Annotated in this window: 52 protein-coding genes (1 of these 52 running past the window's edge); 20 read left to right on the forward strand and 32 right to left on the reverse strand. The window is 56.1% G+C overall.

Translation table 11 applies throughout. The annotated features are described in order from the left end of the window. Positions 1-70 precede the first annotated feature (70 nt). The 8 genes from CZ787_RS04085 to CZ787_RS04120 all read left to right on the forward strand — a co-directional run bounded on the left by CZ787_RS04085 (position 71) and on the right by CZ787_RS04120 (position 12,231). Positions 71-1,729, forward strand: a complete 1,659-nt coding sequence (locus CZ787_RS04085) for a type VI secretion system Vgr family protein (RefSeq protein ID WP_419866532.1) — start codon at positions 71-73, stop codon at positions 1,727-1,729. Positions 1,730-1,732: 3 nt separating this feature from the next. Next, positions 1,733-3,100, forward strand: a complete 1,368-nt coding sequence (locus CZ787_RS04090; RefSeq protein ID WP_087106462.1) for a DUF4123 domain-containing protein — start codon at positions 1,733-1,735, stop codon at positions 3,098-3,100. After that, positions 3,097-4,956, forward strand: a complete 1,860-nt coding sequence (locus tag CZ787_RS04095) for a hypothetical protein (RefSeq protein WP_087106464.1) — start codon at positions 3,097-3,099, stop codon at positions 4,954-4,956. Before CZ787_RS04090 ends, CZ787_RS04095 begins: the two co-directional genes overlap by 4 nt. Before the next feature lie 50 nt (positions 4,957-5,006). Then, entirely contained in the window at positions 5,007-5,972 is a 966-nt protein-coding gene (locus CZ787_RS04100) for a hypothetical protein (protein WP_140398965.1), read from the forward strand. Next, on the forward strand, positions 5,969-6,232 hold the full coding sequence (locus tag CZ787_RS04105) for a PAAR domain-containing protein (protein WP_087106468.1): 264 nt from the start codon (positions 5,969-5,971) through the stop codon (positions 6,230-6,232). Before CZ787_RS04100 ends, CZ787_RS04105 begins: the two co-directional genes overlap by 4 nt. A 128-nt stretch (positions 6,233-6,360) precedes the next feature. Next, complete coding sequence (locus tag CZ787_RS04110) at positions 6,361-9,060, forward strand: WG repeat-containing protein (protein ID WP_087106470.1); 2,700 nt, start codon at positions 6,361-6,363, stop codon at positions 9,058-9,060. A 170-nt stretch (positions 9,061-9,230) separates the two neighbouring features. Next, a complete protein-coding gene (locus tag CZ787_RS04115; RefSeq protein WP_087106472.1) occupies positions 9,231-10,139 on the forward strand; it encodes an MBL fold metallo-hydrolase in 909 nt (302 codons plus the stop codon). Positions 10,140-10,230: 91 nt separating this feature from the next. Beyond that, positions 10,231-12,231: a RecQ family ATP-dependent DNA helicase gene (locus CZ787_RS04120; protein ID WP_087106474.1), complete on the forward strand. Its 2,001-nt coding sequence runs from the start codon at positions 10,231-10,233 to the stop codon at positions 12,229-12,231. On the opposite strand, the gene CZ787_RS04125 is transcribed toward CZ787_RS04120, so the two are convergent. Continuing rightward, positions 12,212-13,327 (reverse strand): metallophosphoesterase, encoded by a 1,116-nt coding sequence (locus tag CZ787_RS04125; protein ID WP_087106476.1) that lies wholly within the window; start codon positions 13,325-13,327, stop codon positions 12,212-12,214. The genes CZ787_RS04120 and CZ787_RS04125 overlap by 20 nt on opposite strands. A gap of 134 nt (positions 13,328-13,461) precedes the next feature. Beyond that, positions 13,462-14,412, reverse strand: a complete 951-nt coding sequence (locus CZ787_RS04130) for a LysR family transcriptional regulator (RefSeq protein WP_087106478.1) — start codon at positions 14,410-14,412, stop codon at positions 13,462-13,464. 185 nt (positions 14,413-14,597) lie between these two features. Here CZ787_RS04130 and CZ787_RS04135 point away from each other — a divergent pair, with 185 nt between their 5' ends. Beyond that, positions 14,598-15,656 (forward strand): SDR family oxidoreductase, encoded by a 1,059-nt coding sequence (locus tag CZ787_RS04135; protein WP_087106480.1) that lies wholly within the window; start codon positions 14,598-14,600, stop codon positions 15,654-15,656. 263 nt (positions 15,657-15,919) lie between these two features. Here the strand turns inward: CZ787_RS04135 and CZ787_RS04140 are convergent, their stop codons facing one another. Beyond that, positions 15,920-16,483, reverse strand: coding sequence for a DUF2946 domain-containing protein (locus tag CZ787_RS04140; RefSeq protein ID WP_087106482.1), 564 nt, complete (start codon positions 16,481-16,483; stop codon positions 15,920-15,922). A gap of 257 nt (positions 16,484-16,740) precedes the next feature. Here CZ787_RS04140 and CZ787_RS04145 point away from each other — a divergent pair, with 257 nt between their 5' ends. Further along, positions 16,741-18,135, forward strand: coding sequence for a PepSY-associated TM helix domain-containing protein (locus tag CZ787_RS04145; protein ID WP_328514766.1), 1,395 nt, complete (start codon positions 16,741-16,743; stop codon positions 18,133-18,135). Positions 18,136-18,206: 71 nt separating this feature from the next. Here the strand turns inward: CZ787_RS04145 and zigA are convergent, their stop codons facing one another. Beyond that, on the reverse strand, positions 18,207-19,433 hold the full coding sequence (zigA, locus tag CZ787_RS04150) for a zinc metallochaperone GTPase ZigA (protein WP_087106485.1): 1,227 nt from the start codon (positions 19,431-19,433) through the stop codon (positions 18,207-18,209). Between the two features lie 274 nt (positions 19,434-19,707). On the opposite strand from zigA, the gene CZ787_RS04155 reads away from it, so the two are divergent. The 4 genes from CZ787_RS04155 (at position 19,708) to CZ787_RS04170 (ending at position 24,558) form a co-directional block, all read left to right on the forward strand. Then, positions 19,708-21,123, forward strand: coding sequence for an ethanolamine ammonia-lyase subunit EutB (locus CZ787_RS04155; RefSeq protein ID WP_087106487.1), 1,416 nt, complete (start codon positions 19,708-19,710; stop codon positions 21,121-21,123). Continuing rightward, complete coding sequence (gene eutC, locus CZ787_RS04160; RefSeq protein WP_087106489.1) at positions 21,113-21,949, forward strand: ethanolamine ammonia-lyase subunit EutC; 837 nt, start codon at positions 21,113-21,115, stop codon at positions 21,947-21,949. The genes CZ787_RS04155 and eutC overlap by 11 nt, the downstream gene beginning before the upstream one ends. A gap of 116 nt (positions 21,950-22,065) precedes the next feature. Then, positions 22,066-23,820, forward strand: a complete 1,755-nt coding sequence (aceK, locus tag CZ787_RS04165) for a bifunctional isocitrate dehydrogenase kinase/phosphatase (RefSeq protein ID WP_087106491.1) — start codon at positions 22,066-22,068, stop codon at positions 23,818-23,820. A gap of 24 nt (positions 23,821-23,844) precedes the next feature. After that, entirely contained in the window at positions 23,845-24,558 is a 714-nt protein-coding gene (locus CZ787_RS04170) for an SIR2 family NAD-dependent protein deacylase (RefSeq protein ID WP_087106493.1), read from the forward strand. A gap of 4 nt (positions 24,559-24,562) precedes the next feature. Here the strand turns inward: CZ787_RS04170 and bioA are convergent, their stop codons facing one another. The 6 genes from bioA to bioB are packed head-to-tail and all read right to left on the reverse strand — an operon-like array spanning position 24,563 to position 30,220. After that, positions 24,563-25,852 carry an adenosylmethionine--8-amino-7-oxononanoate transaminase gene (bioA, locus tag CZ787_RS04175; protein ID WP_087106495.1) on the reverse strand — a complete coding sequence of 430 codons (1,290 nt, stop codon included), beginning with the start codon at positions 25,850-25,852 and terminating at the stop codon, positions 24,563-24,565. Beyond that, positions 25,849-26,538 (reverse strand): dethiobiotin synthase, encoded by a 690-nt coding sequence (gene bioD, locus CZ787_RS04180; protein WP_087106497.1) that lies wholly within the window; start codon positions 26,536-26,538, stop codon positions 25,849-25,851. Before bioD ends, bioA begins: the two co-directional genes overlap by 4 nt. Then, positions 26,535-27,326 carry a methyltransferase domain-containing protein gene (locus tag CZ787_RS04185; protein WP_087106498.1) on the reverse strand — a complete coding sequence of 264 codons (792 nt, stop codon included), beginning with the start codon at positions 27,324-27,326 and terminating at the stop codon, positions 26,535-26,537. Before CZ787_RS04185 ends, bioD begins: the two co-directional genes overlap by 4 nt. Beyond that, a complete protein-coding gene (locus CZ787_RS04190) occupies positions 27,323-28,039 on the reverse strand; it encodes an alpha/beta fold hydrolase (protein ID WP_087106501.1) in 717 nt (238 codons plus the stop codon). The genes CZ787_RS04185 and CZ787_RS04190 overlap by 4 nt, the downstream gene beginning before the upstream one ends. Then, complete coding sequence (gene bioF, locus CZ787_RS04195) at positions 28,036-29,181, reverse strand: 8-amino-7-oxononanoate synthase (protein ID WP_087106503.1); 1,146 nt, start codon at positions 29,179-29,181, stop codon at positions 28,036-28,038. Before bioF ends, CZ787_RS04190 begins: the two co-directional genes overlap by 4 nt. Continuing rightward, positions 29,168-30,220 carry a biotin synthase BioB gene (gene bioB, locus CZ787_RS04200; protein ID WP_087106505.1) on the reverse strand — a complete coding sequence of 351 codons (1,053 nt, stop codon included), beginning with the start codon at positions 30,218-30,220 and terminating at the stop codon, positions 29,168-29,170. Before bioB ends, bioF begins: the two co-directional genes overlap by 14 nt. A 169-nt stretch (positions 30,221-30,389) precedes the next feature. On the opposite strand from bioB, the gene CZ787_RS04205 reads away from it, so the two are divergent. Then, complete coding sequence (locus CZ787_RS04205) at positions 30,390-31,148, forward strand: tRNA-uridine aminocarboxypropyltransferase (RefSeq protein WP_087106507.1); 759 nt, start codon at positions 30,390-30,392, stop codon at positions 31,146-31,148. Here the strand turns inward: CZ787_RS04205 and CZ787_RS04210 are convergent. The 8 genes from CZ787_RS04210 to def all read right to left on the reverse strand — a co-directional run bounded on the left by CZ787_RS04210 (position 31,145) and on the right by def (position 39,596). Then, positions 31,145-32,050 (reverse strand): DMT family transporter, encoded by a 906-nt coding sequence (locus CZ787_RS04210; protein WP_087106509.1) that lies wholly within the window; start codon positions 32,048-32,050, stop codon positions 31,145-31,147. The two genes, CZ787_RS04205 and CZ787_RS04210, sit on opposite strands and share 4 nt — an antisense overlap. Then, a complete protein-coding gene (locus CZ787_RS04215) occupies positions 32,047-33,300 on the reverse strand; it encodes a TraB/GumN family protein (protein ID WP_087106511.1) in 1,254 nt (417 codons plus the stop codon). The genes CZ787_RS04210 and CZ787_RS04215 overlap by 4 nt, the downstream gene beginning before the upstream one ends. Before the next feature lie 40 nt (positions 33,301-33,340). Next, entirely contained in the window at positions 33,341-34,789 is a 1,449-nt protein-coding gene (locus tag CZ787_RS04220; protein ID WP_087106513.1) for a TrkH family potassium uptake protein, read from the reverse strand. Between the two features lie 15 nt (positions 34,790-34,804). After that, a complete protein-coding gene (trkA, locus tag CZ787_RS04225; protein ID WP_087106515.1) occupies positions 34,805-36,178 on the reverse strand; it encodes a Trk system potassium transporter TrkA in 1,374 nt (457 codons plus the stop codon). Positions 36,179-36,300: 122 nt separating this feature from the next. Then, entirely contained in the window at positions 36,301-36,507 is a 207-nt protein-coding gene (locus CZ787_RS04230; protein ID WP_087106517.1) for a dodecin, read from the reverse strand. 50 nt (positions 36,508-36,557) lie between these two features. After that, entirely contained in the window at positions 36,558-37,907 is a 1,350-nt protein-coding gene (gene rsmB, locus CZ787_RS04235; protein ID WP_087106519.1) for a 16S rRNA (cytosine(967)-C(5))-methyltransferase RsmB, read from the reverse strand. Next, entirely contained in the window at positions 37,904-38,890 is a 987-nt protein-coding gene (gene fmt / locus CZ787_RS04240; RefSeq protein WP_087106522.1) for a methionyl-tRNA formyltransferase, read from the reverse strand. The genes rsmB and fmt overlap by 4 nt, the downstream gene beginning before the upstream one ends. 190 nt (positions 38,891-39,080) lie before the next feature. After that, a complete protein-coding gene (gene def / locus CZ787_RS04245) occupies positions 39,081-39,596 on the reverse strand; it encodes a peptide deformylase (RefSeq protein ID WP_087106592.1) in 516 nt (171 codons plus the stop codon). Positions 39,597-39,725: 129 nt separating this feature from the next. Between def and CZ787_RS04250 the strand changes: the two genes are divergently transcribed. The 5 genes from CZ787_RS04250 (at position 39,726) to aroE (ending at position 44,335) form a co-directional block, all read left to right on the forward strand. Continuing rightward, positions 39,726-40,691: a peptidoglycan-binding protein gene (locus CZ787_RS04250; RefSeq protein WP_140398966.1), complete on the forward strand. Its 966-nt coding sequence runs from the start codon at positions 39,726-39,728 to the stop codon at positions 40,689-40,691. Between the two features lie 39 nt (positions 40,692-40,730). Next, on the forward strand, positions 40,731-41,846 hold the full coding sequence (gene dprA, locus CZ787_RS04255; RefSeq protein WP_087106526.1) for a DNA-processing protein DprA: 1,116 nt from the start codon (positions 40,731-40,733) through the stop codon (positions 41,844-41,846). Positions 41,847-41,897: 51 nt separating this feature from the next. Next, the gene (locus CZ787_RS04260; RefSeq protein WP_087106529.1) at positions 41,898-42,455 is read left to right on the forward strand and encodes an L-threonylcarbamoyladenylate synthase; all 558 of its coding nucleotides are present in this window, start codon (positions 41,898-41,900) and stop codon (positions 42,453-42,455) included. Between the two features lie 88 nt (positions 42,456-42,543). Continuing rightward, positions 42,544-43,467: an oxygen-dependent coproporphyrinogen oxidase gene (hemF, locus tag CZ787_RS04265; protein ID WP_087106531.1), complete on the forward strand. Its 924-nt coding sequence runs from the start codon at positions 42,544-42,546 to the stop codon at positions 43,465-43,467. A gap of 46 nt (positions 43,468-43,513) precedes the next feature. After that, the gene (gene aroE / locus CZ787_RS04270) at positions 43,514-44,335 is read left to right on the forward strand and encodes a shikimate dehydrogenase (RefSeq protein ID WP_087106533.1); all 822 of its coding nucleotides are present in this window, start codon (positions 43,514-43,516) and stop codon (positions 44,333-44,335) included. A 73-nt stretch (positions 44,336-44,408) separates the two neighbouring features. Here the strand turns inward: aroE and CZ787_RS04275 are convergent, their stop codons facing one another. The 14 genes from CZ787_RS04275 to CZ787_RS04340 all read right to left on the reverse strand — a co-directional run. Continuing rightward, the gene (locus tag CZ787_RS04275) at positions 44,409-45,212 is read right to left on the reverse strand and encodes a M48 family metallopeptidase (protein ID WP_087106535.1); all 804 of its coding nucleotides are present in this window, start codon (positions 45,210-45,212) and stop codon (positions 44,409-44,411) included. Positions 45,213-45,394: 182 nt separating this feature from the next. Then, positions 45,395-46,009, reverse strand: a complete 615-nt coding sequence (locus tag CZ787_RS04280; protein ID WP_087106537.1) for a hypothetical protein — start codon at positions 46,007-46,009, stop codon at positions 45,395-45,397. A gap of 177 nt (positions 46,010-46,186) precedes the next feature. Then, positions 46,187-47,590, reverse strand: coding sequence for a ribosome biogenesis GTPase Der (gene der / locus CZ787_RS04285; RefSeq protein ID WP_087106539.1), 1,404 nt, complete (start codon positions 47,588-47,590; stop codon positions 46,187-46,189). Further along, positions 47,587-48,756, reverse strand: coding sequence for an outer membrane protein assembly factor BamB (bamB, locus tag CZ787_RS04290; RefSeq protein ID WP_087106542.1), 1,170 nt, complete (start codon positions 48,754-48,756; stop codon positions 47,587-47,589). Before bamB ends, der begins: the two co-directional genes overlap by 4 nt. Next, positions 48,753-49,409 (reverse strand): YfgM family protein, encoded by a 657-nt coding sequence (locus CZ787_RS04295; protein ID WP_087106544.1) that lies wholly within the window; start codon positions 49,407-49,409, stop codon positions 48,753-48,755. Before CZ787_RS04295 ends, bamB begins: the two co-directional genes overlap by 4 nt. Positions 49,410-49,490: 81 nt before the next feature. Further along, a complete protein-coding gene (gene hisS / locus CZ787_RS04300; protein ID WP_087106546.1) occupies positions 49,491-50,786 on the reverse strand; it encodes a histidine--tRNA ligase in 1,296 nt (431 codons plus the stop codon). Between the two features lie 45 nt (positions 50,787-50,831). After that, positions 50,832-51,947: a flavodoxin-dependent (E)-4-hydroxy-3-methylbut-2-enyl-diphosphate synthase gene (ispG, locus tag CZ787_RS04305; protein WP_087106548.1), complete on the reverse strand. Its 1,116-nt coding sequence runs from the start codon at positions 51,945-51,947 to the stop codon at positions 50,832-50,834. An 8-nt stretch (positions 51,948-51,955) separates the two neighbouring features. Then, positions 51,956-52,939 (reverse strand): RodZ domain-containing protein, encoded by a 984-nt coding sequence (locus tag CZ787_RS04310; protein WP_087106549.1) that lies wholly within the window; start codon positions 52,937-52,939, stop codon positions 51,956-51,958. A gap of 36 nt (positions 52,940-52,975) precedes the next feature. Then, positions 52,976-53,713, reverse strand: a complete 738-nt coding sequence (gene pilW / locus CZ787_RS04315) for a type IV pilus biogenesis/stability protein PilW (RefSeq protein WP_087106551.1) — start codon at positions 53,711-53,713, stop codon at positions 52,976-52,978. A 100-nt stretch (positions 53,714-53,813) separates the two neighbouring features. Beyond that, entirely contained in the window at positions 53,814-54,998 is a 1,185-nt protein-coding gene (gene rlmN, locus CZ787_RS04320) for a 23S rRNA (adenine(2503)-C(2))-methyltransferase RlmN (protein WP_087106553.1), read from the reverse strand. Positions 54,999-55,082: 84 nt separating this feature from the next. After that, positions 55,083-55,508, reverse strand: a complete 426-nt coding sequence (gene ndk / locus CZ787_RS04325; RefSeq protein ID WP_087106555.1) for a nucleoside-diphosphate kinase — start codon at positions 55,506-55,508, stop codon at positions 55,083-55,085. A 184-nt stretch (positions 55,509-55,692) separates the two neighbouring features. Then, positions 55,693-56,019 (reverse strand): HesB/IscA family protein, encoded by a 327-nt coding sequence (locus CZ787_RS04330; RefSeq protein WP_087106557.1) that lies wholly within the window; start codon positions 56,017-56,019, stop codon positions 55,693-55,695. A 31-nt stretch (positions 56,020-56,050) separates the two neighbouring features. Further along, positions 56,051-57,226 carry an aminotransferase class V-fold PLP-dependent enzyme gene (locus CZ787_RS04335; RefSeq protein ID WP_087106559.1) on the reverse strand — a complete coding sequence of 392 codons (1,176 nt, stop codon included), beginning with the start codon at positions 57,224-57,226 and terminating at the stop codon, positions 56,051-56,053. Positions 57,227-57,280: 54 nt separating this feature from the next. Beyond that, on the reverse strand, positions 57,281-57,671 hold the 3' portion of the coding sequence (locus CZ787_RS04340; protein WP_087106560.1) for a Fe-S cluster assembly transcription factor. Its footprint extends 77 nt past the window's final position; only the last 391 of its 468 coding nucleotides appear in the window; the start codon falls outside the window, past its right edge — the gene reads right to left on this strand; its stop codon occupies positions 57,281-57,283.

Below are 57,671 nucleotides of genomic sequence, written 5' to 3' on the forward strand. Positions count from 1 at the left end.
AACTCAGGCCTTATCCGCTTAGTGTTTTACTGTCCAAGTTTTTGGGGTCAGTTCACTATGGCGGCTTTCTTTGCGCCACAACTCGCGCATTTTTCAAAAACTTGGCCCTGTCGCTATCATCACCACGCTGTGTAATGAGCGGGGCATCAGCGATGTCACCTTTACGCTAAACCGTGACCTCATCGAGCGCGAGTACTGTGTGCAGTACCGCGAAACCGACCTTGCCTTTATCGAACGCCTGGCTGCTGAAGAGGGGCTGTTCTACTTCCATACATTTGAAGCGGGTGCCCATCGTCTGGTATTCACTGATGATCCTAATTCACTAACTAATCTTGGCGAGCGCACTTACCATAATCGGGCTGGCGGCACCGCTCCCACGCGCCATGTGCGTAAGCTGCGTCATACCGCTCGCGTGGCCAGCTCATCTGCCACGCTGAAGGATTACACGTTCAAGAACCCCGGTTACGCGCAGCTGAACGAGCATCAAGGGCCGAATGTTGAACAGCACGGCCAGCGGATGGATTACGAGCATTACGACTATCCCGGCCGCTATAAGCAGGATGCCTCTGGCAAGCCCTTCACCCGGATCCGCCTGGAGCACTTGCGGCGGGAGGCTGTGACCGCCGAGGCACAAAGCGATCTGCCCGAACTCGCCCCCGGCGTTCGTTTTACGCTGAGCGACCACGATGTGGAAAGCCTCAACCGTGACTGGCAACTGATCGAGGTCATTCACCACGGTGAGCAGCCCCAGGCACTTGAAGAAGACAGCTTTACGGTAGGCGATTCCGCCGACATGACGCGCTACCACAACACCTTGGTACTGGGGCCAGGCGATGTAGCCTGGCGCGCCACGCCCAACCCCAAACCGCGTGTGGATGGCCCCCAGGTAGCCATGGTGGTCGGCCCGCCCGGGGAAGAGATTCACTGCGATGAGCATGGCCGCGTCAAAGTACAGTTCCCCTGGGACCGTTACGCCGAGCCTAACGAGAAAGCCAGCTGCTGGGTGCGCGTGTCCCAAGGCTGGGCAGGCAGCGGCTACGGCAGTATCGCCATTCCCAGAATTGGGCATGAGGTAATTGTTTCGTGTCTTGAAGGTGATCCCGATCAGCCACTGATTACCGGGCGCACCTACCACGCCGCCAATACCGCGCCGTATCCACTGCCTGAACACAAGACCCGCACCGCGATCAAGACCCAGACCCACCAGGGCGAAGGCTTCAACGAGCTGTGCTTTGAAGACAAGGCGGGCGAAGAATTCATCTATATGCACGCTCAGAAGAACATGGAGCTGCATGTCCTGAACTCCCGCCAGAAGCGCGTCGAGTTCGATGACACGGCCACCATTGGCAATAACTCCCACCTGGCGGTCGCCAAGGACCGCATCGAAACCATTGACGGCAATCGCGGTGTCACCGTACACACCAACCACACCGAACAGATCGATGGCGAGCGCGGGCTAACGGTCGGCGGCAGCTACCAGACCCATGCCAACGGCGATATCACCTTTAAAGCCGATGGCGAGCTGATTCTGGATGCCAGCAAGATCACGCTGGTGGCCGGTGGCGCGGCGCTGGTGGTATCAGGCGGCAGTGTTGATGTTACGCCGGTATTGAACGTGGGCTCGGCTTCGCCCAGTGCCGCAGCGCTACCGCCCATTCCTGCCGTGCTGGAAGCCGCCGCAGGGGAAGGCAGCCCGTTTGTTTCCCATTGCCCGCTGGAAGAGGCATGACGCATGGCAACATCTGACTACTGGGTAGCGCGCTGCCATGTCATGGCCCACACCCCCAGCGCCCGGCGCTGGGAAGAAGACACCGACGAAGCCATCACGGTCGCCGCCGTCCTCGCCAGCAGTGAAGACGAGGTAAGAGCGCGCCTACAACAGCAGTGCCATCAAGACGGCCTGGGGCTGGTGCGCCTGGAGAATATTGAAACGCTGCTTGCTCGCTGCCGCCGGGAAGGCCTGGTGCAAACGCTGGTTGAATTGGCGCACACGACGTCAACGAAATACCCGGTCGCCTACGGCGACATGGTGCCTCTGTTGCCAGAAAAGGCGCCTGAACCGCAAGACGCTCAGCCGGCGATTCCCCCGGTCAGCTACCAGGAAACGACCTGGCAAGCGCTGTTTGCCTGCGACCAGTCGCCGCTCTGGGCAGTCATTGACGGCGTCAACTGCCGGGAAACCATGGCGCGTTTGGGCCAGACCGACGCCCAGCACGCCTGCCTCTATGCCACCACGGACACCGCCACTCAGGCCAACGCCCCGTGGCTTGTACGCCTGGAAGCCGACAGCGATATTCGCATCTGGCTGGAAAACCTGCCCCAGGATCAGCACTGGGGTGTGCTGTTTCACTCCCATGCCACGCTCAAGCAACTGCGCACGCACCTTCGCAAGTTCACCATGCTCTGGACCCCGGCCAACGACCAGGCCCCGGTGTACTTCCGCTTCTACGACCCCCGCGTTGCCCTGGACATGAGCCAAGCGCTCGAGCCCTGGAAGCTGGCCGCCTTTATGGCGCCGCTGGAAGCCGTCTTTATTCCTGCTTCCCCGCTGATGGTGTTTCCGTCTGAGTTGACGTTAATTCCCTCCATCGCGCTGGAGACGCCCGCTCAGCACGTACAGGGTCGATTGCTGACGATCTCGCTCAGCCATGACGCCCGCGACGCGCGAGGGCAGGGGCGGCAGTTTGCCATCGGCCAGGAAGAGTTTGCACGGTTTGGCCGCTTATTGGGTGTTCGCGCTAAGCGGAATATAGCGAATGAAATGAGCGCGCAATTTGCTACCCACTCCCCTGAGCAGCTATTGGCCGCTATTGAGAGTGCAACAAAGCTAGGCGGAAAGTATGGTCTTACCTCTAGAAAACAGATTAAAACCCTTGCTCAATGTGTTCTTTATTTTGGTGATGATTTTGACGAGCGCTATCCAGCGGTATCTCGGACTCTGAGTAATACGCGCTTATTAACTTGGCAGAAACGACAGTTTATTGACGAATGGTTCTTCCGAATGCAGCTCCAGACTGATTTTAAAGAACGCATTACGGCTACGCATGAGAGAGACATCACATGGCGTAAAGAAGACCTACGGAAAGGAACAAGCCAATGAGTTACTTAGCCACACCTGACGATCTTATATATATACTGGCGACAGATGGTGATCGCTTCTCTGCTGAAGAGCGCCGCGTTCTTGAAGATCAAATTAGTCACTCCGTGGATCTTCGAGATGATGACGATTCAGCTCCCGCTGGATGCCCGGTAATGCGTTCTTGGGCAAATCGTTGGGTAGAGCTCGGTGGCAATGAAGGGCAACCTCTTACCAGTAGTGTATTACCGCCTGTGCCCAGTGATGGCAAAACAATGGACCCAGACTTTGCCGCTATTTGTGTAGAGTGCCGCTCCAACGAACCGTGCTGCTTCATTAACGGCACAGTTTCAGATAGTAGCGACGACTCACGTAAAATAACCTGGCCCCCAGAGCGTATAGCAGGTGGCCCTGAACCTATTTATGCAACCAGGTTACTTGTCATTGCCAAGGAAATGGAAGGAGCATATCTAACCGCCAATGTGAAAACCGAGTGGGGAGGACAGCGTTGCCAAGTAGGTCACTTGAACCGTCCACGGTTAGAAACAACAGGGCTGGTAGATGGTCGCCAGCGCATTGAGGAACAGCAAGCTGAAGTAGCGATGGGCTATTACCAATATATAAACACGACAATGGCCTTGAAGAAGTACGTGCCTGAAAATGTACTGAACGCACTGTTTGCCATGGATGCAATGCTCGCCATCGCCTCCACACTAAAGGGAAGCGAAGGGGCATCGTTTACTCCAACGCAGTGCCTTACGGATCCTGCCATGGGAATGGCTTTACAAGTGATTCCAGTGCCCTATGTCAGTTTGAAGGGCAAACTGGAGCTGGCGAGCCACATAGGGTTTACCACCGCCGGGGTGACAGCCTCTGCTGAGGCAAGGGGAGATTTAACCGGCAAGTTCGCCTCGTATGAGATTTCAGCGGAAGGCACAGCCGGTGGTTCAGAGAATACGGGACAAGCTGCGGATCGTGAAAGTACGGCTCCCGGCCTGGTCGGCATGATGGCACGCATCATTGGTACGCTGGATCACTACGTATCAGAAGGCAATGAGCAACGCCAACCACTGGATCGAACCAAGTATGCCTCGGGTGTGCGCCTCACCAAGTCACTGACTCTGGAGCCAGAAGGGTTTGAACTCGAGGCGAAAACCAGCTCGCCAGACCTGCAATTTTCCATTGCCAGTCTGTCGACGGTATTCAGTATAGGCGTTTCCGGAAAGCTCGACTTTATAGATGCACTGGCCATGGCGTTTACAGGCCCCGGCGCACCCGCGATTCGCGAAGCGCGCGCTCGTATGGCCGCCGGCGAGCATATTTCTGCCACGCTGGACGCTTATCTGGAAATGGCTGCTACAGGGAGCCTGACTCACTCCATCGATAGCGGTGCCAGTATCACCATTCCCGCGAATGGCAGTCTGGAGGGAGCGAATGAAGCCATCCAGCAAGAGATTGGCGGAAAGATAGAGATCAAAGCGCGAGCTGAGCTCGCTATTGAAGTCGCAGCTGAAGCATGGATATTTAGTGCACGAGCAGGGGCTAGTGGCTCTCTACATACTTCCTGGTGCTGGGCGGTGGAGAAAAGAGATGGCGAGCGCCAGCGTAGTTATGAATTTGAGGGAGTGGTGCTAACGCTGAGAGCATATGTAGAAATTGAGATAGACAATAGTGACGACGATAATGTTGAGCAAAAAGGGCCAGACCTAAGCGGTATAGCAGAGGTGCAGATTACCGATCTATTTAAACATGCTGAAGAGCATATCAATGATTCAAGAGAAAAGGCAGAAGAAATAGCGCGACAACGTGAAGATCCTCCTCAGGGGAGGGGAACTTATATTATCTGGGAACCCAAGGAGCCCCAATGGCAAGCTTATTAAGTCGTTTTTTTATATTGACCTTTATTACTATTATTTGGCAAGGATATGTCATGGCTGACAATTTCGAAAATCGCTATAACGCTTATATACATACCGAGGGCAGTGCCTGGTCTTTACGTATTAATGATATTTTTGTACGTAACAATGACAAGGTCGCTTACTCTGATGCCTCTCCCAATATTGGCATGCATTTGCGTGAAGGCGAGAACACGCTATCGCTACTTTTTTCACCTGTAACGGGGCAGGATGCTGAAACAGGTGAATATAATTACTCTTTACATGATGGTGTTTTAATTGATATCGCCCTTGGTCGCAACCAATGGACAACAGGCGAACGCGAGCGTATTCACCTGGTGCGCATGCGTTATAACGAAGAAGAAGGTCAATTCGAACACTTGGAAAATACAGCGGGCGGGGAGGAGCAGGTATTAAACCAGCCACATCTTCGTAGTGATGGTCGTCCTCAATTGTCCGAGTTTGAAAACATCATTTTTGGTGGGGGGTGGACACTGGATGGCTACCGGCTGGATATTACCTTTACTGTCGATGACCCTATACCCTCGGCTCATTGGGAAAAAGACGCAATTGAGCTTGAAGATACGCCCGAACTGCGCCGTGAGCTGCGTGAAGCCTATCAAAATATCCACGGAATGATTGATCGCAACGATGCAGAAGCCATTTTTCGTGAGGTAGAGCCCGTTTGGGGGCGCACGGCATATATGCTCACTGAACGAGAATCTGCAAGAGCCTTCATTGAAAATACCCACAATGGATTGGCCGCTTTTAAAAGAGTGCGGCCCGATGGTGAAGAACTTTTACCACTTTACTGGGAAGATAACCCGCAAGATGATCAAGTAGAGTTTATGGCGAATAACCGATTGGTACGTATTCGCCCTACCCCCATTTTGTGGGAGCACCCCCCGAGTGGCAGCAAGCGTTACGCTAGCTTCCCGGTGGTGTTTTACAAGTCTAAAGGCGGCGAATGGCGAGTAGCCAGAATACTGGTGGATATATGAAACCCGTAGCCCGCAAAGGCGACCTGCATAGCTGCCCCATCCCCGGCCACGGCACCACCGAAATCGTCACCGGTTCGCCCTCTCACGTAGAGGGCCAGTCCGTGGCGCGGGTGGGCGATAAAACCGGCTGCGGTGCGACCATTATCGAAGGCTCAAGCCACTCCCATCACGATGGCCGCCCCACGGCTTATCTTGGCTGCAAGACGGATCATGGCGGTGAGATTATTACCGCCTTAAGCAGTGCCAATGTCGAGCCGTAATGCCAACGGGATGTTTTAAGGCTCAAGGACGCTTAATCCGTTCTTAAGCGTTACCCATCACGTCATGGCACGGTTTGAATGATGTTCAGTCGTGCCAACATTTAATCAAACAGTATGGATTGTGAACCATGAAACAATGGATTGTTGCTCCTTTTTTGTTGGTAGTCGTGATGGGAAAGGTACTGGCTGACCCTTCGGAAATACCTCAATCAGGCGTCTATGCCGTGGACTCGATAGAAGCGGTAGAAGCGAACCTTATGGCGGATTCCATGTTGCCCGAGATTGAAGCGAGCATGGAGCGTGCCTGGGTCAGGTTCGATCGCGAGAGCCGCACCGCTGAGATCTACATGGAGGCGCAGGAAGAACCACTACATTACGATTTCGATTTCGAGACCAACCAGGCAACAAGCCCTGATAATCCTACTGCTGGGCTTAGGCTCGAAACATCCGAGCAGTTTGTGATGATCCATGGCGTGCCGTTTGAAGTCGCTTTCACCTTCCAGCAGATAGATGAGGAAGGGCCTGAATTTGCCGCTTTGCAATCTGCCAGGGATGAGTGGCTAGAGAGCAAGCAGGCGGCTTTGGAAGAGCAGGGATCAGGTTTAGCCGAGCTTTTCGATGTCGAACCTCTTTCGCCTGATGCGTCTGATTGGGTAGATTGGAACGTACCCTATGTGTTTGATATGCCGATTGATTGGAATGATCAAGACGTCACACTTTCCAAGCCTGACTCATTCGCTTCTGAAGGACTGCTGTTCTCTAATGAGTTCGGGGCGCCAGCGCTTTTGATCGGGCAGTTGATAACGGATGCTGACACCTTTCGGAAAAGCGTTATCTCTCCTGACGATCTACAAGAAACAATTCAGCTAGAGACACCGAATCGAGAGCTGACTATTTTCATGAATCAGGATGGCAATCTCGGGCTTGTTGGCATTGTACCCAGTGATCAAGAGGCAACGAGCTTCTGGGTAGTTGAACCCAATGATTTTCTTGTAACGGAAGATATCAACAAGCTCATTGGGATGTTTTATACCATTCGGGTGCTAGCGCCTCTTGAGGAGCGCATCTCGTTTACGGATCCTGATACTTGGCCACACTACCGCCTGACTGAGGAAAGCGAGCAGATGCTAAAGGATCGCACGGGCGATACGCTTTCCCTGGAAGGGCTGCTGGGGCTTATGGGAGGGCAGGTAAGGGCAACGCTGTTTGATGATGACCGCCGGCGCTCATACCCCGACTTCAGCCTTACCCTTGTTGACGCAGAGCCCGAACCGCTATCGCTAACGCCCCCTCTGATAGCGCTAGGGAGCCCTGAGGAGGGTAAGTTGATACTTTGGGAAGATGGGAATCACACGATGTGTGAAGCCTCGCTGTCTTTGCCTATTCTCTCCCACGAGAGGGAGACGGTGGCCTACATGCGCATCGCCGAATATGTGAATTATTACAGTGATCGTGGTCCGGATCATGCGCAGTATGAACGTTGCATCGCTGCTTGGAGCGCTCTTCAATCTTTTAATAGTAAATTGAAAAATGAACTTGTAACGGATCTTCCAGCATTGGCACGCACACTTGGGGACGTTAAGACTGCCTATTTAAGAGATGGCTACGTAGTCGTCGCTAAAGGGAGCGGCGCTGACATGATGCAAGGCCTCATATCTCAGGAAGGGGAGACTATTCTTCCCATGGAGTATAAACGCATCGACGTTCGCTCCGATATGATCGTGGCCGAAGACTCGCTTGGTAAATGGATACTTTCAAAAAAGGGTGAAAAGCTGGTTTCAGTGCCACTCATAGCGTTCGATCCTTTTGAAGGGCGAGAGGAATATTACGTCTTGACCAGCGCGAATGAGCAGGGCGAGTGGCGAAAAGGACTTTTTGATATGAGCAGTCAAAATATCGTGCTTTCGCCAGAATTTCGCTCACTCTCTTATGATGAAGACAGAGAAACGCTGCTGGTTGAATACCCTGACCGTAGTAAGGCTTGGCTATCTCTGACGGGAGAGCCTATCAGCGAGCGTTATGCCTCCATCCTGCCCTTGCGTGGTACATCTAATTATTTGCTCAAGGATAGTGAGACAGAGGAGTGGTACATTGCCAATGAGCAGCTTGAGCAACAGTCAGAAATATATGCTTTTGCCAGGATAAATCGTGCTGCCCAGCTAGTGTACGTAAGATTCCCAGAGGTTGGCCCCGATGAAACTAGGCCTGCGCCTGCCTATATTGATTATCAAGGCAATCGAATCCTCTCAGAGGACATGACGCAGGAATATGCCCCGTCAGATGATGGGTATATTACTGTCTGGGTAGAAAAGAAACCTTTTCCTGGCATTCTCGGAGAACCTGGAAGGCGTTGGGGGTTAGTCGACCGTACCGGCGAGGTGGCTATTCCTCTCGAATATGACCAACTGCATCAGGCGCGGGAGGGGGTGGTGCCCGTTCGGCGTGACGAAATGTTCGCAATTTTTTCCGTCGAGGGTTCTCAGCTGACTGATTTCGAATGGGGAAATCTAACCCCCAGCCTTTCGGGCAGTTTAATGGCGCGGCATCACTCTCTTAATACATGGCAACTCATCGACCACCAAGGTCATCTGCAAAGCGAACTTACCTTCACTGAGCAACCCAGGCATGTGTTTATCGAGCATCACGAGACCGATGTCTTGACCGATATGTTCGTCACTGCTCATGAGCAAAAATTTGGAATTGTGTCGGCCAAAGGAGAAATTTTGGTTCCCTTTGGGTATGAGTCTGTAAATACGGATGCTTACAGGCCTGTGTTTACTGACTCAGACGGAGAAGAAAAGCGTTACCCGGATGATTTTAGAGGATAGCGTCTTGACGTTGAGCAGAATGGTAGCTGCCGCTGTCAAGCGTGCGAGGAGTAGCCTTGTGCGCAATGCCAGTGAGTAAAAAAATAAAAGCGCCGAGTCCACCCGTCTAGATTGCGCCCTGGAATGGTAGGCAATTGCGCTATCACTTATTTGGTTCGTCAGGAGACAGCATGAAGACGTTTGCACGTTCAGCGAGTACGGGTGAAGGGATGCCTGTGGTGGCAGGCTTTTTTGATCCGCGTACGTTCAGCGTCCAATACATCGTCAGCGACCCAGCCACAGATAAGTGCGTGATTATCGACCCGGTGCTGGATTTTGACGAAAAGTCCGGCGCAACTGCCACCCACCATGCCGACGAGCTGCTTGCCTATGTGTCGCAGCACGGCCTGAGTGTGGAGTGGATTCTGGATACCCACCCCCATGCGGACCACTTCTCCGCGGCGCAGTACCTAAAAGAGAAAACCGGCGCGCCGACCGCGATTGGCCAGCACATTACTAAAGTACAGGCGCTGTGGAAGGAGATATACCACTGGCCGGAAATGCCCGCTGATGGTCGCCAGTGGGATAAGCTGCTTGCGGCGGGCGATACCTTCAATATTGGCGAATTAAGCGCCCGTGTGCTGCATTCACCGGGGCATACGCTGGCCTCGATTAGCTATGTAATAGGCGATGCAGCGTTTGTACATGACACCCTGTTTCAGCCGGATTTTGGCACCGCTCGGGCTGATTTCCCCGGCGGCGATGCCCGGACACTCTGGCACTCTATTCAGCAAATTCTTGCGCTCCCCGACAGCACCCGCCTGTTTACCGGCCACGACTATATGCCGGATGGCCGCGAGCCGAAATGGGAAAGCAGCGTGGCTGAACAGCGCGACAACAATCCGCATTTGGTGGGAAAAAGTGCCGCGGATTACATTGCCCTGCGCCAACAGCGCGATAGCGAACTGCCCATGCCGAAGCTGATGCTTCACGCGCTGCAGGTCAATACTCAGGGCGGGCGCTTGCCGGAGCCCGAAGCCAACGGCAAGCGCTATCTGAAAATCCCCCTGAATGCCTTGAAAGGGGCGAAGTGGGACTAGCGTTACTGTCGTACGTCTTTCATTGGTGAAAACGTCCTGAAACCGGTAGCGTAATTAGCTCAGGACGTAACCCCCCTCTCTAGGAAGGCGCATGACTTCAATTTCTCCGCAACAAACCCTGAAAGACGTATTCGGTTTTGACGACTTTCGCGGTGGCCAGCAGGCCGTGGTCTCCAGAGTGTTGGAGGGCCATTCCACGGCGGCTATTTTCGCCACCGGCGCGGGAAAGTCGCTGTGTTATCAACTGCCCGCGCTGCATCTACCCCATTTAACGCTGGTGGTGTCGCCGCTTTTAGCGCTGATGCAGGATCAGCTCGCCTTTTTAACCCGCCACGGCGTGGCGGCGGCAAGTATCGATTCCACTCAGGACCGCGATACCGTGCGTGATGTGATGGAGCGTGCCAGAAGCGGCGAGTTGAAAATTCTCATGGTGTCGGTGGAGCGGCTCAAGAACGAACGTTTCCGGAATTTTCTGCGTCAGGTAAATATTTCGCTGTTAGTGGTCGATGAAGCCCACTGCTTGTCTGAATGGGGGCATAACTTTCGCCCCGACTATCTTAAGTTGCCCGAGTACCAGCGCGAGTTCGCAATCCCTCAAGTGCTGCTGCTGACCGCCACGGCCACGCCTGCGGTGATTGCCGATATGGGCGAGAAATTCTCCATTGATCCAAATAATGTGATTACCACAGGCTTCTATCGGCCCAATCTTGAATTACTGGTGCACCCAGTAGCGGGTAACCGTCAGCAACATTTGATCGATTGGCTAAAGCCTCAAATGCAGCCGGGCAATGAAGCGCCCAGCATCATTTATGTCACCTTGCAGCAAACTGCTGAACAAGTGGCCAGCGCCTTGGCTGCCCAGGGAATCAGCGCTCAGGCGTATCACGCGGGGCTGGATTCAGTGCGACGAGATGAGATTCAGCGCCAATTTATGAGTGGGGAGTCGCCGTGCATCGTGGCTACCATTGCATTTGGCATGGGCATCGATAAAGGCAATATTCGCAACGTCGTGCATTTTGACCTGCCCAAATCCATCGAGAACTATAGCCAGGAGATCGGGCGGGCAGGACGCGATGGCCTGCCTTCCACCTGCCTGACTATGGCAGGGCGTGATGGCTTGCGCGTGCTGGAAAACTTTGTGTACGGCGATACGCCGGAGTACGCGGGTATTGTGCGCTTGCTTGAGGAGGTCGCCGCCGCCGGTGCGACGCCCGAGCGCCAGTGGGAAGTGCTGCTCAATGTGTTGTCACGCGATACCAATATTCGCCTGCTGCCGCTGAAAACCCTGCTCGTACGGCTGGAAATGCACGGCATTATCGCACCGCGCTTCGCCTTTCTAGCGGAATACCGGTTGCGTTATCACACTGAACCAGAGGCGCTGGTTGCACGCTTTCAGGGTGAACGGGCGGCCTTTGTCCGCCTGCTGGTCGATAATATCCCCATCGCCCGCACCTGGGGGAGTGTGGATTTCGAGCGGCTGCAGTCGGCAGGGCAGGCGCAACAGGTCGATGCCTCCCGCGCTCGCGTGATTACCGCCCTTGAGTACTTTCAGGATAAAGGCTGGCTGACGCTGGAAGGCAAACGAATGACCGACGTGTATGACGTCCGTCAGCCGGAATTCAGCCTTGAGGGGCTGGCGAGCCAGCTATATGACGAGTGTTTAGCGCGCGAGCGGAGCGAGATCGAGCGGCTGCAGGCCATGCTGGCGCTCTTTGAGTCCGATACATGCCTGACCCGGCGTTTAACCGAGCACTTTGGCGACACAACGTTAAGCGCAAGCGACGATAGCCGTTGTGGGCACTGCTCGGTCTGCTATGGGCATAGCGTTCAGTTGCCCGCTGCGCCGTCTTTACCGGCACTGGCAGACGCCGATTTCAGCCGTTACGCCGCGCCCTTTATCGAGCGCCATACGGCGCAAACAGGCCAGCCTCCCAACCGCCAGCGGCTAGCCCATTTTTTGTGCGGCCTGAGTATGCCGGTGTTTACGCCGCTCAAGGCGCGCAGCCTTGATGGCTTTGGCGTATTCGAGCAGCGCGCCTACCCTGAGGTGAGGCAGTGGGCAGAGTGGTGTCTTAACCCTGGCGCAGCGTAATGCGGGTGAGTTCTGAAGGCTTGCCTAAGCGCAGCGCAAAGCCAGGCCAGAGCCCGGTGCCGTTATTGACGTAAAGCGTCATTCCGTCAACATCGTAAAAGCCTGAGACAAAACCGTTATTGGCCAAGGCCACAATACGATCAACCCCCCAAATCATACCGCCGTGGGTGTGGCCAGAAAGCTGCAAATCAACCCCGGCGGCAGCTGCCCTGGCGGCATCAAACGGCTGGTGGTCAAGCAGGATAATCGGCGCGCTAGTGGGGGCGTCAGCGATTGCTTCGTCTACATCCGGCGCGGGCCAGCCGGTACGCGGTGCTCGTAAATCGGTGATGCCAGCAAGCACCAGGTGGGCACCGTCTCGTGTGATCACAGCATGTTGATTGGCCAGCGTCTGCATACCAAGTGATTGGTAATGCGCCATCCACTGCTCGTACCCAAAGTAATATTCGTGGTTGCCGGGGCTTGCATAAACGCCATCCGGCGCCGAAAGTGCTTGAAGCGGTGCTACATCCATCCGTCGGGTTTCGAGGTCGCCGTCGATCAGGTCGCCGGTAATCACGATTAAATCAGGTGCCAAGGCGTTGGTTTTGGTGACCACCGCGTTAACCCATGGCGCCTCAAATAACCGGCTGATATGCAGGTCGGTTAAATGAATTATTTGATACCCGTCAAACTGCGTGGGCAGCCCGGTAATGGTTACTTCAACCTCCTTCATGGGCGGTACGCGCACTGCCTGGTTGACCCCAAAGGCCGCGATGCCCAGAGCGATGATCCCAATCGCATAACGCAAAGAGGCGGGGATCTTGAGTCGCCGCCTTTTTGCTGCCATTAAGAGAAGCGTTACCGCATCAACGATGAGTTGTAACATCGCCAGAAAAAGGAGGGTGCCGAACAGCCAGTTGATCATTAGCACTATGCTTCTGGGTACCTCGGGGGAAAACATACTGCCAAAGGCCAAAAACGTCAGCAGGTGGTGCTGTGAAACGAGAAGCAGTAACGCGCTGAGGGCAATCTTGACCCATAACGGCCAACGCAGCGGTGCCAGGAAACGGGCAATAACCATCAGGCAGGGTATGGCAACGATGAAGTGAAACATCAAAGGGGACTCGTATAAGAGAGTGGGCGTAGTTATATAGATAAATGGCTAAATTAGCTATTCATCAAAAAGTGTAAAAATCGCTTGGTTCAACGGTACGTATTTTCGCTACGTACATTCGCTAAGTGTTGCCACTAAGTACGTTCATCGGGCAGGCGGCTTTCACGCCAGTTATCCCACGCGGGAGCTGGCCCAACCATTTCAAACAGATGATCCAAAAAGGCACTTACCTTTCGCGTATGCAGGCGACGCTGCGCGTACAGTACATGAATATCGCGCCTGCCGGGGGCGACCTCGCAGCGCCACTCTTCAAGTACGGGTAGCAGTTTTTTTGAAGCCAATTCATCGGCGATTAACCAGGTAGGAAACATGACGAAACCCTGACCCATGAGCGCTGCTTGCACCAGGCTTCCGGCATCGTTGCTATAAAGAGGGCCATCGACTTTGCAGGTAATGGGCTGCGGCTGCTCGGGATGGTGGAAATACCAACGCTGGCGGCCCATTTCGCCCTGGTAAAGCAAGCAGTTGTGCTGGCTCAGGTCATCGGGCGTATTCGGCGTGCCTGCGTGTTGCAAGTAGCTCGGCGCGGCGGCCACCACGTAATTCATCGGGGCTAAACGGCGTGCCACCAGCGTGGTGTCGGCCAGTTCGCCAACGCGAAACGTGATATCGATGCCCTCGCGTACCGGGTCGGTTAATTGATCGGTCAACATTAACTCGACGTTGACCGCCGGGTAGCGCTGCTGAAAGCGATGCAGAATTGGCATGATTTGACGCTGACCAAAGGCGACCGGCGCGTTTAAGCGCAGCACACCGGAAGGCTCGGCATTTGGCGCTGTCAGCGCTTCGGTCGCCAGGTCGAGCTGTTCAAGGATGCCTCGCACGTCTTGATAGTAGCGCTCACCGGCTTCGGTCAGCGTCACTGCCCGCGTGTGCCGGTAGAGCAGTTGCTGACCCAACGACTCCTCTAGAGACGCAATTTGGCGCGAGATAGACGACACAGCACGATGAAAATGACGAGCCGTGGCGGTAAAGCTGCCGGTCGCGGCAACGCGCTCGAAAACGCGTAATGCATTGAGATCCATTAGGTTGCGCCTAAAGCAATAAAGATTTGCGATTTTTCCAATTGTAGCAACTCTGGTTGCTGTCCAGAATAAGCCATAACCGATACGAACACAGCGTTCGTCATTTTCAGAGTGTTTCTCAGAGCTAACTCTTTCAAAGCAATTTTGATGGCAACGAGTTACCTCGTTTGAATAAGGAGTCGATAATGCGTAAAGGCAATGCTCTTATAGTAGGTGCTACCGGTATTACTGGCGGCAACCTGGCAAGCTATCTCAATGCTAGTGGCTGGACCGTTTATGGTTTGTCACGCCGCCCCACTACCCAGACCGGCATTATCCCTGTTACTGCTGATCTACTGGATCGCGAGGCCACCGAGATAGCCTTGGCAGATTTACCCATCACGCACGTGTTTTACTGCACCTGGATCAAGCGCGATAGTGAAAAGGCCAACGTCGAGGCCAACGGCGCGATGATGCAGAACCTGCTGGATGCCTTGCAGGGCACGAAAATTAAGCATGTCTCGCTGGTAACCGGCACCAAGCAGTACCTGGGCTCTTTTGAGAGCTACGGCAGCGGCAAGACTGAAACGCCATTTCGTGAATCCGCGCCGCGCGTACCCGGCGAAAACTTCTACTACGCCCTTGAAGACACCTTGTTCGCCGCCGCCGCACGTGACGGTTTCAACTGGAACGTGCACCGCCCGCATACCGTGATCGGCTATGCCCTGGGTAACGCCATGAACATGGGCGTGACGCTGGCGGTTTACGCCTCCATCTGTAAGGCAACCGGCAAGCCGTTTACCTTCCCAGGTTCGCAGGTGCAGTGGAATGCACTGACCGACCTAACCGATGCGCTGGTGCTGGCACGTCAGTTGGAGTGGGCGGCCACTACCCCGGGGGCGCACAACGAAGCGTTCAACACCGTTAACGGTGACGTTTTCCGCTGGCGCCGGATGTGGCGTGAAATAGGCGAGTTCTTCGAGCTGGAAGTTGCCGATTGCCCGGAAACGCCGCTGCCGCTGGAAACACAAATGGCCGATAGCGCGCCAATCTGGGCCGACATTGCTGAGAAGCATGACCTGATGGAAGCCGATGTGACCAAGCTGGCTTCCTGGTGGCACTCCGATGCCGACCTTGGGCGTGAGCTTGAGTGCGTTAACGATGTGACCAAGTCACGCGATTTCGGCTTTGACCACTTCCGCGAAACCCGTGGCGCGTTTTTTGATCTGTTCACCCGCCTGCGCGCAGAACGCATTATCCCTTGAGTCATACCGCTTTCAGAAAAATCGCCACCGGGGTGCCTAATGGCACCCCGTTTTTGCGTTCCTGAGCACCTTCTTGGATGTGCTGGCTCAAGTGTGATGATGATACAAATGAGTAAGCCGGATGCTGATTAAAAAGAGTAGCAAAGCTATTAATAGTTTTAACGTATAGCAGTGAGTGTCGAGCTGTCTTGTTGTTAAGGGATGAGCTTAAAAGATATTCTTCGTATTTTTTAAATATTAAGACGCACTAAAGCCGGGCCTTGTTATGCTTTTAAAAAGCCTAACAACCCTATTTCTTTTTTGCTTTTACGCGTTACTATTAACAGTGTTCGCGTAGATGTTTTTAAATGCTCGACGATAAAAGAAGGCGGCCCGCGAGTTAACGCATGCGGATAGTTATACTGAATGAACGCACCGGTCTGGAACGTAAGAAATGCGCCGCCCAACGCAACGAAGGCTTCGTGGGCAAGGGCGGGTAACGCAATAGAGAGCGACGGACTGTGTTGCCACAGCTCACAGTAGCCACACTGGTTGTGCCAGTCTGACAACGTGCTGGAAAGTGCGCGGCCAGTAGCCGTATCGGGTGGGGGATGCGCTACAGGGTGTTCGGCGTGTTCATCCGTCGAATGATGATGCTCAGCATCCGCATTGTGGTTATGACTGTTGCTGTGGTTATGACTGTTGCTGTGAGCATGGTGGCCATGGTCGTGATGACTGGCCTGGAACTGAGAAATGAGCGGCCCCGCAAATAGCAGACACATAGCTACCCACGCCATCGCTAACGTAACGCGATAGTAGGGTAAGCGTGCTGAGCGAGACAGCGGCATCAAATTTAGCCCTCACGGGGTTAACAAGAAGCGTGATTGTACCAGTCCGGTACTGAGTAACCATAAAATTATCCGTTAACGGTAGATTCCTTAAATCGCTGAGCCTTATGCGACCTATAGCCGCATACTTTGTATGAATGATTTAAGAAGATGTTTGTAGCGTTTTAATCGTTAACTTTTTTAAAGATCAATAACCCTTTTTATATACGTCATGTCGAGAAATAACGTTGTTCAATGTCTTTTAGGGAACGATAAGTATGTCATCCAATAAAGCTGACCCAGCACGGTCTGGGCGAAGTGGAAAAATTCTCTTTGCGCTATTAATGCGGATGCACTTTTATGTGGGGCTCCTGGTAGGTCCCTTTATCCTGGTGGCTGCCTTAAGCGGTATTGTCTACGTTTTAACACCTTCGGTGGAATCGTGGCTTTACCGGGATGCCTTAACGGTAAGTACCCAGAGCGCACCGCAGCCGCTGGCCCGGCAAATTGAAACGGCGCAGTGGGTGGTAGGCCAGGACACGCTACCCGCCGTGGTTCGCCCCGCACCGGATGTGTACAGCACTACGCGTGTTATGTTTGCCGACCCAGCGCTTGGACCTTCCGAGCATCGGGCTATTTTTATAGACCCGGCAACGCTTGAAGTGAAAGGCGACATGACCGTTTATGGCACCAGCGGAATATTGCCGTTTCGCACGGCGCTTGATCAGTTTCACCGTGGCTTGTTGCTAGGCGATGTAGGGCGCTTGTATAGCGAACTAGCGGCGTCATGGCTATGGATCATTGCGCTGCTGGGCCTGGTGCTTTGGTTAGCGCGACGTAAAGCGCTTAAAAGCCCAAGCCCGCGTATGGCGGCACGGCGCTGGCACGCAACCGTGGGAGTTTCTGCGCTAGTCGGGCTGCTGTTTTTCTCAGCCACGGGGCTTACCTGGTCGCAATGGGCCGGTGGCAATATTGGTGAACTAAGACAGGCGTGGGGCTGGGGCACGCCGAGTGTATCGACTGTGCTTCCCGCGTCGGGGGATGCGGCGAGTCATGATCCCCATGCCCATCACGACATGCATGCCGACCATGGTGTGAGCAGCGCCCCCGAAGCTGGGGATTTTGTAAGCACGGAAGGGTTCGACCAGGCGCTTGCGGCAGCGAGGCGTTCAGGGCTACTGGCAGACCAAATCCAGCTAGAACCGCCTGCCAGCGAAGGCCGAGCGTGGCGCGTATCAGAAATTGACCGGCGCTGGCCTACCCAGGTAGACCAGGTCGCGCTGAACCCAAGCGATATGCGCATTCTTGAACAAACGGATTTTTCAACGTTTCCCTTGGCGGCAAAGCTAACGCGCTGGGGCATTGATTTACATATGGGCGTACTGTTCGGCCTGCCTAACCAACTGGTGCTGGCGCTATTTGCCGCCGCCCTGGTGTTTCTTATTGTGTGGGGTTATCGGATGTGGTGGCAGCGCGTTAAAAGCACCACGGTGAACCAGGCGCAGACCATGGCCGCGCTGTTTATTATGCTGAGCTTGCCCGCTCAGTTGGGCCTGCTCGCTATCCTGGCGCTTTTAGGGTTCGCCTTACCGGTATTGGGCGGCAGCTTAATCATTATTGCGATCATTGATGTGCTTCGCTGGGCGGCTTCCAGAAAGCACCGAAGCGTGTAAAAACGCTGATAATAAGCGCAATAGAAAAGGCCTCAGGTAGATACCTGAGGCCTTGGCGCTTTCAAGCAGATTTATTCCCACGTGGGGAAGGGATCAGGCAGCGTTTTCCACACCTCCATGCCTTCCAGTAGCTCGCCTTCGCTGAGTAAGCAGGCATCCAGCGCTTCACGCATGCGGGCTTTATCCAGCCCTTGGCCGATAAACACCAGTTCCTGGCGCATATCCCCAAATGGCTCTTTCCACTTCTCGGTGATGAACTGGCGGTACTCCGGGTCCGTTGGCCAGCGCTCTTCAGGAACCGACTTCCAGAACATACCGGCCATGCCATGATGGGCAATGCCGCCTGCCTGGCTCCACTGCCCGGCCCACTGGGGGCGGGTGGCCAGCCAGAAAAAACCTTTCGAGCGCAATAAACCCTCTCCAAACCATTCGGAATGCAGCAGATCGTGAAATTTGGCTGGGTGAAATGGGCGGCGGGCGTGATAAGCAAAGCTTCCGATGCCGTACTCTTCGGTTTCGGGTACGTGCTCGCCACGCATCTCTTTTAACCAGCCCGGCGCCTGTTGAGCGCGCTCAAAGTCAAATCTGCCGGTATTTAGCACTTTATTAAGCGGCACGCCGCCTTGGCGAATAGGGACCAGTTCGGCATCGGGGTTGAGGGAGTGCAAAATGGCTTTCAGCGCCTCCAGCTCTTTTTCGCTGATTAAATCCGTTTTACTAATCAGCAATACATCGCAGAACTCGATCTGATCAACCAGCAGGTCGGCAACGTTGCGTTCATCCTCTTCGCCGAGACTTTCTCCTGCTTCCGCCAGGCTTTGTGCTTCATGGTATTGGGCAAGAAAGTTGGCACCATCGACGACCGTTACCAGCGTATCCAACCGGGCGATATGGGAGAGGCTTTGGCCGTCCTCATCCTCAAAGGTAAACGTTTCAGCCACTGGCAAGGGTTCGGAGATGCCGGTCGACTCAATCACCAGATAATCGAATTTTCCTTCCTTGGCCAACTGGTTGACCTCTATAAGCAGGTCTTCGCGCAGCGTGCAGCAAATGCACCCATTGCTCATCTCAACAAGGCGTTCTTCTGAGCGATTAAGCGCTACTTCGCTCTCAAGCGTTGATTCGCCCGGGCCACCGCGCACCAGCGCGGCGTCGATGTTCACCTCGCTCATATCGTTCACAATCACCGCCACACGAAGGCCTTCACGGTTGGCCAAAATATGATTGAGCACGGTGGTTTTACCGGCACCCAGAAAGCCCGACAGCACGGTAACGGGCAGGGGAGAAAACGCAGTCATTACTAGCACGCCTCTAAATGGGTTTGTGTTATGTAATAATATAACAATTTAGGGGCGATTAGAAAGCGCGCGTTGATTCAGCCAGGAAAAATCTCAGCGCTTGTATTGAGTAGGCCAATAGCTGCGAAGCACATTTGGCGTTTAAGGCACGCTGTTTGGAGCAGCTAGTTATTACGTTGAAGGCGGAAGAAAGTGGAGGGAAATGCATTGGGCGTAGCGATCTCAAAAGCGCTATGGTGAATTCAGGACATTCAACGCGCGGCAGGTAAACCCCATGGCCCAGACCTTTCAAACGACGGTAGGTAGCCACCACTACCGCTTTAAAAGCCTGGCCGAACTGATGGCCAAAGCGACCCCAGCGCGCTCGGGCGATCGTTTAGCGGGTGTGATCGCCGACAGTGCGGAGGAGCGCGTGGTGGCACAGATGGTGCTGGCGGAACTGCCGTTGACCACTTTCTTGAATGACGCACTGATCCCCTACGAACACGATGAAATCACCCGGCTGATTATCGATGACCATGACGCCGAGGCCTTTGCGCCCCTTCGGCATTTAACGGTAGGGGATTTTCGTAACTGGCTACTCTCGGATCAAGCAACTTCAGAAGTGCTCACCGCCGTTCGCCCAGGCATTACGCCGGAAATGGCCGCGGCGGTCAGTAAACTGATGCGCAATCAGGATCTGATTCTGGTGGGCAGAAAGTGCCGAGTTACCACGGCTTTTCGTAATACCATCGGCCTGCCCGGGCGGCTTTCTACCCGGCTACAGCCCAACCACCCGACGGACGATGTCACCGGCATTGCGGCGAGTATTCTGGATGGCCTGCTCTATGGTAGCGGCGACGCGGTAATCGGGATTAATCCAGCCACCGATAATGTGGCTCAAAGCGTTAAGCTGATGCGCTTAATGGATGACGTGATTCAGAAGTACCAGATTCCCACCCAGTCTTGTGTACTGACCCACGTCACCAATACGTTGGAAGCCATTGAGCAGGGCGCCCCGGTGGACCTGGTGTTTCAGTCGATTGGCGGTACCGAAGCCACCAACCGAAGCTTCGGGTTTGATTTAAACACGCTGGCCGAAGCCGAAGCGGCAGCCCAGTCGCTTAATCGGGGTACAGTGGGGCGCAACGTCATGTACTTTGAAACCGGCCAGGGCAGTTCACTCTCCGCGGATGCTCATCATGGGCTTGACCAGCAGACCTGCGAGGCGCGTGCCTACGCGGTGGCGCGTAAATTCAGCCCGCTGTTGGTCAATACGGTGGTGGGGTTTATCGGCCCCGAGTACTTGTTCGATGGTAAAGAGATCACCCGGGCCGGGCTTGAGGACCATTTCTGCGGCAAGCTTTTGGGCGTGCCCATGGGGTGTGATGTTTGCTACACCAACCATGCTGAAGCCGACCAGAACGATATGGACAACCTGCTAACCCTCTTGGGCGTGGCGGGCTGCAATTTCGTGATGGGCATACCGGGGTCTGACGACATTATGCTCAATTACCAGACCACCTCGTTTCACGATGCGCTCTACGCGCGTCGCGTGCTTGGGCTAAAAGCCGCGCCGGAGTTTGAGCGCTGGCTTGATGAGATGCAGATTTTCAACGATGTGAAAACACACAAGCTAAACGACCAAGTGCCTGCCGCGTTCGCCAACAGCCTGCGCCACCTGCCCAGGGAGCCACGCCATGACGTCTAACCCAACGCCTATTGTTGTAGAGAACCCTTGGGAACGGCTGCGTGCATTTACCGATGCGCGTATTGGCTTGGGCCGGGCGGGCATCAGCCTGCCTACCGGTAAGCTGCTTGAGTTTCAATTGGCCCACGCTCAGGCGCAGGATGCGGTGCATGCCCCGCTGGATGTCGAGGCGTTGGCCCAGCAGTTGCAAAAAGCTTTTGCGCTTGAACATGAGCCGCTTCGCTTGCACAGTCAAGTGGAGGGCCGCGCCATGTATCTCCAGCGCCCCGATGTTGGCCGCCGGTTGAATGATGATTCGAGGGAGCGCTTACAAAATGCCGAAACTTCGCCATCACGCGCCGATCTGGCCGTGGTGATCGTCGATGGGCTTTCTGCTCTGGCGGTCCAGCAGAACAGCCAGCCATTTTTAAAAGCGCTGTATCAGCAGTTTGAGCAGGACAACGCTGAGTGGCAGTTAGCGCCGCTCGCTATCGTCGAGCAAGGACGGGTGGCGATTGGTGATGAAATTGGCGCGCTGCTCAATGCCGATGCGGTACTGGTGATGATTGGTGAGCGGCCCGGGCTTAGCTCGCCGGATAGCCTCGGGCTTTACATGACCTGGGCGCCCGAGCCGGGGCTTAAGGATGACCGGCGCAACTGCATTTCCAACGTGCGCCCTGCGGGCCTGAACATGGTGGAGGCGGCCCGGCGGCTATTTTTACTGCTTAAAGAAGCCCGCGAGCTGAAAATATCGGGCGTTAAATTAAAAGATCGCAGTGAAGACAGCGTACTTGAAGGTGACGCAGCCGCCTCGGGCGCAACGAAAAACTTTTTGGTCGCTGATTAGCGCTTATACCGCACGACGTGAAGAGGCTACCCGCTCCTTCAATAAAGCGCCTTTGCTGAATGGCTTCATGGCTTTTCATCCTATAGGCTGATTAAAAAGCGACAAGAGTCCCGCTTGTGAACACCACGCCTGCCTATCGCTTGGCCGCGACCATTTTGCATGGCTTTGAAGCGTACCGAACCCGCTTTAAGGCGATCACGCTGGACGCTCAGCGCCGCTTTCAAGAAGGTGCTTGGCGGGAGAGTCAGCAAGCGTCCATTGCGCGGATTAATCTCTATCAGCAGAAGGTGGATGACGCGGTTGAACGTCTCAAACGTACGTTTTCAAATGGGTTATTAACCCATCGCGAGGTCTGGGGTGAAGCGCGTAGCCACTATGCCGAGCTAATTAGTCCGCGGCTGGATGTTGAACTGGCCGAAACCTTTTTTAACTCGCTCTTTTGCGCCATTTTCAAGCATCGCCATATTCGCAATGAGTGGATGTTTGTTATCAGCTCACGAAAGAAGGCCGCGCAACGTTCAGGTATCAAGCTGTGCCGATGCCGTTCAATTGATGGGGATTGGCAGGCGGCCCTGCGCTGGGCACTGGAAGGCGCTGCCTTGCACAACCCGTTTGCCGATATTGCACGAGATACCCGCTTGGGTACCGTGCTATTAAACAAAATGTTGCCAAGCACTATATGGCAGGCAAAGGACGCCGCTATAGAGCTTCTTTACAGCGTTTTTTACCGCAATAAAGGGGCATACATAGTGGGACGAATCACCGGCGGCGGCGACCAGGTGCCGCTGGTCTTGCCGGTACGCCATCAAGAGCATGCCGAGCAGAACACTGAGGATGTCCCCCAGCTTCATTTGGATACCGTACTGATTACACCTGACGATGTAGCCATTATTTTCTCGTTCAGCCGGGCGTATTTTCAGGTGGATGTCGCGGTGCCGAATGAGTGTGTGGGTTACCTGCAGCGCTTAATGCCCCATAAGCCAGCCGGTGAGCTTTACGCGGCCATTGGCTTTTTTAAACATGGCAAAACCGAGTTCTTTCGCGCGCTTAATCAGCAGGTCGCCAAGCGTGAGGACGTGTTTATTATCGCCCCCGGCGTACGCGGGATGGTGATGGCCGTGTTTGTACTGCCAAGTGCGCGTACGGTATTCAAGATCATTAAAGACGAGTTCGACCCTGCCAAGGACGTGACACCTGACATCGTGCGCGAAAAGTATCATTTGGTGAAGCGCCACGACCGGGTAGGCCGTATGGCCGATACTCAGGAATTTTCTAACTTCACCGTGCATAACGACCATTTCGCCCCGGAATGCTTGGCTCACCTGTTGGAAGTTGCCCCCTCTACAGTATCGCTGAAAGGCGAGAAAGTCGTCATCAAACATTGTTATACCGAGCGCATGATGACGCCGCTGAATATCTATCTGGAGCAGTGTGACGATGAGGCACAGTTAGCGGTGCTCAGAGACTATGGCGATGCCATAAAGCAGATGGCCGCCGCCAATATTTTCCCAGGCGATATGCTGCTCAAAAACTTTGGCGTTACGCGCCAGGGGCGGGTGATTTTTTACGACTACGATGAGGTGTGTTACCTCACCGAGTGCCACTTTCGCGCTATCCCGGCCTCGAGTGGTGACGATTACTTGAGCGGTGGAAATGAAAGCTTCTCCATTGGCCCGAACGATATCTTTCCCGAGGAGTTTGGCCCGTTCATGTTTGCCAACCCGGAGCGGCTGCGGGTGTTTAAACAGCTTCACCCGGAGCTGTTTGAGGTCCGCTACTGGCAGGGCCTGCAGCAGGCCATTGTCGATGGCCGTATCATTGACGTGTACCCTTATGGGAACGAGCAGCGCTTTGTAGATGCTGAACAGTAACCGCGGTAAAGCAGCGAGGTAATCATGACGACAGCGCGCCATCTGGTGGTATTTACTGGCTCGGGCATTAGCGCGGAAAGCGGTATCAAGACCTTTCGTGCCAGCGATGGCTTATGGGAAGACCACCCTGTGGAAGAGGTGGCAACGCCGCAAGGCTGGCAGCGCGACCCCCAACGTGTACTGACATTTTATGATCAGCGCCGAGAGCAGATCCGCAGTGCCCAGCCCAATGCCGCGCACAGGGCGCTGGCAAGCCTGGAGCAGGCAGGGTTCAGGGTCACCGTTATCACTCAAAATATTGATGATCTACATGAGCGGGCAGGTTCCAGCGATGTGATCCACTTGCATGGCGAAATTTTAAATGCCCGCTCCAGCGCGGATGAGCGCATGCGCTATCCGCTCGTTAAGGGCGGTATTGCATTGGGTGATCTGTGCGATAAGGGCAGCCAGCTGCGTCCTGACGTGGTCTGGTTTGGCGAGGCCGTGCCGCTGTTTGAAGAGGCCTGCGAACTAGCCAGCCAAGCGGATTTTTTGCTGGTTGTCGGAACCTCGCTTGCGGTGATGCCTGCCGCCTCACTGCTCTCGTATATCGACTACGACACGCCCTGCGCATTGGTTGACCCGGATGCCGATGCCTTAAGCCCACCCGGCGTACTGGCGATTAATGCTACTGCCGGGGAAGGCGTGCCCGTGCTGGTGGAGCGCTGGAAAAGAGAAGGCGCGCTAACACTGCCTTAGCGCTTTAGCCTGACAAACAGGATGACGATTTCAGAAACCAGGCCTTCATGACCTCGGTAATGTGGGCTATCTGTTGCTCAGAGGTAATATAGGCGGGCATGGTATAGAGCCATCGCCCAATCGGGCGTAGCCAAACACCCTGCTCGCGGGCAAACGTGGCAACGCCTGTTAAAGCTGTTTCCGAGTGCGCTTCAATAACGGCCGTGGCACCCAGTACGCGCACATCGGCAACCTCTGGGTGCGCCATGAGCGCTTGATCCTCCAGCAAGGCGCGGCACAGTAACCGGTTTAAGAGCGCTATTTTGCCAAGATAGTTTTCTTCTTCAAATACCGCCAGGCTTTCCAGCGCTACCCGGCACGCCAAGGGGTTACCCATAAACGTTGGGCCGTGCATAAAGGCGTGGTGTGCGCTGTCACCGATAAAGGCGTCGTGAATGCGGTCGGTCGCAAGCGTGGCGGCGTGGCCCAAATAGCCGCCAGTTAGCCCTTTGGAAAGCACCATGATATCCGGGGTAACGTGGGCGTGATCGGCGGCAAATAGTTTGCCGGTGCGGCCAAATCCCGTGGCAACCTCATCAAAGATCAGCACCACGTTAAATGCGTCACACAGGGCACGGGCGCCGCGCAAATAATCCGGGGAGGTCATGTTCAGCCCTCCAGCGGCCTGCAACAGCGGCTCCATCAGCAGCGCAGCAATGTCATGATGATGACGCTCAAGTACTTCGCCTAGCGCATCTAAATCGGCGGCTACCTGCGCTTGCGTTGCGTTAAAAGGAGCGGTTGGCGCAGGCGCAAAATGGTGCTGGGGCAGTAGGCTTGAAAACAAGCTGTGCATGCCTTCCTCTGGGTCGCACACGGCCATGCAGCCCGTGGTATCTCCGTGATAGGCCTTCATTAGCGAGAGCATTTTGCGCTTTTTCGGTTGTCCGGTAAGCACGTGGTACTGCAGCGCCATTTTCATCGCCACCTCCATGCCTACCGAGCCGCTGTCAGAGTAGAAGACGTGATTAAGCCCGTCGGGAGTGATGCGTACCAGCTCACGCGCCAACCGGTCGGCAGGGTCATGGGTGAGCCCGCCCAGCATCACATGGCAGAGTGTTTCCGCCTGCTCACGAATGGCTGCCACCAGGCGCGGATGGCCGTATCCGTGAATCATGCACCACCAGGAGCAGGTAGCGTCCAGTAGGCGCTCGCCGCCTTCCAGCTCAAAATAGGCGCCGCTACCGCCGACCACCCTGGGGGCGGGGGGTTGGGTTTTAAGATGTGCGTAGGGGTGCCAGACTGGCGAGTTCATAATGCCTCCAATGATAGATAGCGGTGGGCGGTGGCCGCATCGGGCGTTGTCAAATGCGGCACAATGCCCAGGCAAGGCGCTGCCAGCCTGGCGTCAAGGTGGGCCATGTTGGCCGTGAAGCGGGTAGTATCCGCCGCAAAGGCGGGGTCAATCACGCTGCCTGCCCAGCCCGCAAGCGTCAGACCGTCGGCGCGAATGGCATCGGCCGCTAAGCGGGCATGGTTCAGGCAGCCGAGCTTTAAACCAACCACCAGGATCACCGGCAGCCTCAGCGCGATGGCGATGTCGGCAAAATCCTCCTGTTCGTTGATCGGCACGCGCCAGCCACCCGCACCCTCAATCAAAGTGAACGCCCTGGGCGTCTGGCCAAGGGTGTCGCGCAGCCAGTGGGCAACCTGAGACACGCTTAGCATCTGGCCTGCCTCCTGTGCGGCCAGGTGAGGTGCTATCGCAGGCTCAAAGGCCATTGGGTTAACCGTGGCGTAGTCAACCGGCGGTTCACACTGTTGCTGCAGTGCCAGCGCATCGCTATTGCGCAGCCCTTTCGTCGTTAACGAGCTGCCAGAGGCGATGGGTTTAAGCCCTAAGGTGCTCAACTGCTGGCATCGGGCGCTATAAAGAAGCGCGCTTCCGACCAGCGTTTTTCCCGCATCGGTGTCGGTACCGGTAACAAAAAAGCGCTTCATCGGGGTTTCTCCAGCTGCAGGTTCAGGCAGTGATAGCTGACTGGAAGCCCTTGGCGCTTACGAAGCTGCTCAAAGCGCGTGGCAGCCGCGGCCAGGTCCGCTCGGGTGAGTATGGCGCTGGGCCTGGCCACTTGTGCGCCAACGCCCTTGATGGAAGCCATAACGGCCTTGATATCAGAATAAAAGAAGGTTTCCACACGGGTCGCCTGGTGAGTGCAGCGCAGACCGCTTTTGTGAATAGCATCGTTAACTACGCTGTAGGAGGGAGTCGTTAGCAGCGCGCTTGAGCGTTGCCAGGCGAAAGCCACTTCAACCAACGTGCCGGGTAATAGCGTACTGATGTACGCCAGGCCACCTGGTGCCAGCACTCGATACAGCGACTGCATGACGGCCAATGTGTCGCGGCACCACTGAATGGCCAGGTTGGAAAACACCAGGTCGAATAGGTGGCGAGGGATGGACAACGATTCGGCACTACCTGATTGCCAGGCAATGTGGTCGCCGTGGCGTGAGCGAGCGTGCTCCAGCATGCCCGGCGCAATGTCCAGCCCCGTGACGTGGCCGTGGGGGTAGCGCTTGGCCAGCCGCTGCGACCAATAGCCAGTGCCGCAGCCCAGGTCGAGTATATAGTTAGCCTCAATTGGCAAGTCGCGCCATAGCGTTTCACCGATATGGCGTTGGGCGCTGGCCAGCGCATCGTACTGCGGTGCTGCCCGGGAGAAAGCGTGCGCCACTCGGGCCTGCCAGTCGGCGCTGGGCCGCCGTAACTGAGGAGGTGTCGAATTCATGCCATCTCCCTGGCAGATAGCGCAGCGGCTTGAGCGGCGAGCAGTGACGCCAAACGCGCTGGCTGCGAGAGCATTGGGCAGTGGCCGCCGTGTTCAAGTGTTAGCGTCCGCTGGCACTCAATAGCGCTGATCAGCGGGTCATGCTCGCCCACTAGATGAACCACCGGGCATGGCGACGTATTCAGGCGTCGACGATTATCCAGCGTGGCCAGCCAGTGAAGGCCTTCAGAAAGCGTGGTACGGTCTGCCGGGGGCGTACTGCCAAGCAGGGTGCGCAGCTGTGCGTGAACCTGATACGGTGCGGGCTCTCCTTGAGCCTGCCAGCGTAGAAAGTGGCGCCACGCGGCATCGCCACGGTGCGCAAAGATGGCCTGGAAGTCGGCAAGCGCTGCTGACGTCGCGCTATCCGGCGTGCAGAACCTGGCACCTGCTCCCAGCAGTAGTAGCCCTTGTGGCGCAGGAAGATAATCAAGCAGCGCAGTCGCCAGCAGGCCGCCCAGCGACCATCCGACCCAAACCGCATCGCTGGGCAGACGACTTGTCATGGCCGTGGCAAGCTCACTCAGGGAGGCGTTGGCAGGCAGTGCAGGCGCCTTGCCGTAACCAGGCCAATCAACGGCGGCGACCTCGACATTGGCGGGCCAGTAAGGGTGTAACGGCCGCCAGATGCGCCGGTCAATTCCCCAGCCTGAAAGCAGTACCAAGCGCGTCATAATGCCTCCAAGTGGCAGGCCGCCAGCGTTTCGAGAAGCCGGTCGATATCACTACGCGAATGGCGAGCGCTGAGCGTAATTCGCAGGCGAGACTCATCCCTGGGCACGGTGGGTGGACGAATTGCGCCAACATCAATTCCCGCTTGATACAGCTGTTCGGCCCACTGCAGCACGCGCGACTCGCCTCCCAAGTACAGCGGTTGAATGGGCGTGCGCGATTCACCCAGCGGCAGGTTCAGCCGTAGAGCCTCTTCACGAAAGTAGTCTATATGACGCGCAAGGCGTAGGCGGTGCTCGGGTTCGCGCTGGACAATCGCAAGCGCTTCCAGCGTTGCGGCGCTAACACCGGGCGGCTGTGCGGTGGTGTAGATATAGCATCTGGCGAACTGGGTCAGATGGTCGATCAACTGTGCATCGCCTGCAACAAACGCGCCGGCAGTGCCCAGCGCCTTGCCCAGTGTACCGACCAGAATCGGCACCTGGTCACTTCCCCAGCGTGTGCCCACACAGCCGCTGCCGTTATTGCCTATAACGCCAAGGCCGTGGGCATCATCAATCATTAGCCAGGCATCATGCTGTTGGCTTACCCGCACCAGCGCTTCAATATCGGCCACATCGCCATCCATGCTAAAGACACCGTCGCTAACCACCAGCTTGTGGGTACAGCGGCTGCGCGCCAGCAGGCGGCTTAAGTCGTCACTATCGTTATGGTGGTAGCGCCGCGCGCGGGCGCCGCTCAGCGCGCTTCCATCCAGCAATGAGGCGTGATTGAGCCGGTCGTGAAAAATGGCCGTGTGGGTATCGGCAAGCGCCTGTAGCACGCCCAGGTTTGCCATATAGCCGGTGGAGAACAGCACTGCTCGCTCGCGGCCTGTCCAGGCTGCCAGGGCTTCTTCCAGGTCATCGTGAATCGCGTGGTGGCCGTTCACCAGGTGCGATGCGCCGGCCCCGGCGCCAAATCGGCGAGCGCCTTCGGCCTGGGCAGACTGAACGCGAGGGTCTTTTGCCAGGCCAAGATAGTCATTGTCTGCGAAGTTCACCAGGTGTGGCTGTCGGGTACGCCGAGTGCGCCACTGCCGGGCGTGCTGACGAACCGCCCGCGCATTGGCCAGACGTTGATGCCACGCCTCAGACACTGGCATCCACCGCAAGCTCAGCGGCGCGCTGGTTAAGCTGCTGCTGAGCCAAGCGCTCACTTTGCGCGGCCTCGCTTTCACAGGTTTCGCGCGTTTCTGGATGCAGGCCTAGCTTGGCAAACAGGGCGCGGTCGCGGTCGGCCTGGGGGTTGCTGGTCGTTAGCAGCTTGTCGCCGTAGAAGATGGAGTTGGCACCGGCCAGAAACGCCAGCGCTTGGGTGGATTCGCTCATCTGCTCGCGCCCGGCGGAAAGCCGCACATGGCTTTGGGGCATCATGATGCGCGCTACGGCAATTGCGCGGATAAACTCCAGCGGGTCGAGGTCTTCCACGTTCTCAAGTGGCGTGCCGGGCACTTTGACCAGCATGTTAATCGGCACCGATTCCGGGTGCGGGCTGAGTTTGGCCAGTTGTTGCAGCAGGGCGCTTCTATCCTGAGCACCTTCCCCCATGCCCAAAATGCCGCCGGAGCAGACCTTCATGCCCGCCTCACGAACGGTCGCGAGGGTTTCCAAGCGGTCACTGTAGGTGCGCGTGGTGATGATTTCGCCGTAGTAGTCGGGAGACGTGTCCAGGTTGTGGTTGTAGTAATCAAGCCCGGCGGCTGCCAAACGGGTAGCCTGTTGGTCGTTGACCATGCCCAACGTCATGCAGGTTTCAAGCCCCAGCGCCTTTACCTGGCGGACCATCTCTTCAACAACGAGCAGATCCTTGTCCCGGGGGCTGCGCCAGGCCGCGCCCATGCAGAAACGGCTGGCGCCAGCCTGCTTAGCGGCTTGGGCCTGCTCCACCACTTTTTCGATTTCCAACAACTTCTCTTTTTCAAGCTGTGTGGTGTAGTGGCCCGATTGAGGGCAGTACTTACAGTCTTCGGGGCAGGCACCGGTTTTAATCGACAGCAGGGTTGATACCTGGACCGCGTTAGGGTCGAAATGCGCTCGGTGCACCTGCTGGGCCTGGAACAGTAAATCGTTAAACGGCAGGGCAAACAGGGCGTTGATTTCTTCGAGCGTCCAGTCATTGCGTGGGGCAGCAGTTGCGATCATTGGTAAACCATATTTATATAAAAAGTTGACAAGACTCTAGCGACGAAGCGTTTGCTATGTCAACTAAGAAAATTAAAAAGGTTTACTGTGGTGATGGATTCGTCAATGATCAAGCACTGCTTTATACTCTGCGCCCTTTTTCATCCTGTTGATTACCTTTGGAGCGCGGATGCCTGCCTCAACTGAATGTGATTCTGTCGCTGGTCATCCTCGCCCACCGCGGCGTGAGTTCAAGGCGCGGGGTAGTTTTGTCATACGCTGTGAGGGCTGCAATTTGCCCGCGCTAAATTGCCTTTGTCCGTACCAGGTGAAGGCCGAAAGCCACGCCCAGGTATGGCTGCTGACGCATCCGTTGGAGCACTATAAGCCGACCAATACGGGCCGGTTGATAGGGGACGTTCTGGCGCAAACGCAGGTATTCACTTGGTACCGAACGGCGCCGGATGCGCAGTTAACCGAGCTTTTGGCAGACCCGCGCTACGTGCCCTTTGTTATCTTCCCGGATGACCAGCCCGATTATGCCGACCGGGTGGTGGGAATGGACGCCGTACACAGCGCCAAACAGGCGTCGCGTATTCCTGTGTTTATCATTCTAGATGGTACATGGCGGCAGGCGCGGCGCATGTTTCGCAAGAGTGCGTACCTGGATGCGTTGCCGGTATTGCCATTGCATACCGAGCGAGAAACCCGCTACCGGCTGCGTAAGCCCGCCTCGAAAGCGCATTTATGTACGGCAGAAGTGGCCATTGAGCTGTTGCGCCAAGGGGGCGACAACAACGCGGCGGCCGTGCTGGATGACTACTTCGATGTGTTTAACGATAGCTACGCCGCCAGTCGGTTCTACAAGAAAATTGCAGAACCCACTGAGGCAATGACGCGCCTGTTAGCACGAAAGGAAGAGTTTGAAGAGTTTGAAGAGAGTCGCTAGCGGGCAGCGCCGGGTAGCCAGCGCAGGAGTATCTTGCGCACCCAGTACCAGCGGTTAATCAGCAGGGCGGTAAAAATTAGCCCGCAGCCGAGTAGCTGTAGCGGCGCCATAACTTCGCCAAACCACCAGGCGGCAAATAATGCGGTCCATACCGCTTCCAGCATCAATACCACCGAGGCGTGGCTTGGCGTGGTCATTCCCTGGGCGGTAATTTGCAGGAAAAACCGCAGAGCGCTTGCCAATAGAACACTGGCCATAAACCAGCCCAGAATAGACGTGTTAAGCGCCACGGGCTGGCGCTCAAACATAAATGACACCAGGGTTAATACGGTGCCCACGGATAACAGTTGAAGTGTGGTGAGTGGCAGGGCGGCCACGTTTCGCACGACGCGGGTATTAATATTGATGAGTAACGCAAAGCAGAGTGCCGCGCAGACCATCAAAAGCTGGCTGGTTTCTACCTTGAAACCTGCATTAAGGGAGAGTAACGCGAAGCCCAGCAGGGCAACGGGTAGGGCGATCCAGGTGGTGCGTGGTGGTCTGTCGCCAAACAGCAGCTTGGCAACGATAGGCACCAGCAATATCCCCAGGCTATTGATAAACGCACTTTCGCCCAGGTGATTTGACGTCGCAAGCCCCATGATCCAGAAGCCAATGGCGCCACTAAACAGAAAGCCCACAAAAATGCCGCGCCGAATGCGCCGTGCTGGCATAGCGCTTAAGGCGGGCCAGGCAAAGCCCAGCAGGATGAGCCCAGCCAGCAAAAAGCGTGTGCCGATAAACAGCAGCGGCGGCATACCGGCAAGCGCTTCCTTGGAGAAAATCCATCCGCCCGCCGCCAGTATGGTTACCAGCAACAGCAGGGCATCTGCCTGCCAGGGCGAACGCTTAAGCGTACTCACGCCGCACCACTACCAAACAAGGCACCTGCAATTCGAAAGCCTGCGACCCAAGTGCCCACGGCTGAGCCGAGCGTGGCGAGGATAAATACCAGCAGCGTGCGCGACACCCGATTTTTCCACCACCCTTTGAGGTGAGTGACATCCTGACGTAGCGAAGCGAAGTCGCGCACCTTGGGTTTGCGCATGTAAAGCTCCACCCCGGCGGCGACAAAACCGGCCCCAATCGTTGGGTTAAGCGAGGTAAGCGGTGCGGCAAAGAAAGTGGTAATAACGGTGACCGGGTGGGCAAGCGCAATAATGGTCGCCCCGCCGGACAGAATCCCGTTGATCAAGAACCACTCCAGCACCAACTGCCAACCCAAGTCGGTATTGCGTGAGAAGCCAATACCAAAGCCGGTAATGACCAGCGCGGTAATCAGCCAAGGCAAGGCTTTCCAGAGTTTGGAGGGCGGCGGTGAAGCTTCCAACGCTTCGCGCTCTACCGTTGGGTTCTCGGGTAATGGTGCTTCCAGGTGCTCAACGGTGCCTTTCAGGTGGCCAGCGCCCAGCACCACTAACACGTTCTTGAAGCGCCCAGGTGGCGCCTGTTCGGCAAGACGTAGCACCATGTAGCGGTCGCGCTCGCGAATCAGTGGGGTGTAAAGGGCTTCAGATTCAGCGGCAAACTCGCTAAACGTGGCTTCCAGCATATCGCCTTCTTTTAGCTTTTCGATCTCTTCCTTGGATACGTCCTGGCGCGATAGTACGCTGCCAATCAGGCCTGAAAAGAGTGAAAAGCGTTGCCACCAGGGCACGTTGCGGTAGATGCGCTTAAGCGTTATCCCGACATCGCGGTCAACCAGTAAAAGCGGCAAGTTACGGTTACGGCACTCTTCAAGCGCGGCGCGCATCTCGGCACCTGGCTCAATGCCGGACTGCTCAGCGATGCGTTGTTGAAAAGCGCCCAGTGCCAGGCTTGCCGCGACCATGCCCGCTTTGCCCTGCTTGAATACCTGGAAAAGGTCCTGCTCACCCATGGCATCCGGGTTCGTCATGCTGTGATGGCGAGCGTCGCACAGCTCAATCGCTACGGCGTCATAAAGCCCGCTGTCAGCCAGCATTCTTACATCGTCAGCACTTTGTGCCGACACGTGCGCCGTACCCAGCAAGGTGTAGGTAGTACCGCCCACGGTAACCGTTTTCAGCGGCCCGCTAGTGGCGGGTAGTGCGTCAGGCGCCGTGGCTAGCGGGGTGGTGTCGTCTTGGCTCATTAAGGTGTCTCAATTCAAATAGTAAACGGCATCATCCGAATTAGCGCCGCCAAAAAGCGGGCGTAAATAACACTAACACGGTAAAAATTTCCAGGCGGCCCAGCAGCATGGCAAGCACCAGTATCCATTTGGCAAGATCAGGTAGCTCGCCGTAGTTCCCGCTGGCTTCTCCGAGCGCCGGGCCAAGGTTATTAAGCGCTGACCCCACAGTCGACCAAGCGGTGACCTGATCCACGCCGGTCGCCATAACGCCCATCAGCATTAAAAAGAACAGCATGACGTAGGCGGAGAAGAACCCCCAAACAGCCTGGGCGATGCTGTCGGGTACACTCACTTTGCCGACTTTAACCGCGATAACCGCATTGGGATGGATCAAGCGCATAACCTCACGCATGCCCTGTTTGAGAATCAGGATGATCCGGATAACCTTCATCCCCCCCGCCGTTGAGCCTGAGCAGCCGCCCACAAAGGCGGCAATAAACAGTAAAAAAGGGATGGCGCCAGGCCAGGCCGAGAAGTCAGCGACGGAAAAGCCTGCTGTGGTCGCGATGGATACCACCTCGAAAAGCGCGTAGCGCAAGCCGCTTAGCGTATCGTAGGTGTGTGTCAGCCACAGGGTAATCGCGGTAATCGTGACAAGCCCTGCCAGAAACAGCATTAAAAAGCGCGCTTCCGGGTCTTGAAAGTAGTGCAGCAGGCGTTTTTCACGCCACGCGATAAAGTGCAGGCTAAAACTAAACGCAGAAATGAGTATAAAGGCTGCGCAAATCAGCTCAATCGCGGGGCTATTGAAGTAGCCGATGCTGGCATCGTGAGTAGAAAAGCCACCAATCGCCACGGTAGAGAAACTGTGCCCCAAGGCATCAAACCAATCCATGCCGGCCAGCATATAGGCCACCATGCAGGCCATGGTGAGAGTGGCGTAGATGTACCAAAGCGCTTTAGCCGTTTCGGTAATTCGTGGTGTTAGTTTGGAGTCTTTCAGCGGCCCTGGAATTTCGGTGCGGTAGAGTGCCATGCCGCCGACCCCAAGCGTAGGCAGAATCGCGACGGCCAGCACCACAATCCCCATCCCGCCAAGCCACTGCAACTGTTGGCGATAGTAGAGAATCGACTTGGGCAAAAAGTCGATCCCCGTAATCACCGTGGCGCCTGTCGTGGTCAGGCCTGAAAACGATTCAAACACCGCATCGGTAATGCTCAGCGAGGCATCGCCAAACAGCATCAACGGTAGCGAACCAAACAGCGCCAGAACCGTCCAGAACATCGCCGCGATTAAAAAACCATCACGGATGCGTAGCTCTTTGTGGGCACGGCGATTGGGTAGGTACAAGGTTAAGCCGGTGATCACCGTAATGGCGATACCGATCATAAATGCGTACCAGACCCCATCGCGAAACCACAGGGAAATCAAAATGGGAGGGAGCATTGTCAGGCTGAACAGCATCAGCAGCAGCCCTAAAATGCGTAAAATTACCCGCAGACTCATGGTAGGTGCATGCTCCTAAAAGAACGTCAAGCCAACCTGGAACATACGCTCGACATCGCGGATGCGGCGCTTATCGATCACAAACAGAATCACGTGATCGCCGCTCTCCACCGTGACATCCCCATGAGCGATAATGACGTCCTTGCCGCGCACAATCGCCCCGATCGTGGTGCCCTCGGGCAGGCCGATCTCGCGAACGGTACGACCGACCACTTTCGAAGAGTGTTTGTCGCCATGAGCAATGGCTTCAATGGCTTCTGCTGCTCCTCGGCGTAGTGAATGCACATTGACGATATCGCCTCGGCGCACGTGGGTTAACAGGCTGCCAATGGTGGCCTGCTGGGGCGAAATCGCGATATCGATCTCGCCACCTTGAACGAGGTCCACGTAAGCGGCATTGTTGATCAGCGTGAGCACCTTCTTGGCCCCCAGCCGTTTGGCCAGCAGCGACGACATGATATTGACTTCGTCGTCGTTGGTCAGCGCGCAGAAAATGTCGCAGTCTTCAATGTTCTCTTCTTCCAGAAGCCGCTTGCTGGTCGCGCTGCCGTGAAGCACCACGGTGCGGTCAAGCCGTTCGGAAAGCGTGGTACAGCGCTCAAGGCTATGCTCGATAATCTTGACCTGGTGGCTGTGTTCCAGATGTTCGGCCAAGCGTTCGCCAATGTTGCCGCCGCCCGCAATTACCACGCGGCGAAAGCCTCGTTCGATACGGCGAAGCTCACTCATGACCGCGCGAATGTCTCTCCGAGCGGCAAGGAAAAACACCTCATCGTCGGCTTCAATGACCGTGTCGCCGCGAGGAATGATGGGACGGTTACGCCGATAAATAGCCGCGACGCGAGTATCCACGTTAGGCATATGGCTGCGCAAAAAGGCCAGGTCCTGACCCACCAACGGCCCGCCATACACCGCTTTGACCGCCACTAGCTGCACCAAGCCATCCGCAAAATCCAGCACCTGCAACGCACCGGGGTGTTCAATCAAGCGGCGGACGTGATCGGTGACCACCTGTTCGGGGCTGATTAATACATCAATGGGGATCGCTTCGTGGGCAAAAAGCCCCTTACGGGTCAGATAGGGCGTGGCACGCACCCGGGCAATTTTGGTAGGCGTGCGGAACAGCGTATGCGCGACCTGACAGGCGATCATGTTGACTTCGTCGCTGTTGGTCACCGCAATTAACATGTCAGCATCTTCGCAGCCAGCCTGCCGCAGAACGATAGGGTAGGAGCCCGCGCCGGTAACGGTACGAATATCGAGCTTGGTGTGCAGCTCGCGCAGCTTATTGGCGTCGGTATCGACAACGGTGATGTCATTTTCCTCGCGAGCGAGGTGCTCCGCCAGGGTACCGCCGACCTGGCCGGCGCCGAGAATGATGATTTTCATTACTGAGCATCGGTTCCATTGAAAGCGCCAGCGCAATAGGTAGCGTTGTACATCTAACGTAATGCGCTGCAATAAAGACGGCGGCCAGTGTAAACCAGCCGCCGTCGAAATGCAGGTAAGGATTATTCCAGCGTGAAACCGACTTTAACGGTGACCTGCCAGTGGGCCACGCGGCCGTCTTCAATATGGCCACGTGTATCGGTCACTTCTACCCAGCGCATGTGCTGGATGGTTTCTGATGCCTTGGCGATTGCGTTCTGCACGGCTTCCTCGATGCCTTTCTCGGAAGAGCCAGTGATTTCTACGTGCTTGTAGGTGTGGTGAGTCATGGTATCTCCATCCTTAGTCATGAGTTCACTGCCTTGGCACCAGAACGCGCCTAGGCAGACTGCTTCTCTAGCCTGGCATAAAAAAAGCCGTCGTGACGTCCTTGCTCTGGAAATAGCTGGCGCCCTTGGCCGCTTTGGATACCCCAGGCCACATCGCTGGGCGTGGTCACTTTGGCATCGGGCGTGCGCGCCAGAAATGCCTCGATCTGTTGGGCATTCTCTTCAGGCAGTACCGAGCAGGTGGCGTATAACAGCGTGCCGCCTTCGCGCAGCATGGGCCATAAATTGTCCAGTAGCTGCTGCTGTAGCTTGGCTAGCTTGCGGATATCCTCTTTACGTCGAAGTGTTTTGATATCCGGATGACGCCTAATGACGCCCGTGCCCGAGCAAGGAGCGTCAAGCAGAATAGCCTCAAACGGCGTGCCGTTCCACCAATCGCGCTGAGTGGCATCCACATTCTGGAGCGTGGCGGATAGCCCCAATCGGTCTAGCGTACTTTCTACTCGCGAAAGGCGGTGGTTATCGCTATCCAGGGCGGTCAGTGCAATATCGAACTGCTCCAGCAAGTGAGCCGTTTTACCGCCAGGCGCGCTGCAGGCATCCAATACTTGTGCGCCGGGGCGAGGTGCCAAGGCAGGGCCAAGTAGCGCAGCACACAGTTGGGCTGCTTCATCCTGTACGCTAACGTGGCCCTCGGAAAATCCGGGTAGCAGCGTGACATCGCAGGGCGTGTTAAGGGTAATGCCATCCGGCGAGTGGATGCAGAGCTCACCGCTTAATCCTTGTTCGGTCAGCCGTTCTATATAGGCTTCACGGTCATTGTGGTGTTGATTTACGCGCAGCGTCATGGGGCCAGGCTGATTATTTTCTTCAACAATTGCACGCCACTGCTCCGGCCAGGCGTTGCGTAGTACGTCCAGCAGCCAACGGGGGTGGGCCAGCGCAATACTCTCATCCTTATCAACGGCGGCCTGGAGTTCATCCGACTCGCGCTGTAGACGACGCAGGCAGCCATTCAGTACGCGGGTCGCCCACTCTTTACCCAACAAACGCGCGGCACCGGCGGTTTCGCCGACGGCTGCGTGGGCGGGAATACGCATATACAACAACTGATAAATACCCAGCAGCAGCAGGGCGTGAATATCACTGTCACGCTTTTTAAAGGGCTGTTTTAGGAGGCTGTTAGCCAGCGCTTCCAAACGTGGAAGCTGACGGCAGGTGCCAAAGCAGAGCTCTTTTAAAAGGCCTCGGTCGCGGGCAACGACACTGTTCTCATCCAACGCGGCCAGTGAGCCTTGCTGAGAGATGACCGGCGCTAATGCACGGGCGGCGGCGGCGCGAACGTCCTGGCCGCTATTGCCTGAAGCGCGCTTACCGGGGTGTGAACGTTGCTGACTCATAAAGCGTCTCCTTGCTGGGATTCAGGCTGACCAAGGCGGTTACCGGGTGTCAAACGAGCATGACGGGCGTTGAGTAAATCGCGCACAGCCATGGCCTTGCCGCCAGGGAGTTGGGCGCTGCTGATACATAAAACCTCGCGGCCTTCAGGGCCACAGGCAATACGCAGATGGTCTTCACCGTTTTCAAGCAGCGTGCCGGGCGGCGTTGCGCCCTGTTCACCGGCTTGAACGCTTGCCATGAGTAAGCGTAAGCGGTCATCACCCATCTGACACCACGTCACCGGCCAAGGGTTAAAGGCGCGGATTTTACGCGCAAGGCGTTCTGCAGGCTGAGTGAAGTCCAGCTCGGCCTCTGCTTTGCTGAGCTTGGTGGCGTAGGTAACGCCTTCTTCCGGCTGGGGTGTTGCACTGGTGTTACCGTTGGCCAGTTTATCCAGCACGCTGGTTAGCGCAGTGGCGCCTTGAAGCGCCAAGCGGTCATGCAGGTCGCCACCCGTGGTTTGCTCGGTGATCGGGGTGCGTACTTCGTGCAGCATGGCGCCGGTATCAAGCCCTGCATCCATTTGCATGATGGTAACGCCCGAGGCGTCATCACCTGCTTCAATCGCGCGCTGAATCGGGGCGGCACCGCGCCAGCGGGGTAGCAGTGAGGCGTGGACGTTAATGCACCCCAGGCGCGGCGTGTCCAATACTGCCTGAGGCAGCAATAAACCGTACGCCACGACCACCATAATATCGGCGTTTAAGGCGCCAAGCTCAGCTTGAGCGGCCGGGTCTTTTAGCGTTTGTGGCTGGTAGACCGGAAGCGCATGCTCAAGAGCAAGCTTTTTAACGGGGCTTGGCGTGAGTTTGCGACCACGACCTGCCGGGCGGTCGGGTTGGGTATAAACCGCCACTACCTTATGTTTGCTGGCCAGTAGGGCCGCAAGGCTTGAGGCAGCGAAATCAGGCGTGCCAGCAAAAACAACGCGCAACTGTGACATGACAACAGGTACCTGGTAACAGGAGAAATGAGAAAGCCTGGGGCAACAATAAAGGCCGAGAAGCAGGGTATACAACGGCTGTTGTACCGTTGTATGGAGTACCAGGCTTCTCGGCCTTAAGCGTTTTAAATACGCTCACTTACAAAACTTCTACAAAAACCGAAGTAAACTGTGCTAAAACGGATGGCTGTTAAGCGTCGTCTTGCATCAGCTTATGACGTTTCTGCATTTTTTTCATGATGCGGTCGCGCTTTAGCGGCGAAAGATAATCAACAAACAGTACACCTTCAAGATGGTCGTACTCGTGTTGAATGCAGTGCGCCAGCAGGCCGTCGGCCTCAAGCTCATACGCCTCGCCGTTACGGTCAAGCGCGTTGAGTTTTACCGTCAGGTAGCGCGGCACTTCCGCGTAGTACTCGGGAATCGACAAGCAGCCTTCAGAAAGCGGCTCTTTGTCTTCGCCGACTGGCGTATAACGAGGGTTGATCAGTACCAGCGGCTGCGAGTTATCTTCGCTTACGTCCATGACGACGACACGACGATGGACATCAATTTGGGTGGCCGCAAGGCCAATGCCACGAGCGTCGTACATGGTCTCTAACATATCGTCGACAAGCTGGCGGACCTCGTCGTCAACGGTTTCCACCGGTACCGCCTTGGTGCGCAGGCGCTCATCGGGGAATTCGAGAATAGGAAGTTTGGCCATGGGGATTACCGTCATCGTTAAGCTAAATCTTGGATAATCAGGCCGAATCGCGGCGGCCTGGTTCTTTGCTAATCACCACTATATCACGCTGGCAGCGCTCCTGGGCATCAGCACATGCGGTGAAGCACCATGAAAATGATCGAAACATCCTTCACGGAGTACGGGATAGTGCTAGCCAACTTTATGCGCCGCGCAGCAAGACAAAACGCGCTTTGCGACTTGCTCAAGAGGGTAGTGAACCTGCTGCCTGGGCTGTTAATAAGCCTTCACGCCGTTGGCGCTGAAACGCTGCCGGTGGTGACGCTTTCTCCCCAAATACGCACCTTGCCAATGCCCGATGGACCGCTAGACGCGAAGGTAAGTGAACTTGGCGCGCTCTCGCTTGAAAGCCTTAACGCTTTTTGGCGTGAACACCGAGTAATAGAACCCGGAGTGCGCCAGCCTGAGATGGCCTATGTGTTGGCCGGCGAGCACCAGCGGTTGATCAACGGTGCAGGCGACAGAATTTATGCCCGTGGCGCTATGCCGAGCAACGTAACGAATAGAGCAACGAGTAATGCGCTAGGCCCTGCCACATTCGGTATTTATCGTCAGACACAGACCTATACCGCTGACGATGGCGCGGTGTTGGGGCAGGCGTTAAGTCACATCGGCGAAGCTCGTCTTGTACGCAGTGAGGGCGATATTGCCCTGCTGGAAGTACTCAGCGCTCATCAAGAGGTGCGTAGTAACGATCTTATTCTTGCCCTGGAACCCGATGCGCCTCGAACGGCGCTTCAACCCCACCTGCCGCGCAATGCAATAAACGGTCGTATTCTCGCCGTGCCCGGCGGCGTACGTTTTATAGGTGCCTTGCGTATCATTGCTTTGGATGTAGGCGCGCAAGACGGCCTGGAGCCAGGGCATCTGCTTCAAGTGAATTCGCCGAGCGAAACCGTTTTCGACGCGCGTCGCCAGGTAGTAACGCCGTTGCCACCGACCCCAGCGGGCTGGGCAATGGTAGTGAAGCCTTACCAGCAGGTGAGCTATGCGCTGGTGATGCAAGCTTCCAGCATGCTGGAAGTGGGTGATCGTGTGGTGACTCCGGATTTATAACGGAATTGGGATATTCAGCATGCACGTTGAGGAGCGTCGATGAATACCAGTGAGTGGTTAGTGGTCAACGCCTTGCCGGGCATGGGCGCACTGCGCATTACCCAGATGGTGGCACGCCAGCCGCGCTGGCCAGAAGGCTGGCTGGCGACACTGCCCGCTAACGCCGCCAGTGCCTTACGGCTGTGGCTTGAACACCCCGAGCGCAGCCCGCTTCAGCGATGCGTAGACGACGCGCGGGCATGGCAGCAGAGCGGGCCAGCGCGGCATATTCTGCATCGCCACCACCCGGCCTGGCCTGAGCTGCTCAACGAGCTACCGGACCCGCCCGCCATTCTTTGGGCCCAAGGGGATTTACAGGCGCTTGAAGGGCCAAGGATTGCCATGGTGGGAACACGCAAACCCACCTCGGAAGGTAACGCCAATGCCCAAGGCTTTGCGCGGGAACTTGCTCGCCGAGGCTGGTGTGTGGTCAGCGGTATGGCGCTGGGCATTGATGGTATCGCTCAGCGTGCTGCACTGAGTGCCGGTGGAAGCAGCATTGCGGTGTTAGGCTGCGGCGTGGATGTTATTTACCCGGCTCAACATCGCGACCTGCATGAGCAACTGAGCTGTGCGCCTGGCGGGCTATTGTTGTCAGAGCATCCTCCGGGCACCAAGGCACGTCCCGCGTTCTTCCCGCGGCGCAACCGGATTGTGACCGGGCTTTCATTGGGTACGTTAGTGATTGAGGCCACCGAGAAAAGCGGCTCGTTGGTCAGTGCCCGCTTGGCCCTGGAGCAGAACAAGGAGCTTTTTGCCCTGCCAGGGTCTTTGCACAATGTTCAGGCTCAAGGCTGCCTGCACTTGTTGCGTAATGGAGCAACGCTGGTGCGCCATGTCGACGATATGCTTGAAGAGTTGCAGCAGTGGGCGGGTAGCTTTTTACCAGCGTCAGTGAAGGCTTCGCCTCCCCCTTTAGGGCCAATGGCGCCACTAAGCGAGCCACTGCCTGATGAGCTGCTTAACGTTTTATCGGCAACGCCGGTGCCGCTTGATTCACTGGTTCAGCATACCGGGGAGTCTGTCAGCAACTGCCAGCAGCGGTTATTGATGCTGGAGCTTGATGGATGGGTCGCTCAGCAGGTGGGAGGTTGGGTGCGCTTACCCAGGCCATGATAGGATGTGAGCATTCTCTTATCGCTAATTGCTTGTAGAGCAGGAGCGCCAATGAAGCCGGCTGTCGACCTCGAAGTTGCCATTAATGCACTGCATGCTGGCGGTGTTATTGCATGCCCCACCGAAGCCGTGTGGGGGCTTAGCTGTGACCCGGATAATGACGAAGCGCTTACCCGGTTAATGCGCATGAAAGAGCGCGACCCTTCCAAAGGCATTATTTTGGTGGCGGCCAGTATCCAGCAGTTTCAGCCCTGGCTAAACCAATTGCCGTTTGAACTGCATGCTCCACTTGCGGCCAGTTGGCCTGGCCCTAACACTTGGCTGGTGCCGGATAACGGTCGCAGCCATGCGCTGGTTCGCGGTGCTCATCAACGCGTGGCATTACGAGTGACCGACCATCCCTTAATGAAAGCGTTATGTGAAGCGTTTGGCGGGCCACTGGTGTCGACATCGGCCAATCGAGCGGGTGAGGCACCTGCCATGAGCGATGAAGAAGTAGTCACTATTTTTGGGCAGGAAGTCGCCGCGATAGTAGCGGGCGAGCTGGGCGGGAATCCACGACCCAGCACCATTCGTGATTTAGTCAGTGGCCAGGTAATGCGCGCTTAAATAGGTAAGTAAACGGCTTAAGTGCCAAGTGCTTAAATGCATTATGGTTAAGATTACTTTGTAATAAGAATTTTGAACGGGAGTCATCGTGGCGCACGAGCATTTAGACGACGTTAAACAGTACCTGCTCGGCCTTCAAGACCGGCTTTGTGAGGGGCTGGCCGCGGCTGACGGTAAAGCTGCGTTTAAGGAAGACAGCTGGCAGCGTGAAGAGGGCGGTGGCGGGCGCTCACGCGTGATTGAGCAGGGCGGTGTCTTTGAAAAAGGCGGTGTCAACTTTTCCCATGTGTATGGTGCTCAACTGCCGCCCTCGGCAACGGCAGCTCGGCCGGAGCTTGCCGGTCGCAGTTTTCATGCGGTTGGAGTTTCCTGGGTACTACATCCTGAAAACCCGCATGTCCCTACCAGCCACGGCAACGTACGCTTTTTTATTGCTGAAAAAGAGGGCGAAACGCCCGTCTGGTGGTTTGGTGGAGGCTTTGACTTAACGCCCTATTACCCGGTGCTTGAGGACGTTGTGCACTGGCACCAGGTGGCTAAAGCGGCCTGCGATCCTTTTGGCGATGATGTTTATGCCCGCTATAAAGCGTGGTGCGACGAGTACTTTTATTTAAAGCACCGTGATGAGACCCGTGGTGTGGGCGGGCTGTTTTTCGATGATTTGAATGCTGGCAGTTTCGAGGAGTGTTTCGCCTTTCAACGCGCCGTGGGCGATAGCTTTTTAGAGGCCTACTTGCCCATTGTTAAGCGCCGCAAAGCGGCTGCCTGGGGCGAGCATGAGCGAGCGTTCCAGCTCTATCGTCGCGGTCGCTATGTAGAATTTAACCTCGTATGGGACCGAGGAACGCTATTTGGCTTACAAAGCGGCGGGCGCACCGAGTCAATTTTAATGTCGATGCCGCCACTTGCGCGTTGGGAGTATGCCTATACGCCTGCACTTGGGAGCGCTGAAGCCACGCTAAATGACTACCTGGTGCCAAGAGACTGGCTCAACGTGTCGGATAGGGCTTAAACATCGTGATCTACAGAAATATAAAACAGAGTACAGGAACGAGTTGATGAGTGACCTTTACTGCGTATTGGGTAATCCCATTGAGCACTCAAAATCACCCCTCATTCATAACGAATTTGCCCTGCAAACACAGCAAAAAATTGAATACACAGCACAACGGGCACCGTTGGATGGCTTTACCGATGCCTGGCGCGCATTCGTTGATAAAGGCGGGCGGGGGGCCAACGTTACCGTACCCTTTAAGGAAGAGGCGTTTGCGCTCTGCGATACCCTGAGCAGGCGTGCCCAGCGGGCTGGCGCGGTGAATACGCTGATAGCCGGAGGTAACGGTCTTACTTACGGCGATAATACCGATGGCGTTGGCTTGTTACGCGACCTTGCATATAACCGTGTAGCGCTTGCCGATAAGCGGATCCTGGTGGTGGGCGCTGGTGGGGCCGTGCGGGGAATTTTAGAGCCGTTACTCGCACAAAAGCCTGGCGAGGTGGTGGTCGTTAACCGAACGGCTGAAAAAGCTCAACAGTTGGCCGACGATTTTTCTGATTTGGGCGAGATCCATGGCGGAGGGTTTAAGGCAGCTAAAGGCCCTTTTAGTGTCGTGATCAACGGAACCAGTGCCAGCCTAACGGGCGATTTACCTCCTCTGCCGGGCAATCTATTTGCAAAAGATGCCTGGGCCTACGACATGATGTATGGCGCTACGCAAACGGTCTTCTTGAAGTGGGCAGGAACGCATGGTGCCCAGCGGTTGGATGGCTTGGGAATGCTGGTAGAGCAGGCCGCCGAAGCATTTTATCTATGGCGAAATGTACGCCCCGAGACGACCCAGGTACGCCAGATGCTGCGCAGAATGCTCAACGCGGGTTAGCCGCTTGCATGTGTTCATCAAAAAAAGGGCCGAGATGGCTCGGCCCTTTATCGTTAAAAATTACAGCAAAGGGTTACGGGCGCTGGCAGTTAGGCGTGTGCCCGCTGCTGCGCGCCTGCTCGTAGGTGGCAAGCGCTCTATCCATATTGGCTTGTAGGCCCTCAATGCGCTGCCCCTGGCTTGGGTGCGTCGACATCCAGGCCGGTGGCGCGCCACCACCCGAGGCGGCCTGCATGTTTTCCCAGAGCGTAACGCTTTGACGCGGGTCAAAGCCTGCCTGCGCCATCAGGTCCAGGCCAATCACATCCGCTTCGCTTTCATGGCTACGTGAGAACGGCAAGGCAATGCCGTATTGCGCGCCCATGCCCAGCACGCCCATCAGCTGTTGTCCGCCAGGGGTTTGCATACCCGATGCGCTGGAAATAACCGAAAGCCCTAGCGACGTGGCGTTTTCGGTCGATGCCCGCTCATTGGCGTGGCGGGCAAGTACGTGACCAATTTCATGGCCTACCACGGAGGCCAGTTGATCCTGGTTGGTGGCAATAGTCAGCATGCCGGTATTGACCCCCATATAACCGCCAGGCAGCGCGAAGGCGTTGGGCTGTTCGGCTTCAAATACCCGGATTTGCCAGTCAAGATTACGCTGTTCAGTCGGTAATACATCCACGATGGCAGTGGTGATGCACTGCACATAGCGGTGGCTTGCCTGGCCTGCGGTAGGAATATCCTGCTGGTACTGGGCGAATGCCTGCTGGCCCATCTCGTTAAGCTGGTCATCGGAAAGCAGCAATAATTGCGAGCGTCCGGTAGGGGACGTTGAGCAGGCCGCTAAAGAAGCGCATAGCGCAGTAACAGCAAAGGGACGAAGCCAACGCATGAGATGATTTCCTTAAAGATGATTGAGTTCCATGCAAACAAGATAACCACTGTGTAGGGTAAATCAATCCCCTTGTTATCACTTAATGCACTTGAGACGCTGAACTGAGCCGACGTTTAACCAGATGACTTGACCACGTGGAGCATTGGCTAGCCTCTGTTTCCATGCCTGGCAGAAACAGCTTAACGCTGAGGGGTTAGCTGACCATCTTCACCCACATTAAGGCGAATGGTCGGTGTGAGCAGTCCCGCCGGTAGCGTCATGCCTAAGCCGCGTAGATCGCCCGGCGTGATCGCAAGCTCACTGCCTGCGGGAAGTTCGCCTTGAGAGGCAAGCTGATGGACCAACTTCAGCATTGGCGCCATTTTTTGGGCATCGGTGCCCAGGATATCAAATGCCACCGGTAAGCGTAGATTGGCGGCGTCGCCCGAGGTTAATGAAACATCCTGGGTATACTCCCCTTCTACGGGGTCAACACCTGGCATATCCAGCGTCCAGTTAAAGCCTGACATGGCTACCGCCGGCATTCCCGCAGGCAGCCCAAGGCCCATCGCGAGCGTTGCCTGAACCGGCAGGCTACCCATGCCCAGGCTTGAAGCCAGCAGACTGGTCAAGTCACTGGTGTCCAGGCCTGCGTCAATGGAGTAGGGGCCGACACGCACATTCTCCACGCCGAGTGAGGTAATGGCCAAGCGAAAGGCAAATAGCCCCGTTTGGGGGAGTGCAAGGCAGCCGGTAAGCAGGCTTGCCAAACTCAGCATCACAAGCCAGCGCCAGTGACGAACGGCATACAACATAGGGTTCCCTCCTGAGAAGGGTGGTGGCGGCAAGCGCCGGGGAGCATGAGCTAAAAGCGCGGCTATTTGAGGGCCCGCGCTGATTTCTGTCAAGCAAATTTGTACATGTTCGCCTGAAACAAAAAACGCCTGCTTAAACAAGCAGGCGTTATTACTGCGGGATAGCGCATGGAGCGTTTAACGACGGCTTTTCCGCGCATCTTTGGTGCGGGTAAGCTCGCGCTTTTTAGCTTTCTCTTTATCACTGGCCCCGGCCATAGAGTCAAACGGGTTATCGCCTGAGCGGAACTCAAACCGCATGGGCGTGCCGCGCACCTTCAACACCTTACGGAAAGTATTGATCAGATAGCGGCGATACGCTTCAGGAACCGACGCGGTCTGATTACCGTGCACAACGATAATCGGCGGATTGCTGCCGCCCTGGTGGGCCATACGCAGCTTAATACGCCGCCCGTTAACCATCGGGGGCTGGTGCTGGCTGACCGCATCCTGTAACAGGGTCGTCAACCGGTTGGTCGACCAGTGTGCGTTGGCCGCATTAAATGCCCGCTCAATGGAGGGGTATAAATCACCCACTGCGGTACCGTGCAGAGCTGAAATAAAGTGCATTTCAGCGTAGTCGGCAAAGCCCAGGCGGCGCTTGATATCGGCACGCATCTTGTCTTTTGCTTCGCTCTCCAGGCCATCCCACTTGTTGATCGCCAGTACCAGCGCACGCCCCGTCGTTAGCACGTAATCCAACAGGTGAAGATCCTGCTCAACCAGGCCGCTGCGGGCATCCAGCACCATCACCGCCACATGACACTCTTTAATCGCGTCAAGGGTTTTGATAATGGAAAACTTCTCGGCAATCTCGCTCACGTTCTTGCGGCGGCGAATACCGGCGGTGTCGATCAAAACATACGGCTTGCCGCGACGCTCGAAAGGAATCTCGATAGCATCACGCGTGGTACCGGCTTCATCGAACACCACGACACGGTCTTCACCCAGAAGGCGGTTGACCAGTGTGGATTTGCCCACGTTGGGGCGACCAATTACCCCAATGCGGATGCCTTTGGAACCGGTATCCGCTGGAATGCTGGGGTCGCGCTCGGGAAACGGCTCAAGCACGGTATCAATCAGCGTTGAAACGTTACGCCCGTGCGCGGCAGCAATGGCCCAAGGGTCGCCAAGGCCCAGCTTCCAGAAGTCGGCCATGGCCGAGTGCTCTTCCAGACCATCGGTCTTGTTCACCACCAACCAGGTTTTTTTCTGGTTAACGCGTAGGTGGTTGGCAATCGCTTCATCAGCGACGTTAAGTCCGGCACGGGCATCGACCAGGAACAGGACAATATCGGCTTCATCAATCGCGGCAAGCGACTGTTCTGCCATCGCCGCATCAATGCCTTCCTCATCACCACTGATACCACCGGTATCAATCACCGTATAGGCTTTTCCGCCCAGCATGCCGTTGCCATACTTGCGGTCGCGGGTGAGGCCGGGAAAGTCGGCCACGAGTGCATCACGCGAACGCGTTAGGCGGTTAAACAATGTCGATTTGCCCACATTGGGGCGACCGACCAAAGCAATGACGGGTGTCATGGAGTGACTTCCAGGGTTTCCAGACGACCATTGTCGGCCTGGACATGAATGGTGCTGCCATCAGTAATGGGGGACACGCTAATGCCGGATTTATGCACCCGGGTGCGGCCCACGATGTTACCTTCACGCGCGTCGATCAAATGGACATAACCTTCAAAATCGCCAACCACGATACGGCCATCAGCAAAGGCTGGGGCGGTAAGCCAACGATCTTCAAGTTCATTGTTACGCCATATTTCTTGGCCATTTTCGGCATCAAGCGCGACGAGGTGACTGTCGTCGGTAACCACATAAAGATAGTTACCCACCATCAGCGGTGAATGGCGGCTAGAGAGATTACTTTCCCAGAGTACGCTGCCGCGTGTGGCTTCCAGTGCCACCACGCGACCATTGTAACTGGTGACAAACAGGCGGCCGTCAGGCGTAATCAGCGGCTGGCCGGCAATATCGACCAGTCGCTCAACTTCGCTACGGCCACTGGGGGTGGCGATTTGCATATCCCACAGCGGCTGGCCGCTACGGTTATCAAGCGTGGCCAGACGTCCGTTTGCGAGGCCGACGAAAGTGACCGGGTCAATGACCATCGGCGTCCCGGTACCGCGAAGGGTAAGGGCAGGCTGAGAACTGGTATAAACCCAGCGCTCCTGACCGTTGGTGCGGTCTAGCGCCGTTATCTGACCATCAACGCTTTGTACGACCAGCAGTTGCTGGTTGGCTTGAGGCGCGGCCAGCACTTCGCTGGATACTCTGGAGCGCCAGCTTACGCTGCCATCGCGTTGATCAAGTGCAATCACTTCACCGTTGCGAGTGCCCAGGTAGACCTGGCCTGCAATCGCGGTCAGCGCGCTGGAGATCGGTGTATCAAGCTCTACGCGCCACTCACGATCACCGGTGTTAGCGTTTAATGCCATGACCAGGCCTTGTGCGTCGGCGGCAAAGATCGTGCTGCCTTCACGGGAAGGTGCGATAGGGTAACGCGCCCGGCCCAGGCCGCTGCCGATATTCTGGCGCCACTGCGTGGTCAGGTTTGATGTTTCATCAAAGCTACGCAGCTCTTTGGGCGTATACGCGGGTTCGCCTTTATTGGCACAACCTGCCAGCAGAGCAATGGCTACCGCACCTAGCGTCACGCGCATGATCTGTTTGGAAAGACGCAGATTCATCATTGTGTCGCCTCCTCGGCGCCAAGATCGTCAAGCTTGAATTGTACGCCGTAAAGCGTTTGGTCGAGGCTCTCTGCAAGTTCCAGCGCGTTTTGCCAAGCGCTCCGCGCCTGGTCGGTTTGCCCAAGGGCTGCGTAGGCATCACCGCGGACGTTGGCTTGCTGCGCCGCCAGGGCTTCGCTGATCGGCTCATCCAGTAAAGCAAGTGCCGCTTCAGGATTGCCGTTGGCGACCTCAATGCGTGCCAGACGCAGCCAGGCCAGGCTTTGCACATAGCGACGCGATGAGTTATCGGCTACCTGTTCAAGAGAGACCTTTGCCGCATCGATATCGCCCTGCTGTACGGCTAACCGAGCGTCCATAAGCAGCGCCAGTTCAGCATAGAGCGTTTTGCCGTAATCGTCGGTAAGCTCGCTAATTAGCTCGCGGGCGCTGGCCGTTTGCTGCTCATCCAGTTCGTTGGCCATGGCAACGTTGATCAACTGCTGGTAGCGCACCGAAGCGGCTTCCGACTGGCCTTGCTGATAGTTTTGCCATGCATTCCAGCCAAAGACGCCCGCAGCAGCAAGAGCGGCACCTGCAATCAGAGAGGTTCCATTCTCTTTCCACCAGCGCTTAACGACATCCAACTGCTCTTCTTCGCTTCGATCCGCCACGGGCGGCCTCCTATTGCATAAAATCGCCGCAGCACAGCGGCGATTAGTTATTTGTAAGCGCACAGCGCCTGTTTGTTTGGCTTAGTGGGCCAGAAGGTCGCCTAGCGTGGCAGAAAGTGCCGCTTGGCTCACGCGCTGCTGCTCGCGGTCATCGCGCAAGAACTTAAGCGTGGCGGCGTGTTCGGCCAGTTCGTCCTCGCCCAGCAGGATGGCGATGGGCGCAGCACTTTTATCGGCCTTTTTCATGCGGCTTTTAAAGCTACCGCCGCCGCAGTGCAGTTGAAGGCGCAAGTCGGGAAGCTCACTACGCAGCTGTTCGGCAAGCGTGAGCGCGGCAATCGTTGCGTTATCGTCCATAGGCAGGAGATAGACATCGCAGCCGCCCAGGGCTTCGTCCGGCACCAGGTTTAGCGTCTCCAGCAACAGGATTAACCGCTCAATACCCATGGCGAACCCAACCGCTGGGGTTGGCTTGCCGCCCAGCTGTTCCACCATGCCATCGTAACGACCGCCAGCACATACCGTGCCTTGGCTACCCAGCGCACTGGTGGTCCATTCGAACACCGTACGGCAGTAGTAGTCGAGCCCGCGCACCAGGCGAGGATTGATCACAAAGGGGATGCCCGCCGCATCCAGCATGGCTTTCAACTGCTCGAAGTGTTCGCGCGACGCATCATCAAGATGATCCATGAGCTGCGGCGCGCCGTTAAGCATGTCCGCCATGGCCGGATTTTTAGAGTCCAGAATGCGCAGCGGGTTACTGATCAAGCGGCGCTGAGAGTCTTCATCAAGCACTTCGCGATGCTGTTCGAAATAAGCCACCAGCTTTTCACGGTAGGCCACCCGCGCCTCGGCAGACCCCAGCGAGTTAAGCTCAAGCGTGACATGCTCAAACAGCCCTAGCTCTTTCCACAGGCGTGCCGAGAGCAGAATCACTTCGGCATCGATATCCGGCCCTTCAAAGCCGTATGTCTCAACACCTACCTGATGAAACTGGCGATAGCGGCCTTTTTGAGGGCGCTCGTGACGAAACATCGGACCCTGGTACCAAAGCCGTTGGGTCTGGTTGTAGAGTAGGCCGTGCTCCATCGCTGCGCGCACGCAGCTGGCGGTGCCTTCAGGACGCAGTGTCAGGCTATCGCCGTTGCGGTCGTCGAAGGTGTACATCTCTTTTTCGACGATATCGGTCACTTCACCAATCGAGCGGGCGAACAGCGCTGTTTGCTCGACAATCGGCGTGCGAATTTCATCGAAGCCGTAGCGATGCATTAACTGACGTACTTTGGTCTCAAAAAATTGCCAGCGAGGACTATCGCTGGGCAACAGGTCGTTCATACCACGGATGGCTTGAATCTTTTTAACAGCGGACTTGCTCAATGAAAACTCCTCGTTCTGCATCCTGGCTGATGCATGACCCCGGCATTAAACGCTGCGGGCGATCATGTCATCTTCTTGCTGCTGTTTTTGGCGCACTTTTTCGCGGATCATCCGCTCAAGATCATCCACCAGGTGATCGTTACGCAGTTTGCTGGCCGGTTTGCCGTCGATATACACCAGGTTTGCGGGGCTGCCGCCGGTCAGGCCAATATCGGTCTCTTTTGCTTCACCCGGGCCGTTAACGACGCAGCCAATCACTGAAACATCCAGTGGCGTCATGATGTCTTCCAGACGCTCTTCAAGCTGATTCATGGTGCTGATAACGTCAAAGTTTTGGCGTGAGCAGCTGGGGCAGGCAATAAAGTTGATGCCCTTGGCGCGCAGGCGCAGGCTTTTGAGCATATCAAAGCCGACTTTAATCTCTTCTATCGGGTCGGCGGCAAGTGACACTCGAATCGTGTCGCCGATACCATCCATCAGTAGCATGCCTAGGCCAATAGACGACTTAACGGTGCCCGAGCGCAGCCCGCCTGCTTCGGTAATACCCAAGTGAAGCGGCTGCTCAATGCGCGTGGCAAGATCACGGTAAGCCGCGACGGCCATAAACACATCAGAGGCTTTTACGCTGACCTTGTACTCTTGAAAATCGAGCCGATCCAGGTGGTCGATATGGCGCATGGCGGATTCCACCAGCGCGGCAGGCGTGGGCTCGCCATACTTTTTCTGAAGGTCTTTTTCCAACGAACCGGCGTTAACGCCAATGCGGATAGGAATACCGTTATCGCGTGCGGCACTCACCACCGCGCGTACGCGATCTTCACGGCCAATATTGCCGGGGTTGATGCGCAGGCAGTCAACGCCTAGCTCCGCGACGCGCAGGGCGATCTTGTAATCAAAGTGGATGTCGGCCACCAACGGCACATCCACTAGCTGCTTGATTTTGCCAAAGGCTTCGGCGGCGTCCATGTCCGGTACGGAAACGCGTACGATGTCAGCGCCGGCTTTTTCCAACTGCTGAATCTGCCCAACGGTAGCCGCCACGTCCAGCGTGTTGGTGTTGGTCATGCTCTGTACGGAAATAGGCGCATTTCCGCCTACCGCCACATTACCGACGTGAATCTGGCGGGACTGGCGGCGTTTTATCGGAGAAGGGGCGTGCATAAGACGGGTCACTCTCCCAGGGTAAATCGGGCGACATTGTTGGCGCCTGCGCGTTCTGCAAGGTTGATCTGCTCACCTTGGTAACGCAGTACGACGCCAGTGGCGTTTCCTACGGTTAAACGAAACGGCGGCACACCTTCAACGGTTACATTGGTGCCGGGCGTTTGTAAGCCAACAAATACACGTTGATTGTTGGCATCGAAGATTTCAGTCCAGGACTGCTCGTTAAACGTGAGCTCCATCTGGCCAGGGCTGCCCGCCGGGGCCGTTGCCGCTTCCTCGGTGGCACCTTCATCAGCCTCTGTTACATCAGCGTCAGCCGCATCCGTGTCTGCCGCAATATCAAGTGCGGCAGTATTGTTGACTGTCGCGGTCTGCTCCGCGTTATCAGTAGGCAGCGTTTCACTATTACCAGCGGTATCACCCGTGGCCGTATCGTTTTCCGGCTGGGCGGGCGAGGTGATGGCGGGCTGCTGAGGCGGCGGGGGCTCAGCACCGGTACCCGATGCCGACGGTACTTCGCTGCCTTCTTCAACGCCGGACGTCTCATTAAAGCCAGGCGGCTCGCTGCCACCACGGCTCTGCCACCACATTACGGTTACGCCGATCAGGCCAGCAATCACCAGCAAGGTCACCAGCTTAAATAACCAGGCACCCAGCTTTGAGGGGGGTCGACTAACCGCCACCGGAATCACTTTTCGTTCGGCATCCGCGGCGCCATAGCGCTCCTGGTAAGCGTCCAGGATCACATGCTCGCTCAGACCCAGGTATTTGGCGTAGGAGCGCAGGTAACCACGACGGTAAGCAATAACCGGAATTTCGTCATAACGATCATGTTCAAGGCCATCAACGACAGCCGGCCGCAAATTAAGCGCACGCGCCGCCTCTCCAATGGGCACGCCGAGCTCTTCTCGTTGGCGCAAAAGAATCTCGCCGGGAGAGGAGGTGGAACGGGAGGAAGTAACGCTATCTTGTAACTGTGTGTCGCTCATGGCTGAGCATCCTTAAATAATTAAGTGGTCAGGGCGTCAGTTCATAAGGCCAAGCTGGCGCTGGTAATCGGCTGCCGCAGCATGGTCGCCTTGGGCATGAGCGATATCAATTGCCATTTCCAGCGCTGCCCGGTCTGGCCCGGCCAACTGCAAATAGGTGTGCAACGGTGACCAGGCCTCATGGTAATTGCCCTGTGAAACTTCCAGTTCGGCTAACGTCAAGTACCCCCGCGACTGTCGCGGGTCGATACGCTGCGCGCGGGCTAAACGCCCACGCGCTTTATCAAACTCTTCCAGCGCTAAATAACATTGGCCCAGGTTGGTAAAAAGTTGGGCACGGTTGGCGTACTGGGCATCATTAGATGCGTTTTCCAACTGATCGCAAGCGGCAGTAATATGCCCCTGCTGATACAAAAATGCCGCGTAATTATTGCGGGCACGGGTAAATGTCGGGTCGGCGTCGATCGCTTGTTTAAAATATTGGTCGGCAAGTTCGATGTCGCCCTGCTGTTGATAGACCATGGCTAAGGCCTGCAATGCTTTGGCATGGTGCGGGTCGATCTCCAGCGCGTGACCCAGGGCGGCGCGCGCCCGTGGGAGATTGTTGCGCTCCAGGTAGGCAACGCCGAGCTGCGTATACGCATCCTTGGCGTCATTGCTTGCCTGAGAAGGTAACGTGTTTGATGTGGCACAACCGGCGAGCCATACGCTGCTAAATAGTACAGCGAACATGGGCACCCTAAACGGGTTAAAACGCCTGTAGTGACAGATCATGTTGATCCTCATGGTGTAAATAGCTAACTAACCGCCGGCACAACGAATAAACCGTGTCCATCAAAGCGCTGTGCTCGTCGGAAGTCAAGATAAGCACCGTTTAGTCAGCGTCAATCTGTACCGATTGAATATAGCGAGCGCTGCGCTTCGTCCGGTCTTTCACGCGTCCCACCAACTGACCGCAGGCTGCGTCGATATCCTCACCCCGAGTGATACGAACCGTCGCGTTATACTCCAAATCATAAAGCCACTGTTGAAAGCGCATGACCTGGTTGCGTGATGGTGTTTCATACCCTGAGTTAGGAAACGGGTTAAACGGTATCAAATTAATCTTACAGGGCAACTCTTTAAGCAGCGCGGCGAGCTGTTCGGCATGCTCTTTCTGGTCGTTAACATCCTTGATCAGCGTGTATTCAATAGTGACCTGGCGATTGTCCGGGCACTTGGACAGGTAGCGATGGCATGCATCCAGCAACATTTGGATGTTGTATTTGCGGTTGATCGGCACCAGTTCATTGCGCAGCTCGTCTGTAGAGGCATGCAGCGAAATAGCCAGGCTTACGTCCATTTCGTCGCCCAGTTTGTCGATCATCGGCACAACGCCTGAGGTCGACAGCGTGACGCGGCGCTTGGAGAGCCCGTAGCCGTTGTCATCCAGCATTAACTTCATGGCCGGCACTACGTTGTCAAAGTTGAGCAGGGGTTCGCCCATGCCCATCATGACCACGTTGGTAACCGGGCGGTTAGCGGTGTCACGGCGCGGCCCGACGCTGCGCTGTGCAACCCATACCTGGCCAATGATTTCGGCGGCGGTAAGGTTACGCTGAAAGCCCTGTTTGCCGGTGGAGCAGAAACTACAGTCCAGTGAGCAGCCCACTTGAGAAGAGACGCACAGCGTGCGCCGCTTGCCGTTTTCAGCGGGAATCAGCACGGTTTCAACGTAGCTGCCATCCTCTACTTCTAATACCCACTTACGGGTACCGTCGGTTGAGGTGCCTTCGTAAATAACGCTGGGACCACGAATTTCGGCCACTTTTGCCAGCTTTTCGCGCAACGGTTTGGACAGGTTGGTCATCGCGGTGAAGTCGTCGCTACCTTCCTGGTGGATCCACTTCATCAACTGAGCGGCGCGGAATTTCTTCTCGCCAATCGACAAAAAGAACGCTTCCATCTGTTCGCGCGACATGCCAAGCAGGTTCTGGCGCTCAGGCGCTTTTGCCGCTGGCGTTTCACTGTCAGGTGCAGATTGGGAAGCGGGCGTATGTTGGGCTACGGTGGTGGTCATGGCGGTCAGCGTTCTAGAAAGGGGCGGGGGCCAGGCCCCCGCGAAAATGGCCGGCAACGAATGTTGAAACGGCGCCGCTAAAAATTAGCGCGGGCAGATTTCATCATTACCGAAGAAGTAGCTAATTTCGCGCGCAGCGCTTTCTGCAGAGTCGGAACCATGGACAGCGTTAGCGTCGATTGTTTCCGCGAAGTCAGCACGAATAGTGCCCGGGGCCGCTTCTTTAGGGTTGGTAGCACCCATCAGGTCACGGTTTTTGGCAATCGCGCCTTCACCTTCAAGCACTTGAACAACCACTGGGCCGGACGTCATGAAGCCCACCAGGTCTTTAAAGAACGGACGCTCTTTGTGCTCGGCGTAGAAACCGCCCGCTTTCTCTTCAGAAAGGTGGGTCATTTTAGCGGCAACAACCTGCAGGCCTGCTTTTTCAAAGCGAGCGATGATGTCGCCAATGGCGTTTTTGGCAACGGCATCGGGCTTGATGATAGACAGAGTGCGTTCAGTAGCCATGTAAATATCTCCTTGAGGCCTTTAGAAAAAGGGATAAAGCAGAAATTGCCGCCTCGGCAAACCGGGGCGGCGAAGGAAAATCGTTTCGGCAAAATGACGGTAGTGTTCACCGATTACCGAGTGGGCGCGATTATAGCGCCTCAAGCGGGGGTTGAATACCGATGATGACATTGGCGCCTACGTATTACACCGTAAAGCTTTCACCGCAGCCGCATTCATCTTTAACATTTGGGTTGTTGAACTTGAAAAAGCGGTTCAGCCCTTCGCTGACATAGTCCACTTCGCTACCGTCCAGCATCTCAAGTGCATCAGGTGCCACATAAACGCTGGCGCCGTGATCTTCAAAGAGAACTTCGTCACTGCCGACTTCATCGGCAAAGTCCAGCACATAGCTGTAGCCCGAGCAGCCGCTGGGCTTGACCGACACACGCAGGCCTAGGCCTTGGCCACGTTCATCAAGCACGTGGCGGATCTGTTGTGCGGCAGCTGGGGTAATGTTGAGTGTTGCCATAAGGCGTGCTCCTTGTAAAAGCGCTAGCCGCTTAGCGTGGCAGTGTTCGTAAACCGCTCACCGCATGGCGAATGAGGGTTAGCGCGTGATCAATATCGTCTTGCGTGGTGAAGCGTCCAAAACTAAAGCGTAGCGATGAAAGTGCTAGCGTGCGCGGAACGCCTACCCCCAGTAAGACGTACGAAGGGTCAACGCTTGCCGAGTTGCAAGCGGAGCCGGTAGAAACGGCCACATCGCGCAGGGCCATCAACAGCGACTCACTGTCGATGCCTTCAAACGCGAGGTTCAAAATATTGGGTACTGCGCGGTCAAGCGGGGTGTTGGCCACCACGCCATCCAGCGTTTCAAGGCCCTGTGAAAAGCGCTGCTGCAGGTGCGTAATATGTGCCTGATCGTCAGCATGCTCTTTTTGCATCAGCAAAAATGCTTCACCCATACCGGCAATTTGATGCGTTGGGAGGGTGCCGGAGCGCATGCCGCGCTCATGCCCGCCACCGTGAATCAATGCCTCAAGGCGAATGTCCGGGTGGCGTTTGACATACAGTGCACCCACGCCTTTAGGGCCATAGGTTTTATGCCCAGAAAGGGACATTAAATCGATCTTTTGAGCCACCACGTCCAACGGGATTCGGCCAACGGCCTGAGCCGCATCGGTATGGAAAACCGCGCCAAATTCATGGGCTACCTCGGCGAGCGCGGCAATATCGTTAATGCTGCCTAGTTCGTTGTTGACCGCCATTAACGAAACCAGCGCGGTGTCATCACGCATGGCAGCACGTAGCATCTCCGGCGAAATGGTACCGTCGTGTGCGGGCGTAAGCCAGGTAACGTCAAAGCCTTCGCGCTCAAGCGCAACCGCTGTATCAACGATTGCCTTATGCTCAATGGTAGACGTGACCAGGTGCATGCCGCGTTCGCGGTTGGCCCGCAGGTAGCCAATCAGCGCCAGGTTGTCAGCTTCTGTTGCACCGCTGGTCCAGACAATTTCACGCGGGTCGGCGCCAATGGTATCGGCTACCTGGCGACGCGCCTGCTCCACCACTTGTTCAGCCTGCCAGCCTAGCATATGGCTGCGCGAGGCAGGGTTGGCAAATAGCTGGTCCGCGGTCAGATAGCGCTGCATAACCTCGGCTACGCGGGCATCCACCGGCGTAGTGGCGGCGTAATCCAGATAAATAGGCAGTGAAGGTGTGGTTGTCGTTGTCATGAAGACCCGCTTAATTTAATAGCGCCAGGGCAGCGGTAATAACGCCCTTGGCCATTACGGTGATGAGGCGAGAATACCCGCTTCAACGCGATTTTTTTGCCGCGAGGCGATACGTAGAACATCGGGGCGCTGCATCAATTGGGCAAGGGTGATGTCATCAAGAAAATGTCGAATCTGGCCGGATAGTTCGCACCACAAGTGGTGGGTCAGGCAGGTGCTTCCCTGCTGACAGTCGGATAATCCTTGGCAGCGGGTAGCATCTACCGTTTCATCAACGGCATCAATGACTGCTGAAACGCTAATATCGGCCGCTGGTTTGGCCAGCAAATAGCCACCGCCCGGGCCGCGAACGCTGCGGACAAGACCTGAGCGGCGCAGGCGCGCAAACAGCTGCTCAAGATAGGAGAGGGAAATCCCCTGACGCTGCGAAATATCCCCCAGACTG

The sequence above is a fragment of the Halomonas citrativorans genome, assembly GCF_900163645.1.
Taxonomy (GTDB): Bacteria; Pseudomonadota; Gammaproteobacteria; order Pseudomonadales; family Halomonadaceae; genus Vreelandella; species Vreelandella citrativorans.

Bases quoted from the DNA above. Each gene is read 5' to 3' on its own strand.
- CZ787_RS04190 (WP_087106501.1), bottom strand. From the start codon at position 28,039: ATGACGCGCTTGGTACTGCTTTCAGGCTGGGGAATTGACCGGCGCATC.
- der (WP_087106539.1), bottom strand. From the start codon at position 47,590: ATGACACCCGTCATTGCTTTGGTCGGTCGCCCCAATGTGGGCAAATCG.
- CZ787_RS04250 (WP_140398966.1), top strand. From the start codon at position 39,726: ATGAAAATGATCGAAACATCCTTCACGGAGTACGGGATAGTGCTAGCC.
- CZ787_RS04095 (WP_087106464.1), top strand. From the start codon at position 3,097: ATGAGTTACTTAGCCACACCTGACGATCTTATATATATACTGGCGACA.
- CZ787_RS04125 (WP_087106476.1), bottom strand. From the start codon at position 13,327: ATGTTTCACTTCATCGTTGCCATACCCTGCCTGATGGTTATTGCCCGT.
- def (WP_087106592.1), bottom strand. From the start codon at position 39,596: ATGGCCAAACTTCCTATTCTCGAATTCCCCGATGAGCGCCTGCGCACC.
- bioA (WP_087106495.1), bottom strand. From the start codon at position 25,852: ATGAACTCGCCAGTCTGGCACCCCTACGCACATCTTAAAACCCAACCC.
- CZ787_RS04130 (WP_087106478.1), bottom strand. From the start codon at position 14,412: ATGGATCTCAATGCATTACGCGTTTTCGAGCGCGTTGCCGCGACCGGC.
- CZ787_RS04170 (WP_087106493.1), top strand. From the start codon at position 23,845: ATGACGACAGCGCGCCATCTGGTGGTATTTACTGGCTCGGGCATTAGC.
- CZ787_RS04105 (WP_087106468.1), top strand. From the start codon at position 5,969: ATGAAACCCGTAGCCCGCAAAGGCGACCTGCATAGCTGCCCCATCCCC.
- ispG (WP_087106548.1), bottom strand. From the start codon at position 51,947: ATGCACGCCCCTTCTCCGATAAAACGCCGCCAGTCCCGCCAGATTCAC.
- bioD (WP_087106497.1), bottom strand. From the start codon at position 26,538: ATGAAGCGCTTTTTTGTTACCGGTACCGACACCGATGCGGGAAAAACG.
- CZ787_RS04205 (WP_087106507.1), top strand. From the start codon at position 30,390: ATGCCTGCCTCAACTGAATGTGATTCTGTCGCTGGTCATCCTCGCCCA.
- CZ787_RS04145 (WP_328514766.1), top strand. From the start codon at position 16,741: ATGTCATCCAATAAAGCTGACCCAGCACGGTCTGGGCGAAGTGGAAAA.
- rlmN (WP_087106553.1), bottom strand. From the start codon at position 54,998: ATGACCACCACCGTAGCCCAACATACGCCCGCTTCCCAATCTGCACCT.
- fmt (WP_087106522.1), bottom strand. From the start codon at position 38,890: ATGTCACAGTTGCGCGTTGTTTTTGCTGGCACGCCTGATTTCGCTGCC.
- CZ787_RS04310 (WP_087106549.1), bottom strand. From the start codon at position 52,939: ATGAGCGACACACAGTTACAAGATAGCGTTACTTCCTCCCGTTCCACC.
- bioB (WP_087106505.1), bottom strand. From the start codon at position 30,220: ATGATCGCAACTGCTGCCCCACGCAATGACTGGACGCTCGAAGAAATC.
- CZ787_RS04140 (WP_087106482.1), bottom strand. From the start codon at position 16,483: ATGCCGCTGTCTCGCTCAGCACGCTTACCCTACTATCGCGTTACGTTA.
- CZ787_RS04135 (WP_087106480.1), top strand. From the start codon at position 14,598: ATGCGTAAAGGCAATGCTCTTATAGTAGGTGCTACCGGTATTACTGGC.
- CZ787_RS04230 (WP_087106517.1), bottom strand. From the start codon at position 36,507: ATGACTCACCACACCTACAAGCACGTAGAAATCACTGGCTCTTCCGAG.
- CZ787_RS04120 (WP_087106474.1), top strand. From the start codon at position 10,231: ATGACTTCAATTTCTCCGCAACAAACCCTGAAAGACGTATTCGGTTTT.
- bamB (WP_087106542.1), bottom strand. From the start codon at position 48,756: ATGATGAATCTGCGTCTTTCCAAACAGATCATGCGCGTGACGCTAGGT.
- pilW (WP_087106551.1), bottom strand. From the start codon at position 53,713: ATGATCTGTCACTACAGGCGTTTTAACCCGTTTAGGGTGCCCATGTTC.
- dprA (WP_087106526.1), top strand. From the start codon at position 40,731: ATGAATACCAGTGAGTGGTTAGTGGTCAACGCCTTGCCGGGCATGGGC.
- CZ787_RS04110 (WP_087106470.1), top strand. From the start codon at position 6,361: ATGAAACAATGGATTGTTGCTCCTTTTTTGTTGGTAGTCGTGATGGGA.
- CZ787_RS04280 (WP_087106537.1), bottom strand. From the start codon at position 46,009: ATGTTGTATGCCGTTCGTCACTGGCGCTGGCTTGTGATGCTGAGTTTG.
- rsmB (WP_087106519.1), bottom strand. From the start codon at position 37,907: ATGAGTCAGCAACGTTCACACCCCGGTAAGCGCGCTTCAGGCAATAGC.
- CZ787_RS04220 (WP_087106513.1), bottom strand. From the start codon at position 34,789: ATGAGTCTGCGGGTAATTTTACGCATTTTAGGGCTGCTGCTGATGCTG.
- trkA (WP_087106515.1), bottom strand. From the start codon at position 36,178: ATGAAAATCATCATTCTCGGCGCCGGCCAGGTCGGCGGTACCCTGGCG.
- CZ787_RS04090 (WP_087106462.1), top strand. From the start codon at position 1,733: ATGGCAACATCTGACTACTGGGTAGCGCGCTGCCATGTCATGGCCCAC.
- eutC (WP_087106489.1), top strand. From the start codon at position 21,113: ATGACGTCTAACCCAACGCCTATTGTTGTAGAGAACCCTTGGGAACGG.
- zigA (WP_087106485.1), bottom strand. From the start codon at position 19,433: ATGACTGCGTTTTCTCCCCTGCCCGTTACCGTGCTGTCGGGCTTTCTG.
- bioF (WP_087106503.1), bottom strand. From the start codon at position 29,181: ATGCCAGTGTCTGAGGCGTGGCATCAACGTCTGGCCAATGCGCGGGCG.
- CZ787_RS04100 (WP_140398965.1), top strand. From the start codon at position 5,007: ATGGCTGACAATTTCGAAAATCGCTATAACGCTTATATACATACCGAG.
- CZ787_RS04275 (WP_087106535.1), bottom strand. From the start codon at position 45,212: ATGCGTTGGCTTCGTCCCTTTGCTGTTACTGCGCTATGCGCTTCTTTA.
- CZ787_RS04335 (WP_087106559.1), bottom strand. From the start codon at position 57,226: ATGACAACGACAACCACACCTTCACTGCCTATTTATCTGGATTACGCC.
- ndk (WP_087106555.1), bottom strand. From the start codon at position 55,508: ATGGCTACTGAACGCACTCTGTCTATCATCAAGCCCGATGCCGTTGCC.
- CZ787_RS04330 (WP_087106557.1), bottom strand. From the start codon at position 56,019: ATGGCAACACTCAACATTACCCCAGCTGCCGCACAACAGATCCGCCAC.
- CZ787_RS04155 (WP_087106487.1), top strand. From the start codon at position 19,708: ATGGCCCAGACCTTTCAAACGACGGTAGGTAGCCACCACTACCGCTTT.
- CZ787_RS04115 (WP_087106472.1), top strand. From the start codon at position 9,231: ATGAAGACGTTTGCACGTTCAGCGAGTACGGGTGAAGGGATGCCTGTG.
- CZ787_RS04185 (WP_087106498.1), bottom strand. From the start codon at position 27,326: ATGAATTCGACACCTCCTCAGTTACGGCGGCCCAGCGCCGACTGGCAG.
- CZ787_RS04215 (WP_087106511.1), bottom strand. From the start codon at position 33,300: ATGAGCCAAGACGACACCACCCCGCTAGCCACGGCGCCTGACGCACTA.
- aroE (WP_087106533.1), top strand. From the start codon at position 43,514: ATGAGTGACCTTTACTGCGTATTGGGTAATCCCATTGAGCACTCAAAA.
- CZ787_RS04260 (WP_087106529.1), top strand. From the start codon at position 41,898: ATGAAGCCGGCTGTCGACCTCGAAGTTGCCATTAATGCACTGCATGCT.